At 64.4% G+C, this 56,673-nt stretch carries 52 protein-coding genes (2 of these 52 running past the window's edge); 22 read left to right on the top strand and 30 right to left on the bottom strand.

What is annotated here, in order from left to right:
* Together BLV47_RS03220 and trmA are read left to right on the top strand one after the other, a co-directional pair.
* A protein-coding gene (locus BLV47_RS03220; protein WP_092309829.1) for an NCS2 family permease crosses the window boundary here: on the top strand, positions 1 to 1,054 show its 3' portion. Its footprint begins 239 nt before the window's first position; the window shows 1,054 of its 1,293 coding nt (coding positions 240-1,293); its start codon lies beyond the left edge, outside the window; its stop codon occupies positions 1,052 to 1,054.
* Entirely contained in the window at positions 1,051 to 2,130 is a 1,080-nt protein-coding gene (gene trmA, locus BLV47_RS03215; RefSeq protein ID WP_092309827.1) for a tRNA (uridine(54)-C5)-methyltransferase TrmA, read from the top strand. Before BLV47_RS03220 ends, trmA begins: the two co-directional genes overlap by 4 nt.
* Before the next feature lie 227 nt (positions 2,131 to 2,357).
* On the opposite strand, the gene BLV47_RS03210 is transcribed toward trmA, so the two are convergent.
* The 6 genes from BLV47_RS03210 to BLV47_RS03185 all read right to left on the bottom strand — a co-directional run bounded on the left by BLV47_RS03210 (position 2,358) and on the right by BLV47_RS03185 (position 8,458).
* A complete protein-coding gene (locus BLV47_RS03210; RefSeq protein WP_092309824.1) occupies positions 2,358 to 2,975 on the bottom strand; it encodes a heme acquisition protein HasA in 618 nt (205 codons plus the stop codon).
* 82 nt (positions 2,976 to 3,057) lie between these two features.
* A complete protein-coding gene (locus BLV47_RS03205) occupies positions 3,058 to 5,763 on the bottom strand; it encodes a TonB-dependent receptor (protein ID WP_092309821.1) in 2,706 nt (901 codons plus the stop codon).
* A 127-nt stretch (positions 5,764 to 5,890) separates the two neighbouring features.
* The gene (locus tag BLV47_RS03200; protein ID WP_092309818.1) at positions 5,891 to 6,904 is read right to left on the bottom strand and encodes a FecR family protein; all 1,014 of its coding nucleotides are present in this window, start codon (positions 6,902 to 6,904) and stop codon (positions 5,891 to 5,893) included.
* 63 nt (positions 6,905 to 6,967) lie between these two features.
* On the bottom strand, positions 6,968 to 7,489 hold the full coding sequence (locus BLV47_RS03195; RefSeq protein WP_092309815.1) for an RNA polymerase sigma factor: 522 nt from the start codon (positions 7,487 to 7,489) through the stop codon (positions 6,968 to 6,970).
* Between the two features lie 103 nt (positions 7,490 to 7,592).
* A complete protein-coding gene (locus BLV47_RS03190) occupies positions 7,593 to 8,039 on the bottom strand; it encodes a DUF2442 domain-containing protein (RefSeq protein WP_092309812.1) in 447 nt (148 codons plus the stop codon).
* Complete coding sequence (locus BLV47_RS03185; protein ID WP_092309810.1) at positions 8,036 to 8,458, bottom strand: DUF4160 domain-containing protein; 423 nt, start codon at positions 8,456 to 8,458, stop codon at positions 8,036 to 8,038. Before BLV47_RS03185 ends, BLV47_RS03190 begins: the two co-directional genes overlap by 4 nt.
* Before the next feature lie 341 nt (positions 8,459 to 8,799).
* Between BLV47_RS03185 and aroQ the strand changes: the two genes are divergently transcribed.
* The gene (aroQ, locus tag BLV47_RS03180) at positions 8,800 to 9,249 is read left to right on the top strand and encodes a type II 3-dehydroquinate dehydratase (protein WP_092309807.1); all 450 of its coding nucleotides are present in this window, start codon (positions 8,800 to 8,802) and stop codon (positions 9,247 to 9,249) included.
* Entirely contained in the window at positions 9,246 to 10,100 is an 855-nt protein-coding gene (locus BLV47_RS03175) for a shikimate dehydrogenase (RefSeq protein ID WP_092309804.1), read from the top strand. Before aroQ ends, BLV47_RS03175 begins: the two co-directional genes overlap by 4 nt.
* 48 nt (positions 10,101 to 10,148) lie before the next feature.
* On the opposite strand, the gene BLV47_RS03170 is transcribed toward BLV47_RS03175, so the two are convergent.
* The 3 genes from BLV47_RS03170 to quiC all read right to left on the bottom strand — a co-directional run bounded on the left by BLV47_RS03170 (position 10,149) and on the right by quiC (position 13,165).
* Entirely contained in the window at positions 10,149 to 10,373 is a 225-nt protein-coding gene (locus tag BLV47_RS03170; RefSeq protein ID WP_092309801.1) for a hypothetical protein, read from the bottom strand.
* Positions 10,374 to 10,472: 99 nt separating this feature from the next.
* Positions 10,473 to 11,150, bottom strand: coding sequence for a TetR/AcrR family transcriptional regulator (locus BLV47_RS03165; protein WP_092309798.1), 678 nt, complete (start codon positions 11,148 to 11,150; stop codon positions 10,473 to 10,475).
* A 104-nt stretch (positions 11,151 to 11,254) separates the two neighbouring features.
* Positions 11,255 to 13,165 (bottom strand): 3-dehydroshikimate dehydratase QuiC, encoded by a 1,911-nt coding sequence (gene quiC / locus BLV47_RS03160; RefSeq protein WP_092309795.1) that lies wholly within the window; start codon positions 13,163 to 13,165, stop codon positions 11,255 to 11,257.
* Between the two features lie 528 nt (positions 13,166 to 13,693).
* On the opposite strand from quiC, the gene BLV47_RS03155 reads away from it, so the two are divergent.
* Positions 13,694 to 15,028 (top strand): MFS transporter, encoded by a 1,335-nt coding sequence (locus tag BLV47_RS03155; protein ID WP_092309792.1) that lies wholly within the window; start codon positions 13,694 to 13,696, stop codon positions 15,026 to 15,028.
* A gap of 87 nt (positions 15,029 to 15,115) precedes the next feature.
* The gene (locus tag BLV47_RS03150) at positions 15,116 to 16,738 is read left to right on the top strand and encodes a methyl-accepting chemotaxis protein (protein ID WP_092309789.1); all 1,623 of its coding nucleotides are present in this window, start codon (positions 15,116 to 15,118) and stop codon (positions 16,736 to 16,738) included.
* Positions 16,739 to 16,744: 6 nt separating this feature from the next.
* Here BLV47_RS03150 and BLV47_RS03145 read toward each other — a convergent pair whose 3' ends face one another.
* The 7 genes from BLV47_RS03145 to pcaQ form a co-directional block, all read right to left on the bottom strand.
* The gene (locus BLV47_RS03145; protein ID WP_092309786.1) at positions 16,745 to 17,623 is read right to left on the bottom strand and encodes a DMT family transporter; all 879 of its coding nucleotides are present in this window, start codon (positions 17,621 to 17,623) and stop codon (positions 16,745 to 16,747) included.
* A 100-nt stretch (positions 17,624 to 17,723) separates the two neighbouring features.
* On the bottom strand, positions 17,724 to 18,539 hold the full coding sequence (locus tag BLV47_RS03140; protein WP_092309783.1) for a sugar phosphate isomerase/epimerase family protein: 816 nt from the start codon (positions 18,537 to 18,539) through the stop codon (positions 17,724 to 17,726).
* A gap of 7 nt (positions 18,540 to 18,546) precedes the next feature.
* Positions 18,547 to 19,599 (bottom strand): Gfo/Idh/MocA family protein, encoded by a 1,053-nt coding sequence (locus tag BLV47_RS03135; RefSeq protein WP_092309780.1) that lies wholly within the window; start codon positions 19,597 to 19,599, stop codon positions 18,547 to 18,549.
* A gap of 168 nt (positions 19,600 to 19,767) precedes the next feature.
* Positions 19,768 to 20,544: an IclR family transcriptional regulator gene (locus tag BLV47_RS03130; protein WP_092309777.1), complete on the bottom strand. Its 777-nt coding sequence runs from the start codon at positions 20,542 to 20,544 to the stop codon at positions 19,768 to 19,770.
* A 215-nt stretch (positions 20,545 to 20,759) separates the two neighbouring features.
* A complete protein-coding gene (pcaG, locus tag BLV47_RS03125) occupies positions 20,760 to 21,365 on the bottom strand; it encodes a protocatechuate 3,4-dioxygenase subunit alpha (protein ID WP_092309774.1) in 606 nt (201 codons plus the stop codon).
* A gap of 10 nt (positions 21,366 to 21,375) precedes the next feature.
* Positions 21,376 to 22,095, bottom strand: a complete 720-nt coding sequence (gene pcaH, locus BLV47_RS03120; protein WP_092309771.1) for a protocatechuate 3,4-dioxygenase subunit beta — start codon at positions 22,093 to 22,095, stop codon at positions 21,376 to 21,378.
* A gap of 103 nt (positions 22,096 to 22,198) precedes the next feature.
* Entirely contained in the window at positions 22,199 to 23,128 is a 930-nt protein-coding gene (gene pcaQ / locus BLV47_RS03115; RefSeq protein WP_092309768.1) for a pca operon transcription factor PcaQ, read from the bottom strand.
* Between the two features lie 139 nt (positions 23,129 to 23,267).
* Between pcaQ and ypfJ the strand changes: the two genes are divergently transcribed.
* Together ypfJ and BLV47_RS03105 are read left to right on the top strand one after the other, a co-directional pair.
* Entirely contained in the window at positions 23,268 to 24,161 is an 894-nt protein-coding gene (gene ypfJ / locus BLV47_RS03110) for a KPN_02809 family neutral zinc metallopeptidase (protein WP_092309765.1), read from the top strand.
* On the top strand, positions 24,162 to 25,133 hold the full coding sequence (locus BLV47_RS03105; protein WP_092309762.1) for a hypothetical protein: 972 nt from the start codon (positions 24,162 to 24,164) through the stop codon (positions 25,131 to 25,133). It begins immediately after the preceding gene.
* 76 nt (positions 25,134 to 25,209) lie between these two features.
* Here the strand turns inward: BLV47_RS03105 and BLV47_RS03100 are convergent, their stop codons facing one another.
* The 3 genes from BLV47_RS03100 to BLV47_RS03090 form a co-directional block, all read right to left on the bottom strand.
* Complete coding sequence (locus tag BLV47_RS03100; RefSeq protein WP_092309759.1) at positions 25,210 to 25,803, bottom strand: HAD family hydrolase; 594 nt, start codon at positions 25,801 to 25,803, stop codon at positions 25,210 to 25,212.
* Complete coding sequence (gene tesB, locus BLV47_RS03095; RefSeq protein ID WP_092309756.1) at positions 25,800 to 26,669, bottom strand: acyl-CoA thioesterase II; 870 nt, start codon at positions 26,667 to 26,669, stop codon at positions 25,800 to 25,802. Before tesB ends, BLV47_RS03100 begins: the two co-directional genes overlap by 4 nt.
* A gap of 103 nt (positions 26,670 to 26,772) precedes the next feature.
* A complete protein-coding gene (locus BLV47_RS03090) occupies positions 26,773 to 27,342 on the bottom strand; it encodes a GNAT family N-acetyltransferase (protein WP_092309753.1) in 570 nt (189 codons plus the stop codon).
* 75 nt (positions 27,343 to 27,417) lie between these two features.
* Between BLV47_RS03090 and BLV47_RS03085 the strand changes: the two genes are divergently transcribed.
* Both BLV47_RS03085 and BLV47_RS03080 read left to right on the top strand, forming a co-directional pair.
* Positions 27,418 to 28,338, top strand: coding sequence for a histone deacetylase family protein (locus tag BLV47_RS03085; protein ID WP_092309750.1), 921 nt, complete (start codon positions 27,418 to 27,420; stop codon positions 28,336 to 28,338).
* Positions 28,339 to 28,926: 588 nt separating this feature from the next.
* Entirely contained in the window at positions 28,927 to 30,174 is a 1,248-nt protein-coding gene (locus BLV47_RS03080) for a TIGR03862 family flavoprotein (RefSeq protein ID WP_092309747.1), read from the top strand.
* Positions 30,175 to 30,233: 59 nt separating this feature from the next.
* Here the strand turns inward: BLV47_RS03080 and rhlE1 are convergent, their stop codons facing one another.
* Positions 30,234 to 31,568: an RNA helicase RhlE1 gene (gene rhlE1, locus BLV47_RS03075; RefSeq protein ID WP_092309743.1), complete on the bottom strand. Its 1,335-nt coding sequence runs from the start codon at positions 31,566 to 31,568 to the stop codon at positions 30,234 to 30,236.
* Between the two features lie 255 nt (positions 31,569 to 31,823).
* Between rhlE1 and BLV47_RS36070 the strand changes: the two genes are divergently transcribed.
* The 3 genes from BLV47_RS36070 to BLV47_RS03065 all read left to right on the top strand — a co-directional run bounded on the left by BLV47_RS36070 (position 31,824) and on the right by BLV47_RS03065 (position 36,609).
* A complete protein-coding gene (locus tag BLV47_RS36070) occupies positions 31,824 to 31,967 on the top strand; it encodes a hypothetical protein (protein ID WP_167365621.1) in 144 nt (47 codons plus the stop codon).
* Between the two features lie 200 nt (positions 31,968 to 32,167).
* Positions 32,168 to 35,377 (top strand): PKD domain-containing protein, encoded by a 3,210-nt coding sequence (locus tag BLV47_RS03070; RefSeq protein WP_092309740.1) that lies wholly within the window; start codon positions 32,168 to 32,170, stop codon positions 35,375 to 35,377.
* Positions 35,378 to 35,553: 176 nt separating this feature from the next.
* The gene (locus BLV47_RS03065) at positions 35,554 to 36,609 is read left to right on the top strand and encodes an alpha/beta hydrolase family protein (RefSeq protein WP_092309737.1); all 1,056 of its coding nucleotides are present in this window, start codon (positions 35,554 to 35,556) and stop codon (positions 36,607 to 36,609) included.
* Here the strand turns inward: BLV47_RS03065 and yedA are convergent, their stop codons facing one another.
* On the bottom strand, positions 36,610 to 37,518 hold the full coding sequence (yedA, locus tag BLV47_RS03060; protein ID WP_092309734.1) for a drug/metabolite exporter YedA: 909 nt from the start codon (positions 37,516 to 37,518) through the stop codon (positions 36,610 to 36,612). It lies immediately after the preceding gene.
* Positions 37,519 to 37,678: 160 nt separating this feature from the next.
* Here yedA and BLV47_RS03055 point away from each other — a divergent pair, with 160 nt between their 5' ends.
* Positions 37,679 to 38,131 (top strand): Lrp/AsnC family transcriptional regulator, encoded by a 453-nt coding sequence (locus tag BLV47_RS03055; protein WP_060841229.1) that lies wholly within the window; start codon positions 37,679 to 37,681, stop codon positions 38,129 to 38,131.
* A 15-nt stretch (positions 38,132 to 38,146) separates the two neighbouring features.
* Here BLV47_RS03055 and BLV47_RS03050 read toward each other — a convergent pair whose 3' ends face one another.
* The 3 genes from BLV47_RS03050 to BLV47_RS03040 all read right to left on the bottom strand — a co-directional run bounded on the left by BLV47_RS03050 (position 38,147) and on the right by BLV47_RS03040 (position 40,187).
* The gene (locus tag BLV47_RS03050; protein WP_092309731.1) at positions 38,147 to 38,758 is read right to left on the bottom strand and encodes a 3'-5' exonuclease; all 612 of its coding nucleotides are present in this window, start codon (positions 38,756 to 38,758) and stop codon (positions 38,147 to 38,149) included.
* Between the two features lie 27 nt (positions 38,759 to 38,785).
* On the bottom strand, positions 38,786 to 39,265 hold the full coding sequence (locus BLV47_RS03045) for a LabA-like NYN domain-containing protein (protein WP_060841231.1): 480 nt from the start codon (positions 39,263 to 39,265) through the stop codon (positions 38,786 to 38,788).
* A gap of 139 nt (positions 39,266 to 39,404) precedes the next feature.
* Positions 39,405 to 40,187: a DUF2076 domain-containing protein gene (locus tag BLV47_RS03040; RefSeq protein ID WP_092309728.1), complete on the bottom strand. Its 783-nt coding sequence runs from the start codon at positions 40,185 to 40,187 to the stop codon at positions 39,405 to 39,407.
* 181 nt (positions 40,188 to 40,368) lie between these two features.
* On the opposite strand from BLV47_RS03040, the gene BLV47_RS03035 reads away from it, so the two are divergent.
* Entirely contained in the window at positions 40,369 to 41,031 is a 663-nt protein-coding gene (locus BLV47_RS03035) for a YciC family protein (protein WP_092309726.1), read from the top strand.
* Positions 41,032 to 41,118: 87 nt separating this feature from the next.
* Complete coding sequence (locus BLV47_RS03030) at positions 41,119 to 42,195, top strand: endonuclease/exonuclease/phosphatase family protein (RefSeq protein WP_092309724.1); 1,077 nt, start codon at positions 41,119 to 41,121, stop codon at positions 42,193 to 42,195.
* A 14-nt stretch (positions 42,196 to 42,209) separates the two neighbouring features.
* On the opposite strand, the gene hrpB is transcribed toward BLV47_RS03030, so the two are convergent.
* A complete protein-coding gene (hrpB, locus tag BLV47_RS03025) occupies positions 42,210 to 44,729 on the bottom strand; it encodes an ATP-dependent helicase HrpB (protein ID WP_092309722.1) in 2,520 nt (839 codons plus the stop codon).
* Positions 44,730 to 44,859: 130 nt separating this feature from the next.
* On the opposite strand from hrpB, the gene BLV47_RS03020 reads away from it, so the two are divergent.
* Entirely contained in the window at positions 44,860 to 45,279 is a 420-nt protein-coding gene (locus tag BLV47_RS03020) for a polyribonucleotide nucleotidyltransferase (RefSeq protein WP_092309719.1), read from the top strand.
* A 27-nt stretch (positions 45,280 to 45,306) separates the two neighbouring features.
* On the top strand, positions 45,307 to 46,203 hold the full coding sequence (locus tag BLV47_RS03015; protein ID WP_092309716.1) for a cation diffusion facilitator family transporter: 897 nt from the start codon (positions 45,307 to 45,309) through the stop codon (positions 46,201 to 46,203).
* On the opposite strand, the gene BLV47_RS03010 is transcribed toward BLV47_RS03015, so the two are convergent.
* On the bottom strand, positions 46,197 to 47,294 hold the full coding sequence (locus BLV47_RS03010; protein WP_092309713.1) for a DUF6515 family protein: 1,098 nt from the start codon (positions 47,292 to 47,294) through the stop codon (positions 46,197 to 46,199). The two genes, BLV47_RS03015 and BLV47_RS03010, sit on opposite strands and share 7 nt — an antisense overlap.
* 413 nt (positions 47,295 to 47,707) lie before the next feature.
* Here BLV47_RS03010 and BLV47_RS03005 point away from each other — a divergent pair, with 413 nt between their 5' ends.
* Together BLV47_RS03005 and BLV47_RS03000 are read left to right on the top strand one after the other, a co-directional pair.
* Positions 47,708 to 48,187, top strand: a complete 480-nt coding sequence (locus tag BLV47_RS03005) for an Lrp/AsnC family transcriptional regulator (RefSeq protein ID WP_016963825.1) — start codon at positions 47,708 to 47,710, stop codon at positions 48,185 to 48,187.
* A 183-nt stretch (positions 48,188 to 48,370) separates the two neighbouring features.
* Positions 48,371 to 48,580: a DUF2788 domain-containing protein gene (locus tag BLV47_RS03000; protein ID WP_003228500.1), complete on the top strand. Its 210-nt coding sequence runs from the start codon at positions 48,371 to 48,373 to the stop codon at positions 48,578 to 48,580.
* Here BLV47_RS03000 and BLV47_RS02995 read toward each other — a convergent pair.
* From BLV47_RS02995 to BLV47_RS02980, 4 genes are all read right to left on the bottom strand, one after another.
* Positions 48,575 to 49,141: a pseudouridine synthase gene (locus BLV47_RS02995; protein ID WP_167365683.1), complete on the bottom strand. Its 567-nt coding sequence runs from the start codon at positions 49,139 to 49,141 to the stop codon at positions 48,575 to 48,577. The two genes, BLV47_RS03000 and BLV47_RS02995, sit on opposite strands and share 6 nt — an antisense overlap.
* A 146-nt stretch (positions 49,142 to 49,287) precedes the next feature.
* Positions 49,288 to 50,760 carry an AMP nucleosidase gene (gene amn / locus BLV47_RS02990; RefSeq protein ID WP_161799194.1) on the bottom strand — a complete coding sequence of 491 codons (1,473 nt, stop codon included), beginning with the start codon at positions 50,758 to 50,760 and terminating at the stop codon, positions 49,288 to 49,290.
* 96 nt (positions 50,761 to 50,856) lie between these two features.
* Positions 50,857 to 52,509 (bottom strand): acyl-CoA dehydrogenase family protein, encoded by a 1,653-nt coding sequence (locus tag BLV47_RS02985; RefSeq protein ID WP_092309707.1) that lies wholly within the window; start codon positions 52,507 to 52,509, stop codon positions 50,857 to 50,859.
* A gap of 75 nt (positions 52,510 to 52,584) precedes the next feature.
* Complete coding sequence (locus BLV47_RS02980; protein WP_092309704.1) at positions 52,585 to 54,951, bottom strand: hybrid sensor histidine kinase/response regulator; 2,367 nt, start codon at positions 54,949 to 54,951, stop codon at positions 52,585 to 52,587.
* Positions 54,952 to 55,242: 291 nt separating this feature from the next.
* On the opposite strand from BLV47_RS02980, the gene BLV47_RS02975 reads away from it, so the two are divergent.
* Together BLV47_RS02975 and thiE are read left to right on the top strand one after the other, a co-directional pair.
* Positions 55,243 to 56,040, top strand: coding sequence for a hydroxymethylpyrimidine/phosphomethylpyrimidine kinase (locus BLV47_RS02975; protein ID WP_092309701.1), 798 nt, complete (start codon positions 55,243 to 55,245; stop codon positions 56,038 to 56,040).
* Between the two features lie 18 nt (positions 56,041 to 56,058).
* Positions 56,059 to 56,673: the 5' portion of a thiamine phosphate synthase gene (thiE, locus tag BLV47_RS02970; protein ID WP_092309698.1), read on the top strand. It continues 9 nt past the right edge of the window; only the first 615 of its 624 coding nucleotides appear in the window; it begins with the start codon at positions 56,059 to 56,061; its stop codon lies beyond the right edge, outside the window.

Genomic DNA, 56,673 nt, shown 5'->3' with positions numbered 1-56,673 from the left:
CCTCAACGCCTTCTTCACCTACACCGTGGTCCTGCACATGGGCCACACCTGGCAAGTGGCGCTGGGTGCGGTGTTCATTTCGGCGGTGCTGTTCTTCCTGTTGTCGATCTTCCGCATCCGCGAATGGATCATCAACAGCATCCCCCTGCCCCTGCGCTCGGCGATTGCCGCCGGTATCGGCCTGTTCCTGGCGCTGATCGCCCTGCATAACGCCGAGATCGTGATTGGCAACAAGTCGACCCTGGTGGGCCTGGGCGACCTGAGCAAACCGGCCCCGATCCTCGCGGCCCTGGGCTTTGCCCTGATCGTCGCCCTGGAAGCCCTGAAAGTGCGCGGCGCCGTGCTGATTGGCATCCTCGCGGTGACCATCGTCTCCATTCTCCTAGGCGTAACCCCGTTCGGCGGCGTGACTTCGATGCCACCGTCCCTGGCCCCGACCTTCCTGCAGCTGGACATCAAGGGCGCCCTGGACATCGGCCTGATCAGCGTGATCTTCGCTTTCCTGTTCGTTGACCTGTTCGACAACTCCGGCACCCTGATCGGTGTAGCCAAGCGCGCCGGCCTGATGGGCAAGGACGGCCACATGCCGAAAATGGGCCGGGCGCTGATCGCCGACAGCACCGCGGCCATGGCCGGTTCCCTGCTGGGCACCTCCACCACCACCAGCTACATCGAATCCGCCGCGGGTGTGAGCGCCGGCGGCCGCACCGGCCTGACCGCCATCGTGGTGGCGATCATGTTCCTGCTGGCGCTGTTCTTCTCGCCATTGGCGGCCAGCGTGCCCGCCTTCGCCACCGCGCCAGCCCTGCTGTTCGTGGCCGTGCTGATGACCTCGGGCCTGGCGGAAATCGACTGGGAAGACATCACCGTCGCCGCTCCCGTGGTGATCACCGCCCTGGCCATGCCTTTCACTTACTCCATCGCCAACGGCATTGCCTTCGGCTTTATCGCCTGGACCGTGATCAAACTGCTGTCGGGCCGCGCCCGTGAGCTGAACGCGCCCCTGGTGATTCTGTCGATCCTGTTCGTGATCAAGCTTGGTTACCCCGCATGACTTTTGATGCCGCAAGCTACAACAGCCAGTTGAACGACAAGGTCGCGCGCTTGCGCGACCTGCTGGCCCCCTTCGATGCCCCCGAGCCTCAGGTCTTCGACTCGCCTTTGCAGAACTTCCGCCTGCGCGCCGAATTCCGCCTGTGGCGCGAAGCCGGTGAACGGCACTACGCGATGTTCTCCCAGGACGACAAGCGCACGCCGATCCTGATCGAGGAATTCCCCATCGCCAGCCAGCGCATCAACCAGTTGATGCCCCGACTCAAGGCCGCCTGGCAAGCCAGCGCGCCCCTGAGCCACAAGCTGTTCCAGGTGGAATTCCTCACCACCCTGGCCGGCGACGCGATGATCACCCTGTGCTACCACCGTCCGCTGGACGAGCACTGGCACAAGGCGGCGAGCCAATTGGCCGCCGACCTCAACGTCAGCGTGATCGGCCGCTCCAAGGGCAAGCGCGAAGTCATCGGCCAGGACTACGTGGTGGAACAACTCGAAGTCGGCGGTCGCACCTTCAGCTATCGCCAACCGGAAGGCGCCTTCACCCAGCCCAACGGCACGGTGAATCAGAAGATGCTCAACTGGGCCTTTGAAGCCCTGGGCGAACGCCAGGACGACCTGCTGGAACTGTACTGCGGCAATGGCAACTTCACCCTGCCCCTGGCCACCCGGGTGCGCAAGGTGCTGGCCACCGAGATCAGCAAGACTTCGGTCAATGCCGCCTTGAGCAACCTCAGCGAAAACGCTGTGGATAACGTCACCCTGGTGCGTCTGTCCGCCGAAGAACTGACCGAGGCCCTGAACGAAGTTCGACCGTTCCGCCGTCTGCAGGGCGTGGATCTGAAGAGCTACGAATTCGGCAGCGTGTTCGTCGACCCGCCTCGGGCCGGCATGGACCCGGACACCTGCGAACTGACCCGGCGCTTCGACAACATCCTGTACATCTCCTGCAACCCGGAGACCCTGGCGGCCAACATCGCCCAGTTGCACGACAGCCACCGCATCACCCGCTGCGCGCTGTTCGACCAGTTCCCCTGGACCCACCACATGGAATCCGGGGTGCTGCTGACCCGCCGCTAATCCAGCCCGCTGCCGCCAACAGCCGTCCTCGTGACGGCTGTTTGCATTCCAATGCCCGCCCTGTAGGAGCCGGCTCGCCGGCGAAGAGGCCCTTGAGAACTGCGCCAATCCGGCCGGCGCCTTCGCTGGCAAGCCAGCGCCTACAAGGCCAGGCCTGACGCGACCCAGAATTGGCCGCCGCCCTGGTCTTCGAAAGCTCGGGCGGCGGAGGTGAGTCAAGCCGCCACTCAGGCGGCCAAGGCCCAGTCCAGGGCCATGCCCGGTACGCCCACCAGGCCGATATCGGCCGCGGCGGCGGCAACCGGGGTGACTTGGGCCACGCCGGCGGCGGCCAGGTCGTCGAAGGTCGAGTTCAGCGACAGGCCGGGATCGATCGCCTTGAGCAAGGCATCGATCTCGCCGGCCAGGGCCGAGCTGTCACCGCTCATCAGGCCGTAGACCACCTTGTGCACTTCGCCTGCACGCCCTTCTTCCTTCAGGCTGTCGAGGCCCAGGTTGCTGAAGCTGACCTCCTGGCTGACCAGGTGATAGTTGCTGCCCGAGCCACCGGCGAGGGTGTCGCCCAGGGAGATGCTGTCCACCGAACCCCACAGGGTATGGCTCGGGTTGCTGAACAGGGTGTAGTGCAGGTTGCCATCGGCGACGAAGGCGGCGTCGCTGGCGCTGCTCTTGATGGCGTACTGGGTGCCGTCGAACGGGCCCGGGTTGAAGCCGCCAGTGTTGGTGCCATCGACCACTTCGCCGGGACGGTGGTTGACGTCACCGAAGTAGGCCGACCAGTCAGTCAGGTATTGCGCAACAGTATTACCGCCGTAGGTAGCGCTGTAAGAGATCGAAATGCTCATGCAAAACTCCAGTACATAGGTGGGTCATGGCCGCAGCACGCCAGTGCCCGCTGCGGTTTTGCCCATCAACGGGCAAAAGCGCTCAGAACTGATATTCCACGGTGCCCTGCAGGGTCCGGCCGCGGCCGAGGGTGAAGGCCAGCACATCACCAAGAGGCACCAGGTAGGCGCGGTCGGTGACGTTTTCCATGGCCAGGCGCAGGGTCAATTCGTCAGTGGCCCGGTAGCTGCCATACAGGTCGTAGACGGTGTAGGGCTTCCAGTCAGCCGGGTAGACGCCGGTCTGGCTCACGGTGCCGGTGGCGGAACCGGCGATCGAGTAGCCGGCGCTGTAGCGGGCCCGGGCGCCGATATCCAGCTTGCGTTCGAAAAAGCGCGCACCCAGGGTCAGGGTGCCGCGGTCCATGGGCATGTGCTCGGCCGAGCCGAGGATCGCGGCATTGCAGCGGCTGGCGTTATTGGCGGCTTCATCGGGACGCATGCCAGTGACGATCGCACCACGCCCGGTGCCGCTCTTCACCGGCTGGGTCACGCCGCCCAGCCAGGCAATCTTCGTGCAGAAATCGTTGTCGCCGATCATGTGGGTGTAGTTCAGCTGGCCGTAGGCGCGGCCGGCGTCATAGTCCAGCTGGTACTCCACGCCCTTGAAGCGGGTACTGCCAAGGTCGTTGACGTAAGCGCTGTTGCCAATGCCGGGGGAACCGTAGCCGGGGGGCTGCACGCCCATGGCCATGTAGATGAAGTCGTCGACCCGAGTATCGAAGTAAGCCACCTTGAGGCCCAGGCGATCATCGTTGAACCAGAGGTTTTCCTTGAAGAGGTTGACCCCCGCTTCCCAGGTGGTGGAGCGCTCCGGCTTGAGAAATGGGTTGGGGAAGGTGCTCTCCGCGCCACCGCCGTGGGGCCGGCCGGTGATCATGGTCTCGGTCACCGCCGGTGGCCGCCAGCCCTTGCCATAACTGGCGAACAGTTGCAGCCACTCGACACCGGGCTTCACCGACAAGCCGAAGGTCGGCGAGAAGCGCCCTTGCTGATTGTCGATGTCGTAGGCCACCGGCACCGAGACCTGCTGCGGCGTCTTGCCGATCACGAAAGTGCGGGTGTTGATCCCGGTTTCGCCGCGCAGGCGGTAGCGGTCATAGCGCAGCCCGGCATTGAGGTTCAGCCAGCCGTCATAGTCGAAATCCAGCCGCGTGAACAGGCTGCCCAGTGCCCGATCGCCCTCGGGGGTCATGCTCGCTGCAGGCGAGGCGCTGACCGCCGACCCCTTGGGCACCGGCTGGCTGGAGTCGGGGCGGACCTTGTCATAGAAGAACTCCAGCCCGTAGTTGGCCTTGAGCGTGGACAGCTCGCCCAGGGCAAAGGTCGACGTGTTCTGCGCCTGCGCGCCATAGGTGTCGGTCTGGTAGGTGATCGAATAGCCGGGGCTGCTGCGGCGGGTCAGGGTGCTCTGGTCGTTGCTGGTGTCGACGTAGTAGAGCTTGGCCTTGAAATCGATCAGCGGGTTGTCCGGTGTGTAGCTGTAGTCGAGGCCGACGTTCTGCGAATGCACCTTGCTGCTGCCGAGCTTTTCCCAGAGCTGATCCTGGTTCTCGGTGTTCATCATGTTGGCGTCGTCGTAGACCACCTCGGTGGTCAGGTAGCTCAGTTGCAGGCGCTGGTCCTGGGGCAGGTTGAGCCCCAGCTTGGCCAGGCGCGAGCGCATCAGCGAAGCGGAATAGGCCACCTTGGAATGCTTCACCCGCTCATTGATCGCCGGGTCCATCCAGGCACCGGTGCGCAATTCGCCGATGCTGCCACGGGTTCCCGGCTGGTAGTCGCCCAGGTGTCGTTCACTGGCGGCCAGCAGCATGTCCCAGGCTTGGGTGCCGATGGCGAAGGCGGAACTGCCGATGAAGTGAGTGCCATTGCTGCGGCCGCCGAGGCCGCTGGTCAGGCGGATCCGGCCACCGATCTCCTGGTCGGGCTTGAGCAGGTCACGGGCCTCAAGGGTGCGAAAGTTGGCGATCCCACCGATCACCCCGGCGCCGCCCATGGTCGAGGTGGCGCCCTTCTCCACCACCACTTCGGAGAGCAGTTCGGGGTCGACATAGAGAGTGCCGTTGCGCTGCTGGTGGCCACTTTGCTGATAGTTCTGGCGCATGCCGTCCACCGACATGTTGACCCGGCCGTAGTCCTGCAGGCCGCGGATGTTCACCGACAAGCCGGGGTCCTGCTGGCTGACCGCCGAGTACACGCCGGAGGTTTCCTCCAGCATCTCGGCGGCATGTCGCGGTGGATTGCGCTCAAGCTGCTCGCGGCCGACCACGCTCACCGAGCGCGGCGCGTTGTATACCCAGTCGTTCTGGCGGCCTTCGAGGTCGGCGGAAATCGTGGTGGGGGCCAGGGCCAGGGCGCCATCGTGCGCAGTTTGCACCCGGCTCAGGGTGACCTGGCGCTCGCTGGTAAAGCGGTACTCCACCGGCGTACCGCCCAACAAGCGGGCCAGCCCGTCCTCGACGCCGTAGTGCCCCTTGAGCGGCGAACTGTGCAAGCCATGCAGGCGCAGGCTGTCGAACAGCACTTGCACCCCGGCCTGCTCGGCAAACAGCAGCACGGCACCGCCGAGGGCCTGGGCGGGAATATCGAAATCCAGCTCGCGTGGCTGCTGGGCATTCTGCGGGGCAGTGCCGACCGGCTCCGCCGCGTGCAATAAACCACCTCCCGCCAACAGCCCTGCTACGCCCAGATGAATGGCCAGGGCCAAACGACCTGCGGCGTGAACTCCAGTGCGACTGCCTACCCTCATGTCCCTGTATTCCTGCGTCGGCCACTTTTATGCGAATGCATCTCAGTTAGCTAGACGTGCCAGGCAGGAAAACTCAGTAAGGATTTTTCCAATTATTTTTCAGGAATGGGGAAGAGGCCCGCGGGCCTCAGTAAATCAGGCTGACGCCGGCCAGGTCGAAACGTTGCACCTGCAGTTCCTGGGTCAGGGTGACCAGGGCCGCGTCGAGCATGTCCAGGCGGAAGACACCGCTGACCTGCCGCTGGGCCAGGGTACTGCTGGCCAGCACCACGCGCCCGGGGCGATAGCGATTGAGGCGCTCCACCACCACGCCCAGGGGCTGGCGGTCGAACACCAGCACACCGCGCCGCCAACTGGTGGCCCGTTGCAGGTCGAGCCCGTCGAGGGCGACCACGCCCGACTGCGGGTCATAACGCACGCTCTGCCCTTGCTGCACGACCAGCTCGCCAGTGCCAACCTGCGCCGGGGCCTCCAGGCTCACCGCGACACTGTGCTGCAACACCCCGACCCAGGCTTGCTGCTCACTCTCCCGGCCAACCACGAAACGGGTGCCCAGGGCCCGGGCCTGGCCACCGGCGCTGCGCACGATGAAGGGACGCTTTTCCTCGCCGGCCATGGGCGCCACGTCAAACACCGCAGAGCCGGCCAATAGCTCGATCTGGCGTTTTTCCTCGCTGAAATCCAGGCGAATGGCACTCTCCGAATCCAGCTCCACCGTGCTGCCATCGGCCAGTTGCAAGCTGCGCACCTGGCCTTTTGCAGTCAGGTAGTCGGCTTGCAGGTACAGCAGCGCCTGCGGCCCTTGCAGCCAGCCCAGGGCGAGCGCCAGCACCAGCATCACAGCACTGGCAACTCGTGGAAGCAGACGGCGGCGGCGCGGTCGAGGCGACACCGTTGCCGGCCTTCCCGGCTGACGCCGTGGCGGCGCCGTGCCAGCCAGCTCCGAGTCCAGGCGCAGCTCTGCGAGGGCATCCCAGGTCTGCCGGGCAAATGCCAGGGCCTCAGGGTGACGCCGGTCGGCAGCCTGCCACCGGGCAAGCTGCGCCTGCTCGACGGCGCTCAGCCCTCCCGCTTGCAAACGCACCGCCCAGTCGGCGGCGGCCTCGTTGATATTGCGCTCTTGCGGACCCTGGCTATTCACGTGTGAATCTCGATTTCTCGTTATATGGAAGCAGTGACGTCTGACCCCAACCGTTACCGTAACTCACGGGTCGGCCGGCCGACCGTCGGTAGCCCGCAAGCGCTGCATCACATAGGCCAGTGCCCGGGCCAGGTGCTTTTGCACCGAGCTGTCGGAAATGTTCAGGTGCCGGGCCACCTCGGCGTGGGTCATGCCTTCGATGCGGTTCAGGCGAAAGATTTCCCGGGTCCGCGGGGGCAACTCGGTAATCGCCTGTTTCAGCGCCTCGCGCTGTTGCCGGGCCATCGCCTGAGCCTCCAGTCCAGCCGCCTCATCCTCGATGTCGGCCAGCACTTCGTGGGATACGGTTTGGGTCTTGCGCCGCGCCTCCTGACGTACATGGTCGATCAGCAGGTTGTTCGCCGTGCGGTAGAGATAGCCCTGGGAATTGTCGATACGCTCGCCGCGCCGATGCTCGGCCAATCGCAGGAAGCTCTCCTGCACCAGATCAGCGGCCAACTGCGGGTCCCGTACCTTGCGCGCCAGATAGCCGCGCAAGGCAGCGGCATGCTTGAGAAACAGTCCCTTGAGATCCATGTCCGACAAACCAACTCCCTGGCACATGAAGGAAAGTGCCGGGCATCTTACGATTAGTCGAGAATTACTTTCAATTGATATCAATATTCATTAGCGTCCGTTCTCCAACCGCCTAGGCCGGCACTTCGACCTTGCGTGGCCGGCCGCCCTTCTTGCCGTTCAGGCGCGCCGCCCGGGCCTTGGCCGCGCTGCTTTGCCGACCATTGCGGGACGCAACCAACTGGGTTGCCAGCTTCATCAGCGGCTCGCTGGCGGACAGCAGCCCGACAATCGACACCTGCAGATCCACCGCTTCATGGCACACCGCCGTGGCGCAAAAGCCCAGTTGCAGTTGCTGCAATTGGGTGTCGCTCAGCGCCGCCAACTCCGGATAGTTTTTCACCGGCAAATGAATCGAGCTGCCATCGGCGAAACCCAGGCACAGGCACCCCGCCGCATAGCTCAAGGTACTGACTTGCAAACCCGCGTCATGACGCGCTTCACCGCGCTCGATCGCTTGATCCAGCAGCGCCTGGGTCAAGGGCACGTCGACGGGCACTTCTGCCTTGATGATTTTCATAGTTCGATCTCCACCCCTTGCGCCGCGCCCACCAGGGTCAGGCGAGTGAGGTTTCGTTGTTCCTCGTAGTGCGCCGACTCGATCAGGTACACCCTGCGGCCGGCGCTTGACCGTTCCACCACCGAGTTCGCTTGCCAATCCCACAACTGCTGCTCAAGGCACAGAGTGCGCAGCTTGCTCCACCAGATACGCCGGGCCAGATGCACCCGCTGCTTCAAGGCCTGGCGCAAGCCCTCAAGGATTGCCAGCGCCGGGCGGCGGCCTTGGGGGACAACGTCCCAGAGCTCGACGCCGTTGTGCCAGAAGCTGAAGCGAAAACGCGCGCTCCAGCGACCGCCATCCACATGCACATGGGGTGGGCAATGTTCGTCGCGCAACATCACGACGACTGCATAGCCCTTGTAAACGAACACTTTCATGCTAACCCATCCGTTAGGTTATTGAGTCCAAGAACTCGTGTTTCCATGGTTAATCCGACCACCGGCCTGAAAGGACAGCAGCGAGGTGACCTGTTTGAGGCTAGCCCCGCAGCGGTCCCACAAGGCCTGCAGGCAGCCACGAACTCGTCAGCATTTGTTGCCGGAGAACGCCTTGCCACGTTCATCGCCATCAACAGCGTGCGATTATCGAACACTTAATCGCCCGAGCCGATCTCACCTCTCGACCATCAATTGACCAAATTAACCAGTTAGTACAATTTACCTCCCCAGCGCCTCGTACCTTCTCCCGGGGCTGACAATAACAACGGAGATCTACCCCCATGCGTCCTATCGTTCTGGTGCTCAACGGCCCGAACCTGAACCTGCTCGGCACCCGAGAACCGGCCACTTACGGCCAAGAAACCCTGGCCGATGTCTCAGCCTTGTGCGGCCGCGCCGCCGAGGAGTTCGGCCTGACCGTGGAATTTCGCCAGACCAACCACGAAGGCGAATTGCTCGACTGGATCCACGCCGCCCGCGGCCGCTGTGCCGGCATCGTGATCAACCCCGCCGCCTGGACCCACACCTCGGTGGCGATCCGCGATGCGCTGGTCGCCAGCGAGCTGCCGGTGATCGAAGTGCACCTGTCCAACGTCCACGCCCGCGAACCCTTCCGTCATCACTCGTTCGTATCGGGCATCGCCCTGGCGGTGATGTGCGGTTTTGGCAGCCACGGCTATCGCCTGGCCCTGGAACACTTCAGCCTGCGGTTCAAGGAGCAAGCGCTATGACAGGCCATACAGGCGTACTCGCCGGACTGATCGGTGCCGGCATCCAGGCTTCGCGCACCCCGGCCCTGCATGAACATGAAGGTGATGCGCAAAACCTGCGCTACCTGTACCGGCTGATCGACCTGGATCAACTGGGGCTCGACAGCAGCGCCCTGCCCGACCTGCTCCAAGCCGCCGAACGGATGAACTTCACCGGGCTGAACATCACCTTTCCCTGCAAGCAGAGCATCTTGCCGCTGCTGGACGAACTGTCCCCCGAGGCGCGGGGGATCGGCGCGGTCAACACCGTGGTGCTCAAGGACGGCAAGCGGGTTGGCCACAACACCGACTGCCTGGGTTTTGCCGAAGGCTTCCGCCGCGGCCTGCAAGGCGTGGCCAGGCGGCACGTGGTGCAAATGGGAGCTGGCGGCGCCGGTGCCGCAGTGGCCCACGCCCTGCTCAGCGAGGGCGTGGAACAACTGAGCATTTTCGATGTGGAAAGCCAGCGGGCGCAGAGTCTGGCGGACAACCTCAACCAGCACTTCGGTGCCGGCCGGGCCAAGGCCGGCACCGACCTGCCCAGTACCCTGGCCAGCGCCGACGGCCTGGTGAACACCACCCCCATGGGCATGGCCAAGCTGCCGGGCATGCCAGTGCCGCTGGAGTTGCTGCGGGCGGACCTGTGGGTGGCCGAAATCGTCTACTTCCCGCTGGAAACCGAATTGCTGCGCAACGCCCGTGCCCTGGGTTGCCGGACCCTGGACGGCGGCACCATGGCAGTGTTCCAGGCGGTCAAGGCGTTCGAGCTGTTCAGCGGTCAGAGCGCCGACCCGCAACGGATGCTGGCGCACTTTCAGAGCATGAACGGCTGAAGACGCACCTGTAGCCGCTGCCGCAGGCAGTGGCTACAGGCGCTGCAATTACTCGGGCTTGAGCTGCAGGCGCGAGAGCAGGCCGATCAGCAGCACGTTGAACAGAATCATCAACAGGCTGCCGAACAGCCCCACCACATTGATCAGCGAGCTCGGCAGCCAGTCGAATACGCTGAACCCGGTCAGGGACAGCAGGCGCTCGCCGAACCAGAACGAGTCAACGACGATCATCAGGATCAGGATGATTTTCAGCGTGGAAACGGGGTTGCCCATGGTGCCTTCCTTGTCGAGGGGGATGTTGTAGGAGCCTTGGTGGCGACGCCGATCTTACGGGTGCTTTTGCTGGCAAGCCAGCTCCTACGAACAATGACGTCAGGCTTGCAGGTAGCGCAGCACCGACTCGCAGATCATGTCCCGGTGCCGTTGCTTGATGGCTTCGTCCGGCAGGTCGATCTGGAAGATCTCACCAAAGGTATGACGGTTCGACACCCGATAGAAACAGAACGAGCTGATCAGCAAATGCACGTCCAGCGGGTCCAGGCCACTGCGGAACACACCGTCCTGCACACCACGCTCAAGGATCTCGCCCAAGGCATGGAGAATGGTGTTGTTCATCGCCTTGATCACGCCGGACTGCTTCACGTACTCGGCCTTGTGGATATTTTCGATGCTGACGATACGCACGAAATCGACATTGCGATCGTGGTGGTCGAAGGTGAACTCCACCAGCCGGCGAATCGCCTCCTGCGGCGCCAGTTCCGCCAGGTGCAGGCGGCTCTCGGTGCTGCGGATATCGCCGTAGAGTTTTTCCAGCACCTCGACGTACAGCTGCTCCTTGCTGCCGAAGTAGTAATAGATCATGCGCTTGGAGGTGTGGATGCGCTCGGCGATCGCATCCACCCGCGCACCGGAAAGCCCTTGCTGGACGAACTCGACAATGGCTTCTTGAAGGATGTTCTCGCGGGTCTTTTCCGGGTTGTTCTTGCGACTCTTGCGCGGTTCGAGGGCAGGCTCATCGGGCGCAATCGAGCGTTCACTGGTCATTGTCATTCTGGGCTCACGGCCATCACTGGACACGCGGGCGATTATGGGCCGCGTCCTGTCGTGAAAGAAAGCACAGAGGCGGTGGATTACCGCCTCCGGTTACCAATGCGCTACAACTTGGCCTGGCGCACCGCGCCACTGCGGGACTTGGCCATGGCCGCCAGACGCACCGCCACGTTGGCCGCGCCATAGCCGACGTAGCCGTTCTTGCGCTGGATGATCTCGAAGAAGAAACGCCCCTCGAAAGGTTCGGTATAGACGTGGAACAGCTCACCGCCCTGGGCATCGCGGTCATACAGGACGTTGTAGTAGGCCAGTTCGCTGAGGAACTCGTCGTCGAAATCAAAACGCGCGGCCAGGTCATCGTAGTAGTTGAGGGGGATATCCAGCAGCGGCACTCCAGTCTCCTTGGCCCGGCTGACCTCGGCGAAGATGTCGTCGCAATCAAAGGCGATGTGATGCACCCCCGAGCCGCGATAACTGGACAGCGCATGAGAGATCGCCGTGTTGCGGTTCTCCGAGATGTTCAGCGGCAGGCGGATCGAGCTGCAGCGGCTGCGCAGGGCCCGGCTTTTCACCAGGCCATAGGGATCGGGCAGCACCACTTCATCATCGGCTGCGAAATCCAGCAGGCTCTTGTAGAACAGCGCCCAACTGTCGAGGCTGTCCGCCGGCAGGGCCATGGCCATGTGGTCGATGCGCTTGAGGCCGCCCTTGGCCACCACGCCGCTGTGCATATGGAAGTCGGTGTCATACAGGTGCTGGCCGCCCTGCTGCGGATCCACCAGGTAGATCAGGCTGCCATCGGGTTCGCGCACCGCCGCCAGCTCCAGTTCGTTGGGGCCCACCAGCCCGCGATAAGGCTGGCCCTTGTAGGCCACCGCACGCTCCAGGGCCTTGGCACTGTCCTTGACCCGAATGGCCGTGGCACACACTGACGGGCCGTGAGCCTCGAAGAAGCTGTGGGCAAAGGAGTAAGGCTCGGAGTTGAGGATCAGGTTGATATCGCCCTGGCGCATCAGGCTGACACTCTTGGAGCGATGCTGCCCTGCCTTGGCAAAGCCCAGGCGTTCCAGCCAGCCACCCAGCTTGGCCCCCAGGGCCTCGTCCACCGCGAATTCAAGGAACTCGGTGCCGCCATAGGCTTCAACCGCCGGTGGGGCGAACAGGATGTCCAGGTTGGCCACCGGCTGCGCTTCCTGCAGCAGGCGCTCGCGGGTCTTCTCCTCCAGGTACAGCAAGGAACGCAGGCCATCGGCGGCATTGGCCCGCGGCGGCGCGGCGCGAAAACCGTCGTTGAAGATCTCCAGGGACAGCGGTCCGGTGTAGCCACTCTTGATGATCGGTGCCAGGAACCCCGGCAGGTCGAACTCGCCCTGGCCGGGGAAGCAGCGAAAATGCCGGCTCCACTCCAGCACATCCATGGCCAGGATCGGCGCGTCGGCCATCTGCACGAAGAAGATCTTGTCCCCGGGAATCTCGGCAATCGCCGCCGGGTCGCCCTTGAGCGACAGGGTGTGGAAGCTGTCCAGCAACACCCCCAGGCTTGGGTGATCGGCGCTGCGCACGATGTCCCAGACCTGTTGATAAGTATTCACGTGACGGCCCCAGGCCAGGGCTTCGTAACCGATGCGCAAACCACGCACCGCGGCCCGTTCGGCCAACTGGTGCAGATCGTCGATAAGGATCTTGCGATCCCCCAGGCTGTCCACCGAGGTGTTGCTGCATACCAGCACCAGGTCGGTGCCCAGTTCCTGCATCAGGTCGAATTTGCGTTCGGCACGTTCCAGGTTGCGTGCCAGGCGATCGCGGCGGCAGCCCTCGAAATCGCGGAACGGCTGGAACAGGGTGATGGCAATCCCCAGGTCGGCGCACATCTGCCTGATTTCCCGGGGGCTGCCGTCGTAGTAGAGAAGGTCGTTCTCGAAAATCTCCACCCCATCGAACCCGGCGGCGGCAATGGCTTCGAGTTTTTCCGGCAGGGTGCCGCTCAAGGAAACGGTGGCGATGGAACGCTGCATGATTCAACTCCCGGGAAATGACGGCCGGTGGCGCCCGAGCCTTTTATTCGATGGAGCGGATTATTCCACAGCATGATTTAAAGTGTACGAACCAGTTAGTTTTGTGTTCGATTATCGAACACAATGCCGATTGACGAATTGACGATTTTTCAGCCACTGCGCACCATCGACAGCACATTGAGCCGCCCCAAGAACCAGCGGCTTCAATCACCCAGACCCAGAACAGACCATAAAAATTTCAAAAATCGGGTACATCCTCATGCTTGCACTCAACGCCCCGCCCTGCTGCTCATCCCTCTGGCTTGCGCCTGGAACGACCTCAACCGGCCCCCTGGATCACGACGCGCTACAGCCCTGAGCTGCGCTCGTCCCGATGACGTTCGTCCGCCTGCTGCAAAGCCGCAACGACGAACCTACCCAGCCGATCAATCACCCAGTCACCGGCGCTCATGCCCTTACTGACGATTGATCACGCGCCTTAGAGTTCCGACGAGCCCAGGCTCGTCAGTCACTGAACGGATGGCTTACATGACTCCTTCTCAAAGCTCTCGTATCGCCCCGAGCCTCAGCGTCGCCGGTGGCATCGGCGACAAGATCCGCGGCGCCATGGCGGTCGGCAAGACCCGCTGGGGCATGCTCGCCCTGGTGTTCTTCGCCACCACCCTGAACTACATCGATCGCGCCGCCCTGGGCGTGATGCAGCCGATCCTGGCCAAGGAAATGAACTGGACGGCGATGGACTACGCCAACATCAACTTCTGGTTCCAGGTCGGCTACGCCGTGGGCTTCGTGCTCCAGGGCCGGCTGATCGACCGGGTCGGGGTGAAACGGGTGTTCTTCTGCGCCGTTCTGCTCTGGAGCCTGGCCACCGGTGCCCACGGCCTGGCCACTTCGGCGGTGGGCTTCATGGTCTGCCGGTTCATTCTCGGGCTCACCGAAGCCGCCAACTACCCGGCCTGCGTGAAGACCACCCGCCTGTGGTTCCCGGCTGGCGAACGTGCAGTGGCCACCGGCATCTTCAACGCCGGGACCAACGTCGGCGCGATGTTCACGCCCATGCTGCTGCCGTTGATCCTCCACGCCTGGGGCTGGCAAGCGGCGTTCCTGTGCATGGCCGCACTGGGCGGCGTGTGGCTGCTGTTCTGGGGCCTGAAGTACTTCAACCCGGAAGACCACCCTAGCGTCAAGGCCTCGGAACTGGCCTACATCCAGCAGCAAGCGGAACCCGAACAAACCCGCGTGCCCTTCAGCCGCATCCTGCGCATGCGCGGCACCTGGGCCTTCGCCCTGGCCTACTCAATGACCGCGCCAGTGTTCTGGTTCTACCTGTACTGGCTGCCGCCATTCCTCAACCAGCAGTACAACCTGGGGATCAACGTGACCCAGATGGGCATCCCGCTGATCATCATCTACCTGACTGCCGACTTCGGCAGCGTCGGTGGCGGCATCCTCTCCTCGTTCCTCATCGGTCGCGGCATGAACCCGATCAAGGCGCGGCTGCTGTCGATGTTCCTGTTCGCCTGCTGCATCATCGGCGTGATCATGGCCGCCGGTGCCGCCAACCTGTGGCTCGCGGTGTTCGCCATCTCCCTGGGGATCGGCGCCCACCAGGCCTGGACCGCCAACATCTGGAGCCTGGTGATGGACTACACGCCCAAGCACATGATGAGCACCGTGTTCGGCTTCGGCGGCATGTGCGCGGCCATCGGCGGCATGTTCATGACCCAGATCGTCGGCCACATCCTCACCGCCACCAACAACAACTACACCGTGCTGTTCACCCTGATCCCGGCCATGTACTTCATCGCCCTGACCTGGATGTACTTCATGGCCCCGCGCAAGATTCCCCACGTAGAAGACTGATGCTCCCCTCGCGCAGGTCCGGTTCCGGGCCTGCGCTTTTTTTATCTGTTCCCCCTCCCCCTTTTTTCCACACTCGGAGAACGTCCCATGACGCTGGGTAACCTGAGCATCGCCAAACGCGCCGTGATCAGCTTCGGCGTGATTGCCCTGCTGGTCCTGCTGCAGGGGCTGTTCGCCCTCAAGCAAGTGGCCGAAGTCCGCGCCACCGGCCAGCACACCGAAAACATTTCCCTGCCCAGCACCCGCTACCTGGGAGAAGTGCGCGACTACGTGCTGAGCATCCGCGTGCTGAGCCTGCGCATGGCCCTCAACCGTGAACCCCAAGTGCTGGAAAGCACCATTGCCCGCCTGCACCAGGTACAAGCCTGGCTCGACCAGGCCCTGGCCAGGTTCGCGCCGCTGGTGGGCGATCACAACCGGGTGCAATACGAGGCATTCCTCACCACGGTCAAAAGCTACCAGCAGGCCCTGGCCCAGTACGAAGCCCTGTCCCGGGACAATCGCAGCAGCGAGATGACGGCCCTGCTCAACGGCAAGATCCAGGAGTACTCGACCCAGACCGGCGACCAGTTCACCGAACTGATGAACCTGACGACCGAGGAAGTCAGCCAGTCGGCCCAGCATGCCGACGCGCTGTACACCCAGGTCAAGGTCACGGTGATCGGCGCCCTGCTGGCCGTCGCCCTGCTGACCCTGTGCCTGGCCTGGCTGCTGATTCGCAGCATCGTGGGACCCATTCGCCAGGCCGTGGCCGTGGCCGAGCAAGTGGCCGCCGGCGATCTTGGCCGACCGATCCACAGCGCGGGCAGCGATGAAACCGCGCGCCTGCTCAAGGCCCTGGCCAGCATGCAGGCCAGCCTGCGTGAAACCCTGCAACTGATCAGCAGCACCTCGACCCAACTGGCCGGCGCCGCGCAACAGATGAGCCAGAGCACCCATCAGGACTCCAGCCGCCTGCAGCAGCAACACAACGAAATCGAGCAAGCCGCCACCGCCGTCAACGAGATGACCGTGGCTGTCGAGGAAGTGGCGCGCAACGCGGTGTCCACCTCCGACACCACCCGCCAGTCCACCGCCCAGGCCACCCAGGGGCAGGCCCGGGTGATCCAGACCCTGGACTCGATCCAGGCCATGAGCGGCGATGTCGGCACCGCCCTGCAGCAAGTGCAGACCCTGGCCGAGCAATCACGGGAGATCGGCAAGGTGCTGGACGTGATCCGCGCCATCGCCGAACAGACCAACCTGCTGGCCCTGAACGCCGCCATCGAGGCCGCGCGGGCCGGGGAAGCCGGCCGCGGCTTTGCCGTAGTGGCAGATGAAGTACGGGCCCTGGCCCATCGCACCCAGCAGTCGACCCAGGAAATCGAACAGATGATCGGCCGGGTCCAGGGCGACACCGACTGCGTAGTGCAGTCCATGCACGGCAACAGTCAGCGGGTGGCCCAGACCCTGTCCATCGCCGAACAGGCCGGGCTGGCCCTGGGGGAAATCACCCGGGCCATGGAGCAGATCCACGAGCGCAACCTGGTGATCGCCAGTGCCTCGGAAGAACAGGCCCAGGTGGCCCGTGAAGTGGACCGCAACCTGCTGAACATCCGCAACCTATCCCTGGAAAGCGCCGACGCCGCCACGCGCACCAACGCCACCAGCCAGGAGCTGTCGCAGCTGGCGGCCGGCCTGCAGAACCTGGTGGTGCGCTTTCGTTTCTGAGGCGTCTCAGCCACGGCGTTGCTGCCAGGCCGCCGCCAGCCCGCTGAGGCAGATCACGGCGATGCCCAGCTGGGTGATCAACGACGGCGCATGACCGAACAGCAACCAGCCCAGCAGCCCGGCAAAGACAATCTGGCAATAACCAAAGGGCGCCAGTAGCGCCGGCGCCGCATGGCGAAAGGCCTGGGTCAGGAACAGGTGGGCGCACATGCCACAGGCTCCCAACGCCAGCATCAGCACGCCATGGACAATCCCCGGGGTCTGCCAGAAGAACGGCACCAGCGCGCTCATCACCAGGGTGTTGCACAACCCGGCGAAAAAATTGCTGGTGGTGGGGCTGTCGTGCTCGGCCAGCTTGCGGGTCAGCAGTTGATAGAAGCAGAAGAACAGCGCCGAACAGAACGGCAGCAGCACCGCCGGGGTGAACAGCTCGCCGCCCGGATGGACGATGATCAGCACCCCGACAAAACCGCAGATCACCGCCAGCCACTGGCCGCGGGTCACCTGTTCGCCGAGCAGCGGCACCGACAACGCGGTGACCAGCACCGGCGCGAGAAAGTTGACCGCCGTGGCCTCGGCCAGGGGAATGAACAGCAGCGCCGAGGTGAACAGCAAGCTGGTACTCAGCAGGCACAAGGCCCGTAGCAGTTGCAGCAGCGGGCGCTTGCTGCGCAGCACCCGCAGGCCGGATTGCGGCAGGAAGATCCCGGCCATCAGCAAGGTATGGATCAGGTAACGGGCCCAGACCACCATGATCACCGGGAAGAACCCCGAGAGGTATTTGGACAGGGCATCGTGGCTGGCGAACAGGAAGGTCGCCAGGACAATCAGCAGGATGCCCTTGAAAGGGTGATTGCTCCCGGAAAGGGGCGTGCTACGGGTCATGGGCACTCCTTGGGGTGATTGAAGACACAGCTTCGCGGCCAGCCGGTGCCTAGCGGATAGGCGTAGGAGCCGGCTGGCCGGCGAAAGCCCTCCCGCCGACTCAGGTCCTGGCCAGCAGCGCTCGGGTTGCATCCAGCGCCATCTGCGCCCGCTGCAAGGCACTCACGCCCTGCTCCAGCAACTGCACCGTGGGAATTTCCAGGCTCAGGGGCAGGTGCTGCGGCAGACACTGGAGCAACCCCGGCAGATCGCAATCGCCCTGCCCCGGAAAACGCCGTTCGTTACGGGCCTGGCGCAGGATCTCCTGCATGTCATCCGGACGCGGCCCAGCCACGTCGCACAGCTGCGCGTAACGCAGGCGCGCCGGAGCGACCTGCGCCAAGTCTGCCAGACGCGAACCGGAACGGTCGAAATGGAAGGCGTCCACCAGCACGCAGCCGTTGTCACGACCGGCGTTTTCCACCACCCGCACGGCCTGTTCCAGATTGCGCGCGTCGGTCCAGGGCATGAACTCCAGATGGGGATGCAGCCCGTACTGCCGCGCCAGATCGCACAGCGCGGCGAAGTTGTCGGTCATGCGCGCCTCGTCCGGGTCATTGCCCGCCACCAGCAACTCGCTGGCGGCGAACTCCGCGCCCACCGCCAGCAGCGCTTCGAAGTCGCCCACCCGGGTCTGCGGCTTGAGCCGCAGGATCTCCACATCCAGCACCCGCACGCCGCTATCGCGCAGGCGCGCCAGGGTCTGGCGCCGCAGGCCGGCGTCCGCCACCAGCGGGAAGTGATGTTCCTCCGGGGTCGCCGGTTCCAGGCGCAGGCCGACATGGCTGTAGCCGGCGCGGGCCGCCACTTCCACCATCTCTGGCGGCGACAGCTCCAGCACGGTCAGGCTGGCCAGGGAAAAAATCCGCTCACTCATCAATCGTTCACTCAACAGGGGTTGGGGTGCAGGCCTGCCCCGTGGCCGCGGCCTGGCGAATCGCCTCAATCAGCGCCAGGGTGCGCGCGGCATCGGCGGCACTGACCAGCGGCGCGACCTCGCCGCGGGCGACCTGGACGAAGTGCTGCAATTGCAGGCGCAGGGCCTCGCCCGGGTCGAAGGTTTCCTGCTGCATCAGCAAGGGTTGATGCCAACCCTCCCCGGCTTCGGCGTAATGCCAGCGCTTGAGCTGGGGAATGCTCAGCGCGCCCTCGGTGCCGGCCAGCAGGTAGCAAGGCTGATCGCTCTGGCGCGGGTACACCGGGTTCTCCCCGGAATCCAGCTCCCAACTCCAGGGGGCGGCCGCGGCATCGGAACCGGTCAGGCTGCCCAGGGCGCCGTTGTCGAACTGCAACAGCACCACCGCGCAATCTTCATTGGCGTAGCCACGCACGCGGTTGCTGGTGATGGCCTGCACTTGTCGCACCTCGCCGCACAGATGGCGCAGCAGATCGAGATCGTGAATCAGGTTGGTCAGCAACAGGCCGGCGCCGGCCTCGCGGCGCCAGGGAATATCGAAGTAGCTCTCGGGCTTGCGCAACTGCCAGAGCGTGGTGACCGTGGTCAGCTGTCCCAGGGCGCCGCTGTGCACCAGTTCACGGGCACGGGCGATCAATGGATTGTGCCGCCGGTGATGGCCCACCAGCACCGGCACGCCCGTGTCACGCGATGCCGCTACCAGCTCGCGTACTTCATCAAGATGCACGCCCACGGGCTTTTCCAGCAGCACCGGAACACCCGCCGCCAGGCAATCCAGGGCAGTGCTGACGTGAAGATTATTGGGATTGGCGACGATCACCGCGTCCGGGCGAATTTCCCGCAGCAGGGTCTGGTGATCACTGAAATGCGGCACCTGCCATTGCGCGGCGACCGCGACGGCCTGGGAGCCAGGATCAGCGACGGCGCAGAGCCGGGCCTCGGCCAGGGTCTTGAGGTGTTGGTAATGCTGCTGCCCCATGTTGCCGACGCCGATCAGGGCAATGCGCAGTGGCGGCTTCAATGACGAATCCTCTTGTGATTATTATCGGGACGCTGAAATCCAATTATTTAGAACTCAGTTCCAATTTCACACAAGAGCGACAAGCAATACCGTTCGATTACCGAACAACTTCGTTGAGAACCGTCGACCCGGCGCTGCGCCGGGTATCCGCCGGCAAAGCGTCCTGGCTCAATTGAACAGTTCGGAGGCCTGACTGGCGGCCGACAGTTCCTCGGCGAATTGCAGCAGCAGTGGCGCCAGTTCATGCAGCCGCGCCAACGGCAGGCGCGCGCTGGGGCCGGCGATGCTGAGCACGCCCACCACCCGGCCATCGATGGGATGGCGCACCACGGCGGCAATCGCCGAGGTGCCGAGCGCCGAGCTTTCCTCGACCCAGGCGTAACCCTGCTCGCGGGCCAGGCGCAGGCGTTCGAGCAACTCGATGTTCGAGCGCGGTGCATTTGGTCCCAGATCCGTCGGGGGTTCCACGCCCTGGCGCTCCACCAGGGACAAGGCCTCGGCATCGCTCAGGGTGGCCAGCCAGGCATGCCCGGAAGCGGTATAGAACAACGGCGCCTCACGGCCCATGTCCGGGTCGTAGCGCAGGCCGGAACGGGCACCCTGGGACTTGGCGATCCAGGTCTGGCGCTCGCCTTCGATCACCCCAAGGCGCACCAGCTCGCCGGATTCGACGGCCAGCCGGTCGAGCACCGGCTGAACAATGTCGGCCCCGCTGGCGGACAGGTAGCGAAAGCCCATAGCCACCAGCCGGGTGGACAGTTGGTAGCGCAGGTTGTCCGGGTTCTGCCGCACGTAGCCCAGGCGGATCAGTTCCGCCAGCAGGCGGTGGGTGGCACTTTTGGGGATCTCCAGCTGTTCCGCCAGGGTCTGCAAGGGCAGGCCGCGGGGATCACCGGTAAGACGTTCGAGAACACTGAAAACGCGTTCGATTTGACTGCCTGCCATGGTCGGGTCCCGACAAAATTTGGCCGATTCTAGTGACAACGGGCCAGTTGGGGAACTGCAGGGCGAGGTTCGATTGCCGCCCGGGTCGACGGATGCGAGCCATGAGCCCGACACCACGCCTTGTGCGCAGGTTAGCCGGGCTCGGCGGTTTTCTGGAACTGCTTTCCATGAAGTAGGTCGGGACAGACGATCGCCCTCCGTGGCGCGGCGCGGTGTCAGAAGTCGAAGAACACCGTCTCGCCTTCACCCTGAATGCGAATGTCGAAGCGGTAGGCGCGCAGGCCTTCGACCTCGCACGGATGGGCCAGCAGGGTTTCCCGGCGCTGCGGTTGTTCGATCAGATTCAGCACCGGGCACCGGGCGTTGGCTTCCGGTTCATCGGCGAAATACAGCCGGGTGTGCAGGTGAATGTTGATCCCCCGGGCAAACAGCGACAGGTTGATGTGCGGCGCCATGGGCACCCCGGCAGCGTTGTTCACCACCCCGGGCTTGACCGTGTGGAGGGTCCATTCCCCGGCATCGAAGGTGGTGGCGGTGCGGCCGAAGCAGTTGAACGGCTTTTCCGTGTCGAACACCGGGTCGTAGACCCCAGCGGAATCGGCCTGCCAGAACTCCAGGAAGGAGTCGCGCACCAGGTGGCCGTTGCCATCGTACACATGGCCGATCAGCAGGATCCGCTCGCCCGGCGCATCGGGCTTGGCCATCTGGTTCCAGATTTCCTCGGGGCGGGTCGGGTTTCCCGCCGCCGCCAGGGCCAGGCCGATGTGTACATAGGGGCCGGCCGTTTGCGAGGGGGTTTCAGGCAGCAGTTGAACAGGCATGGCAGGCTCCTCAGCAGTTTTCGAAGTGGGTCTTGCGCTGGCCGCGCAACACGATGTCGAAGCGATAGGCCAGGCAGTCCATGGGATTGGCATTGCCCATGTCCAGGCGCGCGATCAGGCTCTGCACCGCCTCCGGGTTGGCGATGGACTTGACGATCGGGCACAGCGGAATCAACGGGTCGCCTTCGAAATACAGCTGGGTGATCAAGCGCGTGGCGATCGACGGGCCGCTGATGGAGAAGTGGATATGCGCCGGGCGCCAGTCGTTGGGGCCGTTGCGCCAGGGGTAAGGCCCGGGCTTGATGGTGCGGAAACTGTAATAGCCGTCGCGGTCGGTGAGGGCTCGGCCGACACCACCGAAGTTCGGGTCCAGGGGCGCCAGGTAGCGGTCGTTCTTGTGCCGGTAGCGGCCGCCAGCGTTGGCTTGCCACATCTCCACCAGGGTGTGGGGAATGGGTTTGCCGTACTGATCGCAGACCCGCCCGGAAACGATGATCCGCTCGCCCACCGGCAATCCGCCGTTATTGAAGTTGAGCAGCAGGTCGTTGTCGAAACGCCCGGTGCGCAGGTGGGAAAAGTCCGGGCCGCTGGTTTCGCTCAGCGATTGAGGAATGCTCACCAGCGCCTGGCGCGGCGAGCGGGCAACGGAGGTCTTGTAGTCGGGGGTCAGGGCCTTGGGGTGCCAGTTACGGTCACGAATCACGAAGCGACGGCTGTCTGCATCAGACATGTCGATCTCCTGTTGTTTGATTTATGGAGCGCAGCTGGCGCAGTTTCAAACAAATCAGGAGGGTGGAACATTGAAAAACCGCCCTCAACCCATAACCAAATGGTTATGGATAGCAGCCTTCGCGATAGGCCTGTCCCACCTCCCTGAGCACCTCGACCGCCCATTGCGCCGCCAGCGACAGCGGCAGGCTGGCGTTGCTGGAGATGCCCAGCGAACCGCCGGGCTCGCGCAGGCCCAGGTCCAGCTCCTGCAGCTCGCCATTGGCCAGGTCCAGGCGCACCGCATCCAGCGGCGCAATCCACAGCGCATCGCTGGACAGGGTGTAACGCCGGCTCAGGGCCACCGACAGGGTTTCCAAACGCTGTGCCGACTGGGCAATGCCGCACTGCACGAACAGGCTATCGGCATGCTTGCGGATGCTGGTGCCAGCCAGGGGCAATACCAGGGGATATTCGCTCACCGCGTCACGGGTGAAGGGACCGACCACCAGCGGATGCTCGGGACGAGCCACCAAGGTCAGGGATTCGCTGTACAGGTGCTCGAAACTCAGGCCCTGGATCTCCGGACTTTCGGTCATGCGCCCCACCACCAGGTCCAGATCGCCGACCCGCAACTGCGAAAGCAGATAGGCGCTCGGGCCGGTCACCACGCTCACGGTCAATGCCGAGTGCCGCTGGTGCAGGCGCCGCATCACCTCCGGCAGCAGCAGGCTTTCCACCGTGGACAGCACGCCGATGCGCACCAGCCCGGCGGCATATTCGCCGCCGCGCAGGCTGCTGACGCCCTCGCGCAGGGCCTGCACCGACGGCCCGGCGTAACGCAGGAAGGCCCGCCCGGCCTCAGTCAGGCTGAGCCCGGCCTTGCTCCTGGCAAACAGCCGGGTGTCCAGCAGGTCCTCCAGTTCCTTGAGGGTTTTCGACATGGCCGGCTGGCTCACCGCCAGCACATCGGCGGCTCGGGCCAGGCTGCCCTGGCGGGCCATTTCAAGAAAACACACCAGGTGACGGAATTTGATGCGGGTGTCGATGTTCAATAGCAAGCCCCGAATGAGTCCGAACCGGATCGATCCGGCGCCGGGCCATGGTAGCGTGCGCAAAAATCCCTGACGACCGGACTGGCGCCGGTCTGAGCCACCAGCAACACTGACCAGCAGAAAAAACGAGGACTCCCCCATGCTTTGGAAAAAAGGCCGGCGCAGCGACAACGTCGTCGATGTGCGAGATGACAGCAGCAGTGGCGGTGGCGGGGGCATGCGTTTCGGCGGCGGCAAGGGCTTGAGCCTGACGGCGATCGTGCTGATCGTCGGCATCGGCTGGGCCACCGGCCAGGACCCGCTGCAGATTCTCGGGCAATTGCTCGGCCAGAGCAGCCAGACCTCGGCGCCCGCCCCCCCCCAGGCGCGCAAGGCCCCCCCGGCCAACGATGAGCAGGCAGAGTTCGTGCGCGCCATCCTCGGTGATACCGAAGACACCTGGGGCCAGATCTTCCAGCAGGCCGGCCGCCAGTATCAGGCGCCCAAACTGATTCTGTTCCGGGGCCGGGTCAACTCCGCCTGCGGCGCGGCGACCTCCGCCAGCGGGCCGTTCTACTGCCCGGCCGATCGCCAGGTGTACCTGGACATGGACTTCTTCCGGGAAATGGCCCAGCGCTTTTCCGCCGCCGGCGACTTCGCCCAGGCCTATGTGATCGCCCACGAGGTCGGGCACCACGTACAGACCCTGCTCGGGGTCTCGGCGAAGATCCAGGCCGCGCGTCAGCAAGGGCGGCAGATGGAGGGCGATGGCGGCTTGCTGGTGCGCCAGGAACTCCAGGCCGATTGCCTGGCCGGGGTCTGGGCCTACCACGCCCAGCAACGCCTGAACTGGCTGGAACCGGGGGATGTGGAAGAAGCCCTGAACGCCGCCAACGCCATTGGCGACGACCGCCTGCAGCAACAAGGCCAGGGTCGGGTCGTGCCGGACTCCTTCACCCATGGCACCTCGGCGCAACGAGTGCGCTGGTTCAAGACCGGCTTCAGCCAGGGCCAGGTCGGCCAGTGCGATACCTTCGCCGCCAAGAGCCTGTAGATGCGCCGCCTGCTGGCACTCCTGCTGTGCCTGGGCAGCCTGAGCGCCCAGGCCGTGGAACAGGGGGTCAGGGTCATCAGCCCCGGGCGCCTGCCCCTGGAGGGCGGACAACTGGCCCTGGGCCTGAGCCAGGACTGGCAGCAGCCACTGCCCGACGTGCAGCGCGCGCTGATCATCGTTCACGGGCGGCTGCGCAACGCCCAGACTTACCTACAGAGCGGCGAAAACGCTGCCGGACAGGCCGGACAAAGCGCCGCGACCCTGGTGATCGCGCCGCAGTTTCTCACCCAGAGCGACGTCGCCCGCCATCGGCTACCGGATGCCCTACTGCGCTGGAAAGGCAACGCCTGGATGGCCGGCGAGCCCGCCGCCGGCCCCGTTGCCATCAGCTCCTACGCGGTGCTTGATGCCATCCTCCAGCGCCTGCAGGACCGCACACTGTTTCCTGCCCTGAAGCACGTGGTGATTGCCGGCCATTCCGGCGGCGCCCAGGTGGTGCAGCGTTATGCCCTGACCACCGGCAACCATCCCGAACTGGAAAAAGCCGGGATCGGCCTGCGCTACGTGATCGCCAACCCATCGTCCTACGCCTACTTCGATGCCACGCGGCCGGTGACCTTCAACCCGCTCGACTGCCCAGGCTTCAACGACTGGAAATACGGCCTGAAGCGGCTGCCGGCCTACGCCGCCGGCCAGCCCCCGGCACAACTCGAACAGGGCTACGTGGCGCGCAACATCATCTACCTGCTGGGCCAGCAGGATATCGACCCCCAGCACCCGGCCCTGGACAAGAGCTGCGCGGCCGAAACCCAGGGCGCCTACCGGCTGATTCGCGGGCACAACTACTTCGACTACCTGATGCGGCGTCACCCGCAAGGCTTGTCACAACGGCTGGTGGAAGTGCCCGGAGTCGGGCATGACGGCGCCAAGATGCTCACCTCGCCTGAGGGGCAGGCGGCGCTGTTCAAATAGAAAGAGGCGCTGTCTGAAATGACGCTTTCGCCGGCAAGCCGGCTCCTACGGGACTTGCCGACGAACAGGCCTTCACTCAGACCGCAAGCAGCTCGCGCAGTTGTGCGCAATCCCGGGCATGCCAGTCGGTCAGCTCCGGCCAGGGGTTGTCCGGCAGGTTCACCAGCACCGTGCGCGTCCCCGCGGCGCGCCCGCAGTCCAGGTCGAAGCGGTAGTCACCGACCATGACCATGCGCTGCGGCGCCACGTCCCAGGCCTCGGCCAACTTGAGCAAACCACCGGGGTGTGGCTTGGGCGGAGCCTCGTCGCGCCCCAGTACATCCGCCTCGGCAAAGCAGTCCGCCAGGCCGATGGCTTCCAGGGTCACGTGGGCCAGCTCCCGGGCATTGCGCGTGAGGATGCCCAGGCGATAACCGCGTCCAGCCAGTTCCCGCACCAGTTCCACCGCCCCCGGCGCCGGGCGCGAACCCAGGGCCAGGTCACGCTCGTGCTCCAGCAGCCAGGCGTGCTTGGCCGCGGACTCGTCCGCCGGCAAGGCCGCCAGGTGCGTGAGGATGTCGTCCTGCGCCGGAATCGACAGTGCCTCGCGGATCGCCGCGAAATCATGCACGGCGATGGTCAGGGTGCCGTCCATGTCGAACACCCAATGTTTGATCTCTGAAAGACTCATGCCCAATCCTTGCGATGACGGATCAACCCTTCCTGAGTCACCGAGGCTACCAGCTGCCCGGCACGGTTGAACACGCTGCCCCGGGAAAAGCCCCGGGAATTTCCGGCCCAAGGGCTGTCCATGGCGTACAGCAGCCAATCATCGGCCCGCAGGTCGGCGTGGAACCACAGGGCGTGATCGAGGCTGGCGACCTGCATGTCCTTCTGCCACACCGACTTGCCGTGGGGCAGCATCGAGGTCGTCAGCAGGCCGAAGTCCGAGGCGTAGGCCAGCAGGTACTTGTGCAGCGCCGGGATGTCCGCCAGGGCGCCGTCGGCACGGAACCAGACGTACTTCACCGGTTCCATCGGCTGCGGGTTGTAAGGGTCCTTCTCGGTCACCGGGCGCACTTCGATGGGCTTGGGGCACAGCAGTTTCTCGCGCATGTGTTCGGGAATCAGGTGCGCGCGCTGGGTGGTGATCTCCAGCTCCGAGGGCAGGTTTTCCGGCCCGACCACCTCGGGCATGCGGCTCTGATGCTCGAAGCCTTCTTCGTCGTACTGGAAGGAAGCACTGCAAGTGAAGATCGGGTTGCCCTTCTGGATCGCCGTCACCCGCCGGGTGCTGAAGCTGCCGCCGTCGCGCACCCGATCCACCTGATAGACCACCGGCAAGGCGGCGTCACCGGGGCGCAGGAAGTAGCCGTGCATGGAGTGTACGTGGCGCGCTTCCTCTACCGTCTGACTGGCCGCGGACAGCGACTGGCCGAGCACCTGACCACCAAACAGCTGGCGAAAACCCAGGTCCTGGCTGCGACCGCGAAACAGGTTTTCCTCGATGGCTTCCAGGGTCAACAGATCGACCAGATCATCCAGCACATGACTCATTCAGACTCTCCTCACACAGGGCAACACCGCGCAATCTCGGCTGCGGCGGTGATATCAATTGGGGCCAGGTATCTCGTCGGCACATTCTAAACGTGCGCGCCTGCTATCCATGCAAGGTTTCCAGCCATTGTTCGCGGGTGATGCGGTACAGCACATGCTCGCGCAGCGGGTGGTCGGCGGCGAGTTTCGGGTGGTCGAAATCCTCCTGGGCCGCGTGCTGCATGCCAATGGCCTGCATGACCTTCTGCGACGGCAGGTTGGCCCGAGTGGTAAAGGCCACCACCTCTTCCAGGGCCAGGCGGTCGAAGCCGCAACGCAAGGCAGTCCAGGCCGCCTCGCTGGCGTAACCCAGGCCCCAGTGCTCGCGAGCCAGGCGCCAGGCGATTTCCACTGCCGGGGTGAACGACGCCTCGAAACCGACGACACCCAGGCCGGTAAAACCGATGAACGCACCCGTGTCCTTACGCTCCAGGGCCCAAACCCCGAAGCCATGCTCGGCAAAATGCCCGCGTATCCGCCCGATCAGCGCAGCGCTTTCCAGACGACTCAAGGGCGCGGGAAAGTAACGCATGACCTGCGGATCGGCACACATCGCGGCAAATGCCGGCAAATCATCGTCACGCCACTGACGCAGCAACAGGCGTGCGCTTTCGAGTTGCAGTATTGGCTCCATCAGGGCCCTCCGTTTCCGTGGGTGCAAGTCTACATCGCTGGTAGGATCCTTCACGGGTTCATCTAAGAAAATGCCATGTCATTGCCACTGATCTATCACGACGACTACAGCCCCGAGTTTCCACCGGAACACCGCTTCCCCATGGACAAGTTCCGCCTGTTGCGCGACCACCTGGTGGACAGCGGCCTGACCCGCGACGCCGACCTGCTGCGCCCCGAACTGTGCCCGGCGGAAATCCTCGCCCTGGCCCACGATCCGGCCTACATCGAACGCTACATGAGCGGCGAGCTGTCCCGGGAAGACCAGCGGCGCCTCGGCCTGCCCTGGAGCGAAGCCCTGGCCCGGCGCACGGTGCGGGCTGTCGGCGGCTCCCTGCTGACGGCCGAAAAGGCGCTGCAGCATGGCCTGGCCTGTCACCTGGCCGGCGGCACCCATCACGCCCACTACGACTACCCGGCGGGGTTCTGCATCTTCAACGACCTGGCGGTGATCAGCCATTACCTGCTGCAAAGCGGGCGCGTGGGGCGAGTGCTGATCTTCGACTGCGACGTGCACCAGGGCGATGGCACCGCGCGGATCCTGCAACATACCCCCGACGCGGTGACCGTCTCGCTGCACTGTGAAAAGAACTTCCCCGCACGCAAGGCCCAGAGCGACTGGGATATCCCGCTGCCCATGGGCATGGGCGACGCCGACTACCTCAAGGTGGTGGACGACAGCCTCAACTACCTGCTGCCGCTGTATAAGCCCGATCTGGTGCTGTACGACGCCGGGGTCGACGTGCACCGGGACGACGCCCTGGGCTACCTCAAGCTCACCGATGCCGGTGTGGCCGAGCGCGACGAACGGGTCATGCGCCATTGCCTGGGCCGCGACATTCCGGTGCTCGGCGTGATCGGCGGCGGCTACAGCAAGGACCGCCAGGCCCTGGCCCGGCGCCACGGCATCCTCCATCACAGTGCACAGCGGGTCTGGGAGTCCTCAGGCTGCTACTGAACCCCGGCGGCCTTACCCACATCCGCTGTGGAGCCGCTTGTGGATAACCTGGGAGAAAGCCCCTCCAGCCCTTGCCGTCCGCGGGCTGCAAGCAATCGCCTGTTTTTTGATCAATGCCATCAGACGGTCACAGTGTTGTGGGTCGCTTACCCCCAATCCCTGTGGAGCCGCCTGTGGATAAGCTGCGTGAAACACGCTGCAGTCCGCTATCGGCGAGGCTTGCAGCACGGTGCTGCTTTTTTGATCAGCCGCATCGGGCGCTCGGCATCACCCCAGCGCTTACCCCCAATCGCTGTGGAACCGCCTGTGGACAACCTGCGTGAAAGTCGCCACAGCCCACGCAATACAAGGCCCGCAGACAATCGACTAGTTTTTGATCAGTTTCATCAGGTTGTCATCCTGGTGTGGGCCGCTTACCCCCAATCCCTGTGGAGCCGCCTGTGGACAACCTGCGCGAAAGTCGCGCCAGGCCAGGTAGCACAAGGCTTCCAGCCCAGTGCCTAGTTTTTGATCAGGCATCACCGATTCAGCAAGGCCCCTGCGCCTCGGGTAGAATGCCCGGCCTATTCCCTCAGCCCCGCCCCTGCCATGACTGCATCGCACTCTTCCACGCCCCACCACGTCGCGATCATCGGCGGCGGCCCCGCCGGCCTGATGGCCGCAGAAGTACTGAGCCAGGCCGGCGTTCGGGTCGACCTGTACGACGGCATGCCGTCAGTGGGCAGAAAGTTCCTCCTGGCCGGGGTCGGAGGCATGAACATCACCCACTCCGAAGCCTACCCGGCCTTTCTCTCGCGCTATGCCGAGCGGGCCCCGTACATCGCCCCGCTGCTGCGGGAATTCGGTGCCGAGGCCTTGTGCCAATGGATTCACGGCCTGGGTATCGACACCTTCGTCGGCAGCTCCGGGCGGGTGTTCCCCACCGACATGAAGGCCGCGCCACTGCTGCGCGCCTGGCTCAAGCGCCTGCGCGACGCCGGGGTGGTTATCCACACCCGGCACCGCTGGCTGGGCTGGAATGCCGACGGCAGCCTGCGCATCCAGCATCCCGAGTGCGAACGCGCGGTAGAGGCCGATGCCACCCTGCTGGCATTGGGCGGTGGCAGTTGGTCGCGCCTGGGGTCCGATGGTGCCTGGCTGCCCCTGCTGCAACAGCGCGGCGTGCAGGTAGCCCCCCTGCAACCAAGCAATTGCGGATTTGAAGTCAGTGCCTGGAGCGAGTTGCTGCGCAGCAAATTCGCCGGAGCGCCACTGAAGAACGTGGCCATTGGCCTGAATGACGACATCCCCCGGCTGGGCGAATGCGTGATCACCGCCAGCGGCATCGAAGGCAGCCTGATCTATGCCCTGTCGGCGCCGATCCGCGACAGCATCCAGCAGCACGGGCAAGCGACCGTTCATATCGACCTGCTGCCGGGCAAACCCCGGGACAAGGTCCAGGCCGCCCTGGCCAAACCCCGCGGCTCGCGCTCCATGGCCAAGCACCTGCAGAGTCAGTTGGGGATCGAGGGGGTGAAAGCGGGGTTGCTGCGAGAGCTGACGGGCGCCGACACCTTCAACGACCCGGCGCGCCTGGCGGCGGCGATCAAGGCGCTGCCCCTGACGCTGGTGAAGCCCCGCCCACTGGACGAAGCCATCAGCAGCGCCGGCGGCGTGGTCTTCGAAGCGCTGGATGAACGACTGATGCTCAAGCACCTGCCCGGAGTGTTCTGCGCCGGGGAAATGCTCGACTGGGAAGCGCCCACCGGCGGTTATCTGCTGACCGCCTGCTTTGCCAGCGGCCATCGAGCCGGCCGGGGAATGCTCGAATGGCTGAAAAGCAGCGGCAAGCCTTAAGCCACAAGCTTCAAGCCGACCTGAACTTGCCGCTTGCCGCTTGAGGCTTGCAGCTGCCTTTAGGGTTTGCGCTTGCGCGGTCCGGTGTTGAACGCCGGGACCTTGCGTACCGGTTTCACCGCCGGGGCTTCGACCACGTCGCCACTGTCCACCCACTTGCCCAGGTTGCGCTTGCCGCCACCGCCGGAGGTTTTCGGTTTCTTGGGCTTCTTCGGCTTCTTCACCACCTGGCCGCTGGCGTCGGTTTCCGGCACCCGGTGCTCGGGCTCGAAATCCTGTTCTTCATGGCGCTTCAAGGTCTGGCGAGTGAGCACCTCGATCGCCGACAGCAGGTTGACCTCGTCGGCGCACACCAGGGAGATCGCCTCGCCGGTGGAGCCGGCACGGCCGGTACGACCGATGCGGTGGATGTAGTCCTCGGCGACGATCGGCAGGTCGAAGTTGACCACCAGCGGCAGGTCTTCGATGTCCAGGCCACGGGCTGCCACGTCGGTGGCCACCAGGATCTGGATCTCACTGGCCTTGAACCGGTCCAGGGCGCGCTGGCGCGTGGCCTGGGGCTTGTCGCCATGGATGCCGTCGGCGTTCACGCCCTGGCCCTGAAGCTTCTCCACCAGCGCGTCCACGCCGTTGCGGGTCTTGGCGAACACCAGCACCTGCTTCCAGCGGTTCTTGCGCAGCAGATGGCTGAACAGCTCCGGCTTGCGCTTCTTGTCCACCGGCACCACCCATTGCTTGACGGTGTTGGCGGCGACGTTGCGCGGGCTGACCTCGATGCTCAACGGGTCCTTGAGCATCTGCCCGGCCAGCAGGCGGATGGCGTCGGAAAAGGTCGCGGAAAACAGCAGGGTCTGGCGCTTTTTCGGCAGCGCCGCGTAGATATCCTTGAGCTCCTCGGAGAAGCCCAAGTCAAGCATGCGATCGGCTTCGTCCAGCACCAGGGTCTGCAGCTGGCTGAACTTCACCGCGTTCTGCCGGTACAGGTCCAGCAGGCGCCCCGGCGTCGCCACCAGCAGGTCCACGCCTTTGCGCAGCTTCATCATCTGCGGGTTGATGCTGACCCCGCCATACACCGCATAAGTGCGTAGCGGCAGGTGCTCGGCGTACTGGCGCACGCTTTCGTGAACCTGTTCGGCCAGTTCCCGGGTCGGCACCAGGATCAGCGCACGCACCGAATTGCTGTCGACTTTCGGCCCTTCCATGGTCAGCAACTGCAGCAGCGGCAAGGCGAAACCGGCGGTCTTGCCGGTGCCGGTCTGGGCCGCTGCCATCAGATCACGCCCACCCAGGACCGCCGGGATGGCTTGTGCCTGTACCGGGGTCGGGGTCTGGTAGCCGAGGGTTTCAAGGGCGCGCAGCAAGGGGTCGATCAGGCCAAGAGTGGCGAATGTCATTGGGGGGTACCGTAGGAAAAAGTCAGCACAGAGAGGCAATGGCGCGCAGTTTACCGCACTTTTGAACGCTTGCTTTGCCTGCCGCCGCTTGGCATCGCCGTACATCCACGGCGTCATACATGACCGAAAAGGCCTGGCGGACATCTACAAGCAACAGGTCGATTCATAAGATTCAGCGCGTCGGCACACCTCAATAAGCCAGCCCGGCAGAGCGAGGCTTCTGTTCATTGAACTACCTGCCGCGGCAAAACAACGATGCCGCCGGCGACCGCAGCGTATGGCGGTGACAGCCCGATCAGCGCCTGGGGGCTGCTGGCCAAAGGCGAGTTCAGCGCCGACAACGAGGTCAGGTCCGTTGCCCTGAAGCCGGGCGCGCCATCCCGCCGCCTGTCGCCATGATCAGCGGTCGCAGCCAGGCCCGCGCCGGTGACCCGGCGCCTAGGACCGGTACGAAAAGCCCCCTGCTCGATGTACGCCCCAAGCGCCCCTGCCTATGATGCCCTCCGCCGGCAAAACTCCTAATCCACCTCCTCAGCGCGGACGCTTCAGCGGTCCTGTTCACCAGGTTTCGCACCGCGCTGAGACCATCAGGAATAGTTATGTCGAGCTTCAGATTGAACGCCTTGTCCCGCGCTACCCGTCTTTGGGGCGCCAGCCTCAGCACGGCCCTGCTCTTGCCACTCAGCGGCATGGTGCAGGCCGACGCCAGCCAACACAGCCCCGATGCGACTCTCGGTGCAACAGTGACCCAGGGTCACTTCATCAACCTGCAGTTACCCGGTACCAGGGCGATGCCATTGAGCGCTGCCGAAGCCGGGAGCGAACAGTTGCAACAGGTCACCGGGATGCGAATCCGCAACCTGATCCCGCGACAGGACGATACCTTCAAGGACCTGCGGGTCATGACCGGACAATTGGAGGGGCGCGCGCGCACCCTCAGCGCCCCCGGGGAAATGACCCTGGCCGCACGGCCCGATGGCAGCTTCGTGGCCCTGCTGCCGGACGCCAACGCCATCATCCGCGGCGACGCCAGTGGCCAGCAGTCGATGATCCATTTCGATCCGGGCGCTGCCTTCGCGCCGGATAGCGTCGACTACATCGCCGGTGATGACAGCGAGATGCCGGCCCTGAAGGAGTCGCGCAGCGGCCAGCGCACATTCCAGGTCAACCGCAACATCCAGGGTGAAACCGTGATCGACCTGTTGGCCGGTTTCTCGCAGAAGGCCGCGGACTACATCGGTGACCACGAGGCCTTTGCCCTGGCCCAGGTGGCCTCGGTCAACCGTGCGCTGCAACAGTCCCTGGTCCAGGGCGTGCGCCTGCGCCTGGTGGGCACCCAGGTGGTGGCCCATGACGCTCCCATCACCGTTCCCAGCCTGAACCAGATCCGCGACGTCTTCGCCGAAGGCATGCGTCGCTACAGCCCCGACGTGGTCGCCAGCTTCGTCGTGGGCACCCCCGGCGTGGACACCGCCGTGGGCTGGGGCCACATGCCCGGGCGCTACACCCTCAACGCCATCACGTCGTCCACCGTGTTCCGCCACGAGCTGGGCCACAACATCGGCGGCGGCCACTGCTCCGATGGCAAGAGCTACACCTGGGGCTACAACAACGGCCGGGTCGGCACCATCCTCTGCGGCAACCATGTGGGCTATTTCTCCAACCCGGACGTCAAGGACAGCCGGGGCGTGCCGTTGGGCGATGCGGACACCGCCAACATGGCCCGGGTCTGGCGGGAAAGGGCGGCGCGGATGTCGGCCTACAGCCCTTCCGTCGTGCCCCTGGAAGAGGAACGGAGCACCTCGATCCTCAGCCAGAAGGTCAGCCTGAGCAGCGGCCAGACCCGTTACTTCCCGGTGGATGTCCCCGAAGGCACCCGACGCCTGGTGTTCAGCGTGGTGGACGGCGAGCTCACCGAGAAGGCCGGCCAGGTCCAGTTGCTGCTCAAGCGCGGTGCCCAGCCCAGCGGCTCAAGCTACGACTACCGCTCGGTACGCAACCACAACGTATCCCTGGGGGTGAACGACCCGCAGCCGGGACGCTGGTACCTGGCGATCAACACCGACAACCGGGCCACCCAGGATCAGGTGCTTGAAGCTCACGCCTACGGCCTCACCCAGGACACGGCCCAGGGCCGCTACCTGAAATTCGTCGCCACCTCCGCGGTGGACGGCAAGGACAACGCCAGCGTCGCCGAACTGCTGCTGGTGGATGCCAAGGGCAAGGCCCTGCCTCGCGAAAGCTGGAAGGTCATCTCCACCAGCAGCGCGGTGCCTGGCGCAGCGGTCGGCAACCACGCCATCGACGGCAACCCCAACTCCTACTGGAGCACGGCGGCGGGTGCGCGCTACCCCCACGAAATCCTCATCGACCTGGGGGCCGACAGCCGCTTCTCGCAACTGCACTACCTGCCGCGCCAGGACGGCGGCCTGAGCGGCAACATCAAGGGCTATCAGGTCTATGGCAGCAACAGTGCAAGCGGCGCCTGGACCCTGCTGGCCGATGGCGAATTCAACTCCGACAACGAGGTCAAGGCCACATCCCTCAAGCCGGTGAATGCCGGTGAACCTCCGGTGGCGGTGATCAGCGGCAAGACCGAAGCCAACGCCGGGGACACGATCATCCTCGATGCTTCGGCCTCCAGCGATCCCCAGGGCAATGCCCTGAGCTTCGCCTGGGAAGCCTCGCCACGCCTGGACTTCGACTTCGACGGCGCGCGCATCAGCTTCACCGCGCCCGAGTTGCAGGCAGACACCCGCTACCGTTTCACCCTGACCCTGAGCAATGGCAAGCAGAGCAGTAGCCGGACCCACGAAGTGCTGATCAAGGGCAAGGCCACCAACGCCAGCTGCAAACCACAGTGGACGGTCACAGGCACTTACCTCGGCAACGATGAGGTGCAGTGGAAGGGGCGTCAGTACCAGGCCCGCTGGTGGACCTCCGGCGCCGAGCCGGGGCTGGCCAGCACCACTGGCCCGGACGGCGCCGGCAAGGTCTGGCGTGACCTGGGCCTCTGCCAGACTGGCGGCGAGAAGCCGGTCGAGCCGCCGGTGGAAGAGGTCAAGCCGCCGGTGGCGGTGATCAGCGGCACCAACCAGGCCAAGCCCGGCGAAACCGTCTACCTCAACGCCTCGGGGTCCAGCGACCCGGCGGGCCTGAAGCTCAGCTACAGCTGGAGCGTCAGCCCCGGCGTCGCCTTCGAGGCGGCTGGCAACCTGATGAAGTTCGTCGCCCCGAGGGTCGCCCAGGACGTGACCTACAACATCAGCCTGACGGTGAACAACGGCAAGCACAGCGCCACCCGCACCCATCAGGTCAAGGTGCTGGCCGAGACACCGGAAACGGTCAAGCCGCCGCAGGCAAACATCGCCGGCACCAGCCAGGCCAAGGGCGGTGAAACGGTGACCCTGGACGCCGCGGGCTCCAGCGATCCAGCCGGCCTGGCGCTGAGCTACCGGTGGAGCGTGACGCCCAGCGTCGCCTTCCAGGCCACGGGGTCGAAACTGACCTTCGTTGCGCCCAAGAGCGACAAGGACACCAGCTATCGCTTCACCCTGAACCTGGGCAACGGCACCCACACGGTCAGCCGCGACCACAGCGTGACGGTACTGGCGGACAAGGTGGAAACCCCGGCCGGCTGCCAGGGCGCCTGGAGCCCGCAAGGCACCTACTGGGCCAATGACAAGGTCAGCCACAACGGCCGCTTCTACATCGCTCGCTGGTGGACCAAAGGCAATGAGCCTTCTGCCGCCACTGTCGGTGGCGAAGGCAGCGGCAAGGTCTGGCGCGACGCTGGGGCCTGTAACTGAGGCCAGGCGCGTGACCGCTTGCTCCGCAATCCGGTCACCCTTTCCCGGCTACTTCAGGTAAAAGGGTGGGCGGCGACTGCCATCAGTCGTCGCCCACCCTCTGCCGCTGGACGCCGCTGAATCCTCCAAGGTGCGCCCATCGGCAGAACACTGATGCTCTGCCAATGGAGATCCGAATGCGCAAATTTGCCCTGTCCGCATGGATGCTAGCGGGCCTTTCACTGTGCCTGCCCCAGGTGCATGCCGCCGAACTCATCGGCTTTCGCGAAGTGACGCTGGCCGATGCCAGTCAGCAGCGCTCCCTGCATGTCGCCCTGTGGTACCCCACCACGGCCTCCACCCCCGCCCTGACCTCGGCTGAAAACCGGATTTTCCAGGGCCTGACCACGATCCAGGACGCCCCGCCCACCGGCAGCGCACACCCGTTGGTGGTGCTGTCCCATGGCTACCGCGGCAACTGGCGCAATCTCAGCTGGCTGATACCCGAGCTGGTCGACCAAGGCTATATAGTTGCGGCCCCCGACCACCCGGGCACCACCACGTTCGACCAGAGCGCCGCAGAAGCGGCAAAGCTCTGGGAGCGTCCGCGCGACCTGAGCCGGGTCATCGACAAACTCGCCCGCGATAACACCCTGGCCGGCACGGTCGACCCACAACGCATCGCCGCCATCGGCCATTCTCTGGGCGGCTGGACGGTCACCGCGCTGGCCGGCGCCCGCTACAGCCCGCAACGCTACATCGAGGAATGCCGGCTGCATCCCAATCCGCGCCTTTGCCAAATAGCCCCGGAACTGGGGATCACCGCGCCCAATCAAGGCCCGCTGAGTGCCGATCTGCGGGACCCGCGAATCAAGGCCGTCGTCGCGCTGGACCTGGGGTTCGCCCGTGGCTTTACCCCCGAAAGCTTATCGACGCTGAAGACACCGATCCTGGTCCTGGGGGCCGGGGTGAACATCGCCGACATGCCGGTGGAAGAGGAGTCGGGCTATCTGAACGCCCATCTGGCATCCCCGCCTTCGCGCTATCAGGTCCTGGCCGATGCCAGCCACTTCAGCTTCATGCAGCTGTGCAAGCCGGACGCCGCCGCCCTGCTCAAGGAGCAGGCGCCCGGGGACGAGATCATCTGCCGGGATGGCGATGGCACTGATCGCCAGGCCCTGCACCGGCAGGCGTCACAACTGATCGGAGAGTTTCTCCGCCAGAACCTTGCCGGCCAGGCACCAACCGGCTGATCAGGCCACCTCTTGCTGTGCCGCGGCTTTCGGCTTGCGCCACTGGGGCAGGCCGATCAGCACCACTGCGCTGATGATTACCAGCATGGCCAGGGCCTCTTCGATGCCGATGGTTTCACCGACAAAGACGATCCCCAGCAGCACCGCCACCGCCGGATTGACATAGGCATAGCTGGTGGCCGCGGCCGGCCGCACGTGCTTGAGCAGGTACATGTAGGCGTTGAAGGCGATGATCGAACCGAAGCCGGCCAGATAGGCCAGGGCCAGCCAGCCTTCCAGGGGCGGCATGGCGTCCAGGTGCTCGCCGCTCAGGGTGCTGCCGATCATCAACACCACGCCACCGACGAGCATTTCCGCAGCGCTGGCCATGGCGCCCTGAGGCAGCGGCAGGTGCTTGCTCCACACCGAGCCGAAGGCCCAGGCCGCCGCGGCGAACAACAGCAGCGCGGCGCCCAGCGGGCTCGATTGCAGGTTGGAGCCGAGGTTGAGCATGCCGATGCCAATCATTCCGAGGATGATCCCGGCCCATTCCAGGCGTGTATTGCGCGCGCCCCAGAAGTAGCCGCAAAGCAAAGTGAACAAGGGCACCGTGGCCACCGCCAGCGCCGCCACGCCGGAGGTCACCCCGGAGTGTTCGGCCAGCGTCACCGCACCGTTGCCGCAACTGAGCAGCAGCACGCCGATGATCCCGGCGGCCTTCCATTGCGCCCAGGTCGGTGCCGGGACCCCGCGCCAGCGCAGGAAGGCGTACATCAGGCTGCCGGCGATGATGAAGCGCACGCCGCCGAGCATCAGCGGTGGCCAGTATTCGACGCCAATGCGGATCACCAGATAGGTCGACCCCCAGATCACGTACAAGGCAAAAAAGGCGGCGATCAACGGCAAGGAAAAACGGCTTTGGCCAGGCATGGGAGGCAGCTCGGAGCAGGCAGGGGGAAGACTATTCTAGAAAGGCGACCTGCTGAACTTAAGTTACAAAACCTGTTTATAAGGGCAGTACACTTTCCAAAGCATGGACTTCTACGTTAAATACCGTGCTTTCGAAAGTCGGGCCCTTCAGGAGCCTTCCATGGACAAATACGATCGCTTGCTCCTGGCCAGCCTGCTGGAAAACGGCCGGGCGAGTTACGCCGAGCTGGCGCGCAAGGTCAACCTCTCGGCGCCGGCGGTGGCTGAGCGCGTGGCCAAGCTGGAGGCCAGCGGCGTGATCACCGGCTATCAGGCCAAGGTCGACATGGCCAAGGTCGGGCTACCGATCCAATGCGTGATCGAGCTGCGCCTGGCCCAGCATGGCAACCAGAAGAACTACGACGAGTTGATCAAGATCCCTCAGCTCACCGAATGCCATCGGGTGACCGGCGATCCCTGCGTGATCATGCAGGCGGCAGTAGGTTCGATGCCGGAGCTGGAAGAACTGATCAACCGTGTGGCCCAGTTCGGTTTCAGCAAGACTTCCATCGTGCTGTCCAGCGCCATCGAACGGCGGGTGCCCCTGGGGCAACTGGAAAGCAACGGCAAATGAAGCCGGCGCCTGGGCTCAGCCCCCGCGCTGACGCTTGAGGTGCTCGGGGACCTTGGCCGCCGGGATTTTCTGCAACTTGCAGAGAAAGTCGTGGGACAGCTCACGCACGCCATGGGTGTGACGCAGCTCGCCCGTCAGATGCGCGACCAGGTTGGCGGCCATTTCCGCGTCGGCCATGGCCCGGTGTGCCTGACCGGTGTGGGGCAGGCCGGCGTACTGGGTCAGGGTGCCCAGCTTGTGGTTGGGGGCTGCCGGCATCAGGCGCCGGGCCAGCAACAGCGAACAGGCAAAATTCTGCAAACGGGTGCGCTTGATCCGCCCCAGTTCGAAATCCCAGAACTTCTGGTCGAACGCCGCGTTGTGGGCCAGCAACGGCGTGGTGCCGACGAACTCATTGACCTCGTTCATCACCTGCTCCGCCGACGGCGCGCTGCGCAACATGGCGTTGCTGATGCCGGTCAGCTGTTCGATGAAGCCCGGCACCCGCACCCCGGCGTTCATCAGGCTCTGGTAACGCTCGACGATGCGCCCCTGCTCAAGGATCACCACGGCGATTTCCGTGGCCCGGCAACTGCTGCTCGGGGAGATCCCGGTGGTTTCAAAGTCGATGACGGCAATACGTTCCAAACCTGTGCGGCTCCGTATGAAAAATGATCAGCTCTTGAGCAGCAAAGCGCCTTCGATCGGCACATAGCGCGTGGCGGCGCGAATCAGCGAATTGGCGGTCAGACCCGGCACGCCGTAAGCCACGGCGCTGACCCCGTGCTTGTGGATGATGCGTTCGAGTAGCAGGTCGAAGTCGCCGTCGCCGGAGGCCAGCACCACTTCGTCGACCTGGGCGGCGGCATCCATGATGTCGATGGTGATGCCCACGTCCCAGTCGCCCTTGGCCGAGCCGTCGCTGCGTTGAATGTAGGGTTTGAGTTTTACCGTGAAGCCCAGGTTGCGCAGGATCTGCTGGAACTGCTGCTGCTTGCTGTCACCACGATCGATGGCATAGGCATAGGCTTCGACGATCTGCCCCTGCTTGCTGATATCCGCCCACAGCGCCGCGTAGTTGAAGTGACAACCATAAGCCTGGCGAACGGTGTAGTAGAGGTTCTGGACATCGGCGAACACAGCGATTTTTTTCACCGCTAATCCTCATGGCGCAGCAGCGCAGGGGCTGGAACGGGGCTCAAGACCCGAAAAAAGTCGCCCAGTATGCCAGTCACAAGGAATGTTCCGCGAATAATCGGTCCGGGGCAGATGCCTGTCCCGGACCGACGGAGGGTCAGACGAAGGAATCGTCGTCGGAGAAGAACGAACTGTCGTCGTTGTCGTAGTCGGCGTTGCTGAAGCCGCCCTGGTCGTTGCCGCCCCAGGAATCATTGTTGGCCAGACGCTGATCGTCATTGCCCCAGCCGCTGTTGTCGCTGGCCGGCGCCGGTTCTTCCTTGATGACTTCGACGATTTCCTGGGGTTGCTGATTGCTGTGGAACAGGCTGCTGATGCCTTGTGCCAGCATCACCCCGCCCGCGACGCCAGCGGCGGTTTTCAGGGCACCACCGAGGAAACTGCTGCCCGCCGCCGGAGCCTGCTGCGGCGCATAGTTCTGCTGCGGGGCCGCGTAATTGGGCGGCGGCGCGCCAAAGTTCTGTTGTGGCGGTGTGCCAGAGGAAGAGCGCGCCGGTTCACGCCAACCACCACCGGACGAAGGCGGTGCAGCGTTTTGCACGGGCGCCGGTTGAGGCTCGCGGGAACCACCGAAGATGCTCGACAGGAAACCACCACTGGCCGCCGGGGCCGGAGCGCTGGCCTGGGCCCGGGCCTGTTGCAGCTCAGCCTGCAATTGCTGGATTTGCTGGGTCAGTTGCTGGTTCTGCTCGTTGAGGCTCTTGAGGGCGGCCTCCTGCACCAGAATCGCCTGGGTCATGAAATACCCGGCCCCAGGTTGGCGGGTCAGATGCTCCTTGATCCGCGCCTCGGCCTGGGCATCGCGCGGGGCTGAATCCGTTTCGGCTTGCTGCAACCGTGAAAACAGTCCATCGATCAGGGTTTGCTCTTGGTTGTTCATGGCGACCTCTTTAGATTGCCGGTAGAAATCTGGTCCGCAACTCGGACAGAGCTGCGGTACGCACCAGTTATGGGGCTGGGACGACGACTTTCAATGGTCTTTACCCAAGGTTTACGTTTGCTCCCGGGGGGCCTGCATCGGTTAAAGTGTCAAACCGCTTGGTCAACTGCGATCCCCTTCAATGACTCCGTTAGATGTTCTGCGCGATTCTTTCTATTTCTTCCAGCGTAATCTCGGCCGCATCGCCCAGCTGTGCCTGCCTCTGGTGATTCTCGAGGCGCTGTTGCAACAGGGCGTGAGCAGCGCCCTGGGCGAGAATGCCTTCCCTGGCTCCAGCGTGGTGGTGGGCCTGTTGCTGTATCCCTTGTACACCGGCGCGCTGATCCTGTTTCTCGATGCCCGTACCCGGGGGCAGTCGCCGCGCAATCGCGACCTGTGGGCCATGGCCCTGAGCCTGTGGCCGCGCTTCGCCTTGCTGACCGCGGTCAGCACGCTGTTGATTCTGCTCGGGCTGTCGCTGTATTTCCTGCCGGGGCTGTGGCTGATGGTGGTGCTGGCCTTCGCCGAGTACCTGCTGGTGCTCAAGGGCCTGGCGCCCCTAGCGGCGATCAAGGAAAGCCTGCGCCTGAGCCGCGGGCACTTCCTGCGCATCCTGTTGTGCATCCTGGCGGTCATGGTGCCGTTGTGGCTGCTCAAGGGGGCGAGCGAGGCCGCCTATCCCGAACCGCACAACCCGATCCTGACCCTGGTACTCGACAGTGCCTACAGCTTCCTGCAGCTGTTCACCAGTGTGGTGCTGTTCCGCCTGTTCATGCTCATCAACGAGCAAGCGGACAACCGCTGATCCAGCTTGCGGCAGCTCTAGCTCTTGGGTGACGGCCGTGCACTCGGTTATGCTCCGGCCCATCCTGCAACGCCATAAGCCGAGCCGATGACCCGTCTACTGCGCATCACCCTGTTGAGCCTGCTACTGATCGGCCTGGTGCTGGCCAGCCTGATCTACAGCCTGACCTGGCGCCCTCTGCCTAAGGAAACCCTCGCGGTCAGTTGCAGCGCCCAGGCCGCTCCGCTGGTGCCGGGTCAGGCGCTCAAGGTGATGACCTGGAACCTGCAATACCTGGCCGGCAAGCGCTACGTGTTCTGGAACGACCAGGCCCGGGGCGAGGATGAACGCCCAACCCTGGAAGACATGGCCTTCAGCCTCGACGAGGTGGCCCGGGTGATCCGCGACGAACAGCCGGACCTGGTACTGCTGCAAGAAGTGGACAACGGCGCCAAGGCCAGCGCCTACCAGGATCAGCTCAAGCTGCTGCAGGAGCGAGTCACCGATCTCTATCCCTGCAGCACCCAGGCTTACGACTGGAAGGCCGATTTCGTGCCCTCCCTGCACATTTTTGGCAGCGTCGGCCGGCAACTGGCGACCCTCAGCCGCTACCGCATCGAACACGCCGAACGCCTGCAACTGCCGGTTGCCTCACAGCCGCTCATCAGCCGGCAATTCCAGCCCAAGGACGCCCTGCTCCTGAGCTACCTGCCCCTGAGCGACGGCGGCCAACTGGTGGTGCTCAATACCCACCTGGAACGTGCACAGCGGGCCGACGACACACACCAGAGGCAAGTGACGGCCATTGCCAAGGTGCTGGACAAGCTGGAAAGCCGCGGCACGCCCTGGCTGATTGGCGGCGACTTCAACCTGCTGCCCCTGGGCCAGTACCAACGCCTGAGCGAGGCACAGCGCGCGCCGTACCAGATCGACAGCCCGCTGCACCTGCTGTGGGACAAGTACCCGATGATCCCCAGCAACACCCAGGCCAGCGGCGTCGACCGTGCGCGGTGGCTGACCCACTACCCCAACGACCCGAACCTCGATGGCCCGGATCGTACGGTCGACTACCTGTTCTACAGCCCGCGCCTGAAGCGGGTCGAATCTAGGGTGCGTCAGGACGATACCCTGCGCATCTCCGATCACTTGCCGGTGCTGGCCCGCTTTCTGTTACCGGCCCAGTAAGCCGCGCCCGCTCTCTATTTGCGCGGTTTGACCCGGGCTGTCGCCTCGGCGATCAACGGGTCATCCGGCCAGTAGTGCTTGGGATAACGCCCCTTGAGATCCTTCTTGACCTCGGCATAGGTGCTGCGCCAGAAGTTGGCCAGGTCCTGGGTGACCTGCACCGGACGCCGCGCCGGCGACAACAGGTGCAACTTGACCACCTGGCGCCCACCAGCAATCCGTGGGGTGTCCGACAGACCGAACAGCTCCTGCAGGCGCACGGCCAGAATCGGCGGCTGCTCGCTGTAGTCCAGGCGGATCGAAGACCCCGAAGGCACCGTCAGATGGTGCGGCGCGAGCTCGTCCAGGCGCTGGGGCAGCGGCCAGGGCAGCAGGTTATGAACGATGCTGGCCAGCTCCAGATTGGCAAAATGACTGAGGCGCGACACCTTGCCCAAGTAGGGCTGAAGCCATTGCTCAAGACCTTCGAGCAAGGCGCCATCGCTGACATCCGGCCATTGGCTCTCGCCCTTGTCCGCCAGATCCAGTTGCCGCAACAAGCTCACCCGAGCCTGCCACTGGCGCAACTCCGGGGTCCAGGGCAGCAGTTCCAGGCCCTTGCGCCGCACCAGATTGACCAGAGCCTGGCTCCGGGCTGACTCGTCCAGACCGGTCAACGGTTCGCGGCTCAGGACCAGTTCACCGACCTTGCGCTGGCGCTCGGCGCGCAGCACGCCTTCGCGCTCATCCCAGTCCAACTGGTCGACCGTCCGTACCTGCTCGGCCAGCACGCTATCGAACAGCGCCGGATCGAAATCCGCCGCCAGGTAGATGCGTTCTTCACGCTGGCCCTGACGGCTGCCCAGGTCGGCAATCACCAGCCAGGGCTGTTTCATCAAGTTGTCGGTTTCGCTGAACAGCGCCGCGCGACCATTGGCCAGACGATACTCGGCGCCACCGGGGCGCCGCTGCTGGGCCACGCGGTCGGGATAGGCCAGGGCCAGCAGGGCGCCGAGCCAGCGCGGATGCTCAGGATCGCTGACGGCGGACTCTGCCTGCCCACGCAGGTAGCCGCGGTATTGGCGCGACAGTTGCCGGGCTCGTTGTACGCCGCCCTGAGCACCGCGGGCCGCCCGTTCTTCTCCGGAAAGCAGCACCAGGCGACTGTGCAGATCGGCCCCGCCCCCCCGCAGAATATCCCGTTCACCCAACAGCGCCGCGACATCACAAGCCATCTGCGCCAGCCCCAGGGACTGGCCACGCAACAGCAAGTGGGCAATGCGCGGGTGGGCCGGCAGCTCGGCCATGGCCTGGCCGTGGCGAGTCAGCGTGCCATCGTCGTTGAGCGCTCCCAGGCGCAGCAACAGGTCCTGGGCCTGGGCATAAGCGGCGCTGGGCGGCGCATCCAGCCAAGCCAGCTGGTTCGGCGCCACGCCCCAGCGCGCCAGTTGCAGGGCCAGGCCGGCCAGGTCGGCCTGGAGAATCTCCGCACTGGCATAGGCGGCCAGTTGTTCCTGTTGATCGGCGGACCACAAGCGATAACACACGCCGGGTTCCAGGCGCCCCGCGCGGCCGGCGCGCTGGGTGGCGCTGGCGCGCGAGATGCGCTGGGTGTCGAGGCGGGTCATGCCGCTGCCGGGATCGAAGCGCGGGACCCGGGCCAGCCCCGCGTCCACCACCACCCGTACACCGTTGATGGTCAGGCTGGTTTCGGCAATGTTGGTGGCCAGCACCACTTTGCGCTGGCCCGCCGGGGCCGGGTCGATGGCGGCGCGCTGGGCCGCCAGGTCCAACTCGCCGTGCAAGGGGCACAGCAGGATATCGGCGCGTGGTCCCAGGGCTTCGGCCAGTTGCTGATGGACCCGGCGGATCTCCGCCTGCCCGGGGAGAAACACCAGCAGGCTGCCGCTTTCATCATTGAGGGCTTCCAGGATCGTCTGCACCACTCGCGGCTCGATGAACTCGCCGGGCTGGAATGGCCGGCCCCAGCGCTGGGTCACCGGGAACATGCGCCCTTCACTGCGCAGGATCGGCGCATCGCCCAGCAGCGTGGACAGCCGCTCGCCCTCCAGGGTCGCCGACATCAACAGGATCTTCAGCGGCTGCTGGTCACGGAACAGCTCGCGACCATTGAGGCTCAGGGCCAGGGCCAGATCGGCGTCCAGGCTGCGCTCGTGAAATTCGTCGAAGATCAGCAGCCCCACCCCTTCCAGGGCCGGGTCGTCCTGCAGGCGACGGGTGAGAATGCCTTCGGTGACCACTTCGATACGGGTGCGCGGGCCGACCTTGCTGTCCAGGCGGATGCGGTAGCCCACGGTTTCCCCGACCTTTTCCCCTAGCTCGCTGGCCAGGCGCTCGGCGGCGGCCCGGGCCGCCAGGCGCCGGGGTTCGAGCATGAGGATGGTCTGTCCTGCCAGCCAGTCCTGATCCAGGAGCGCCAGGGGCACACGGGTGGTCTTGCCAGCCCCGGGCGGGGCTTCCAGCACCGCTTCATGGCGCGCCGCCAGGGCCTCGCGCAGTGCAGGCAAAACTTCATCAATTGGCAAAGAATTCATGCTGGCTCCCAAACAGAGGCGCGAGTATAACGGCGAACTGCCTGGGGTTAATCATGGTCTGAGTGCTGATCGACGAGACTCAACACCCCGCTCCATCCTTCTTTGCTTTCGTGCTTGCTAGGAGATTTCCATGCGTATTCCCCACCGTGTCATTGGCGGCGTTCTGGTGACCACCCTGCTGACCCAACTTACTGCCTGCGGTTCGATCTTCTTTCCTGATCGGCGCGGCCAGATCGACGGCAAGATCGATCCGGTGGTCGTGGTACTGGATGCCGTGGGCCTGCTGTTCTATGTGATCCCGGGGCTGATCGCCTTTGGCGTCGACTTCGCCACCGGGGCGATCTACCTCGAGCCCGGCAAGACCGCGCAGATCGCCCCGGAAAAACTCCAGCAGGCCATTGGCGCCGACGGTAAAGTCGACAACCGTAAACTGCAGGCCATTCTGGAAAGCGAACTGGGGGGCCACTTCCCCCTGGATGACCCGCGCCTGATCCAGCACAAGGGCAGCGTGCAGCAACTGGCCCTGTATGGCCTCCAGCCCGCCGCCTGACCACCCGACCCAAGGAACCCGCCGTCGATGATTGGCAACCCGCAACACGCTCGCCTACTGCGCCTGGCCACCCGCGCCTCGGTCACCGTCGCAGGCATCCTGATTGTGACCAAGGCGATCGCCTGGTGGCTTAGCGGCTCGGTGAGCATGCTGGCGGGTCTGACCGACTCGGTGCTCGACGGCTTCACCTCGCTGCTCAACCTGCTGGCGGTGCATTACGCCCTGCGCCCGGCCGATGACGATCATCGCTACGGCCACGGCAAGGCCGAGTCGCTGGCAGGCATGGCCCAGGCGCTGTTCATCGCCGGCAGTGCGGTGCTGATTGCCTTTCAGGCGTTCGAACGCCTGCAGCACCCGGAACCGGTGGGCGCGCCCTGGCTGAGCATCGGGGTGATCGGGCTGTCATTGGTGCTGACCGTGGCGCTGCTGATCCTGCAGCATCGGGTGATCCGTGAAACCGGCTCCAACGCGGTTCGGGCCGATTCCCTGCACTACCGCTCTGACCTGCTGCTCAATGGCAGCATCCTCCTGGCCCTGGTACTGGCGGCCTTCGGCTGGCATCAGGTGGACGCCTGGTTCGGCCTGGGGATCGCCGCCTACATTCTCTGGAGCGCGATCCATATCGCCCGGGAAAGCTTCTCGGTGCTGATGGATGAGGAGCTGCCCGCCGATGTCAGCCAGCACATGCTGGAACTGGCCTGCGGTGTGCCCGGCGTGCTCGGTGCCCATGACTTGCGCACGCGGATTTCCGGCAGCCACTGGTTCGTCCAACTGCACCTGGAGCTGCCTGGCGACCTGAGCCTGTCGGTGGCCCACGCCATCAGCGATCAGGCCGCCGAGGCGATCCACCAGGCCTATCCACGGGCTGAAGTGCTGGTACACGCCGATCCGCAGGAAGTGGTCGAGGCCGCCAGGGCTCAGTAAGTGACCTGATACCCCCGCGAGCTCAGGCAGTTGCCCTGGGCCTGACGATAGGCCTGCATCACTTCCGGAGCGGGCTGATAGGTCGCGCCGGCCGGATCGAAACCGCTCTGCTGCACTGCCCAGCGATAGCAGTCGTAGCGATCCTGATCGATCTGCTGCGGCGACTGGCCGTTGACCGGGTAAGCCAGAACGTCATAGCCATTGCCAGCCTGCGGCTGATCCGGCGGTGGCATGCCCACGGGCGGTTCGACCACGACATACTGCTGGGTGTCCGCTTCGTAGCTGTAGTAGGCCCCGGCGGCGAGAAACAACAGCGCGCCGCCGATCCAGATTTCCCGCGCGTAATCAGGCAGGTACCCCACTCGAATGCCATAGGGTGGATGCACCACCACATAGCGGGAACCCTGCGGGCGATACCAGTAGCCACCCGAGAAGAAGTAGTCCTGGCCGCGGTACGGCACCCGGTAATTGCGCTCGGGGAAACGGTCGATCACGTAGCCCGGGCGATACTGCGGCCCTGGCCCCCAACCGTTGCCATGCCCATCGGGACGTCCCGGCCAGCGATGATCATTGGGACGAACATAGTCCGGGCGCGAACCCGGTCCACCGGCCTGCCAGTGCGGGTTGTAGTCGTTGCGCCGGGGAATGTCCTGGTAGTAGCCACGCTGGGGCTCCTGGGTCTGGCGCACGGTATCGGGCCGCCCCTGGATAGGCAGGCTGGGCGCTGGCTGCGGTGGTGGTGGCGGCGCAGGCCGACTTTGCTGATTGGGATCATGCTGGGGACGGTTCTGCCATTGCCCGCCGGGGCTCTGTCCATTGTGTTCGAACTGACGGCTGTTCTCGCCACGAATGATTTCATTCTGCGGACGCTGCTGCGGGGCAGGTTGCGCAGGTTGCGCGCGTTCCGGCGGGTTCTCCGGACGGCCCTGATGGCCTTCCCCACGACCTTGCGCGGCACGCTCATGCTGCTCACCGGAAGGGCCTCCCTGCTGTGGCGGTCGTCTTTCGTCTCGCTCATCGGCGAGCACTTGCGCGCTGACGCTCACGCACAACACACCAACACCTGCCAAACGCCAGATGCGCGACTTCATGCTATTCCTCACTGCGGATTGGGGCCTGTAGATAAGACTGATAAAGCCCAGGGCGGTTCTGCTAGAGATTATCAGTCACGAGACTTATTTCGCAGGCAATAAAAAAGGGCGGCCCGTCGGCCGCCCTTTGAGATTTTGTCCGTGCTCGACGCTTTTGACGCCGGCTCACCTCACTCCGTCTTCTGGACAGGGTGTAGCCCGGGGGCCGGCTCAACCCTGTGGGATTGGCGGCCGCGGCAGGCCTGATTCGGCGGGCCGCAGTGGACTCTAGGTCCGGGCAGTGATTCTGGTGATAAGAATAGGCCTGGGCCGACGACAGCGGATTGCGAAGATTGCTTGCAAAAACACCTCTTGCGCAATTTTTAACCCTAGATAGATAATTCAACGCAATACTTATGAGAAAGGCCTGATTGATGAGCAAACTCGACCGCTATGACCTGAGTATTTTGGCGGAATTGCAGCGCGACGCCCGCATCTCCAACCAGGAACTGGCCGAGCGCATCGGCCTGTCGCCCTCGCCGTGTTCGCGCCGGGTCAAGCAGTTGGAGGACGACGGCTACATTTCCCGCCAGGTCGCCTTGCTGGATCGCAAGATGCTCGGCCTGAGCCTCACCGCCTACGTACTGATCGGCATGGACCGGCACACCCCCGAACGCTTCGAGAATTTCGAAGCGGCGATCCGCAGCCTGCCCCAGGTACTGGAATGCAGCCTGGTGACCGGGGTCGATGCCGACTACCAGCTCAAGGTCGTGGTGCCGGACATGGACCACTACCAGAAACTCCTGCTCGGTCACCTGACTCGTATCGACGGCGTCACCAGCGTACGTTCCAGCTTCGTGCTCAACCAGGTACTCAACAGCACCGAGCTGCCCCTGACCCACCTGCGCAATTGACTGGCCAGCTGTCGGAGCCGGCTGGCGAGTGCAGGTATGCGGGCGCATCGCTGGCAAGCCAGCTCCTGCAGCCAGTCCGGCCGGACGCTGTGGCGACATAACGCATGCAGATCAATGCGAGGCCGGCGAGCCTTGGCGTATACTCGCCCGGCATTTTTACCCTGCCTGCACTGGAGATGATCGATGGACCCAGCCGTATTCGAAGAGTGGATGATGACCGGTCTGGTCAGCATCCTGATCATATTCATGGGTTTCATCGTCTGGGACCTGGCCAAGAAGTCCAAGGCCGGGCGCTTCGGCTCCTTTATCCTGTTCTTCGTACTGGGCCTGGGCGTGGCCGCCTTCATCATCAAGAGCGTGGTGATCGGCCTGATCGAATCCGGAGCCTTATAAGCGCGCCGCGACTTCCTTCCACTGTCCCTGATCCAGGCCATCCAGGGTCCAGTCGCCAATCCTGACCCTTACCAGCCGCAAGGTCGGCAGGCCCACCGCCGCCGTCATGCGGCGTACCTGACGGTTACGCCCTTCACGAATCACCAGTTCCAGCCAACTGGTGGGCACGCTCTTGCGAAAGCGCACCGGCGGGTTGCGCGGCCACAGTTGAGGCTCCTCCAATTGCCGGGCTTGGGCTGGCAGGGTCATGCCATCGTTGAGTTCGACACCGTCACGCAGCCGTTGCAACTGCTCGGCACTGGGCTCGCCTTCGACCTGCACCCAGTAAGTCTTGGCCAGCTTGTGCTTGGGATCAGCAATCCGCGCCTGCAATTGCCCGTCATTGGTCAACAGCAGCAGCCCTTCGCTGTCGCGATCCAGGCGCCCGGCCGGATAGACGCCGGGAACCGCAATGAAGTCCTTGAGCGTCGCCCGGCCTTCGCCATCACTGAACTGGGTCAGGACATCGAAAGGCTTGTTGAACAGGATCAGTTTCGGCTCGGCCGGCGGCGCCTTGGGCACGCGCTTGCTGGAAGAAGGAGAAAACGGCTTGGCGCCTGGGCGACGGGAAGCGGGACGAGGTGCACGGGACATGGCAGCGGGGACATTCAGCGATCAGGACCGACAATGCTAGTGGCCTGATCGCCAAATGACCACGGATTAAACACCTAGCGGAAAGGCGGCTCGTCGAAGCTGCGCAGTTTGCGCGAGTGCAGGGAGTTGAGCTCGCTGCGCATCAGGTCCACGGCTTCGATACCAATCTTCAAGTGCTGGCTGACCGCCCGCTCATAGAAGGCGTTGGCCGCACCGGGCAACTTGATCTCGCTATGCAGGGGCTTGTCCGAAACACACAGCAAGGTGCCGTAAGGCACCCGCAGGCGATAACCCTGGGCAGCGATGGTGCCACTTTCCATATCCACCGCCACTGCCCGGGACAGATTGATGAATGGACGTTCCTCGGCCCAGCGCAGCTCCCAGTTCCGATCGTCGTAGGTCAGCACGGTGCCGGTCCGCAGGCGCTTCTTCAACTGCTCGCCCTTTTCCCCGGTGACATTGGCCGCAGCCTGCTGCAGCGCCAGCTGGACTTCGGCCAAGGCCGGGATCGGGATGTTCGGCGGCACCACGCGGTCCAGAATCCCGTCACGCCGCATATAGGCGTGAGCCAGTACGTAGTCGCCGATCGTCTGCGACTGCCGCAGACCGCCGCAGTGGCCGATCATCAGCCAGCAGTGAGGACGCAGTACCGCCAGGTGGTCGGTGATGTTCTTGGCATTGGACGGGCCGACGCCGATATTCACCAGGGTCACGCCGTGGCCATCGCTGGCTTGCAGGTGATAAGCCGGCATCTGGTAACGGTGCCAGACCACACCGGCAGCGATCGCCGAGGCCTCGCCGTGGTCCATGCCCTTGTCGATGATTACGTTGCCCGGCAGGACCATGCGCACGAAACGCGGGTCGCTGCGCAGTTGCTCCAGGCCATGGACGATGAACTGGTCGACATAGCGATGGTAGTTGGTCAGCAGGATCCACGGCTGCACATGCCGCCAGTCGCTACCGGTGTAGTGCACTAGGCGCCGCAGGGAGAAATCCACCCGCGCGGCATCGAACAGTGCCAGGGGCAGTGGGTGGGTGTTTTCCCAGTCGTAGAGGCCGTCGGCGATACCGTCGGTGGCAGCCGACAGGTCGGTGCTGGGGAATACCCGGGCCAGGGCCGCCGCGGTCACGCCGGAACCGGCCAGTTCGTCGCCCTGCTCCACCACGTAGGGATAGGGAATGTTCTGCTCGCTGACACCCACTTCAACCGTGACGGTAAAGTCGTGCATCAAAGGCACCAGTTGTTCGAGCAGGTAGTTACGGAAGGCCGCGGGATGAGTGACGGTGACGCTGTAGGTGCCCGGCAGTTGCACCTTGGCATAGGCCCGGGTGGTCTGTGGGACTTCACCGTGGCAGTGGTAGGTCAAGCGCAGTTCGGGGTAGCGAAACAGCGCACGCTGCTCGGCATCCGGTTCGACCCGATCCTTGAGGTAACGCTTGAGCGCCTGGCTCAGGGCCGTGGTGGCCCGCTCATGCAAAGCAGCAAGCCGATCCACGGCTTGCTCGGCGGTTTGAACGACAATAAAAGCTTCGGTCACGGTAAGCATCCTGTGTTCTGATCTTGCAGGCGTTTATCTTGCCTGCAACACCGTCCCACGGGAACAGCGGAGTTGCAGGAGCCGGCAAGCCGGTCCTGCAGCGGTTCAGAAGCCTTGGGGGGTGGAGCGGGCGAGGATGGCGGCCACATCCAGCCCGCGGGGCAGCGTGCCATAGACCCGCCCGCCCTGACCGCCCAGGCGGCTGGCGATGAAGGCCTCGCTGACCAGGTCATTCCCCGCCTCCAGCAACAGCTTGGCCTGCAGGCCCAGAGCAATGTCCTCGGTCAGTTGCCGGGCGCGGTATTGAATGTCGGCGGTGTCCCTGAAGCTGTCCTTGAGTGCGACGATATGCGCCGCCAGACGCCGGTCGCCATGTCCCTCTCCCAGCTCGGCAAACAGCGCATCCAGCACGCCGGGCTCTTTCGAGAGCGCCCGCAGCACATCCAGGCACTGCACGTTGCCGGAACCTTCCCAGGTCGAGTTCACCGGCGCTTCACGGTACAGCCGCGGCAGGATGCTGTCCTCGACATAACCGGCACCGCCCATGCACTCGGCGGCCTCGTTGATCATGGCTGGGGCCCGTTTGCAGATCCAGTACTTGCCCACGGCCGTCACCAAGCGGGAGAACTTGGCCTCCTGGGCGTCATCCTGATGGTCTAGGGCCCGCCCCATGCGCAGGCTCAGGGCCAGGGCCGCTTCGCTTTCCAGGGCCAGGTCGGCCAGTACGTTCTGCATCAGCGGCTGTTCGCTGAGCAGGCGTCCGCCCACGCGGCGATGGGCGCAATGATGGCTGGCCTGGGTCAGGGCCTGGCGCATCAGCGAGCTGGAACCGACCATGCAATCGAAGCGGGTCATGGCCACCATCTCGATGATGGTGGGCACCCCGCGCCCCTCCTCGCCGATCATCCAGGCCAGAGCGCCGCGAAACTCCACTTCGCTGGAGGCGTTGGACAGGTTGCCGAGCTTGTTCTTCAGGCGCTGGATATAGAACTGATTGCGGCTGTCATCCGGGCGATGACGGGGCAGGAGGAAACAGGTCAGGCCCTTGTCGGTCTGGGCCAGGGTCAGGAAGGCATCGCACATCGGCGCCGAGCAGAACCACTTGTGCCCCACCAGCTCATAGGCCTGCCCCGGCCCGGGAGCCCCCACCGGGTAGGCCCGGGTGGTGTTGGCCCGGACATCGGTCCCGCCCTGCTTCTCGGTCATGGCCATGCCGATGGTGAGCCCGGCCTTGTGCTGCATGCCGACGTTGCGCGGGTCGTACTCGGTGGCGAGGATCTTCGGCAGCCATTGCCGGGCAATATCCGGCTGCAGCTTCAGGGCCGGCACACAGGCGAACGTCATGGTCAGCGGGCAACCGCTGCCGGCTTCGGCCTGACTGTGCAGGTAGGTCATGGCGGCACGCGCCACATGGGCTCCTGCTTGCGGGTGGGTCCAGGGCAGCGAGGTCAGCCCGCCCTCGATGGCCGCCTGCATCAGTTGATGGTAAGCCGGGTGGAACTCCACCAGATCGATGCGATGACCGAAGCGATCGTGACTGGCAAACACCGGCTTGTTCTGATTGGCCAGGAATCCCGCCTCCATCAACGGACCGCCCGCCAGTGCGCCATAGGCATCGACCCGGGACTCGGCCCAACCGGCATCGAAACGCTGCATCCATTGCTGCAACGGCAGATCGATCCGATAGAGATTGGCGCCGTCCAGAGGGGGCGGCTGGTTGGTGACTTCGTGGGTTTCAGCGAACTGGTGGAGGTTCATTGCCGGGCTCCTTCAGGGTGTGCCAAGGCCTCAAGTTAAGCACCGGCACTACCCTGAACAAAGTGGCATAGCCGCCTAAATGTCGGCGCTTTCGCCTTGTTCCACAGAGAGCACGCGCTTGGACAGCAGCAGTTGCAAGGCTTCGAACTTCACCGGTTTGCCAAGACAATCGGCGCCCACTACGGCCGCACAGCCCTCGGTGCCGGGAACACAGGCCAACAGGATAGGCAACTGGGCATAACCGGGCATCGCCTGAGCCTGCAGGCGAAACGCCCCTGACTGCGCAGTGCTGATCTGGCCGTCGATCAGCACCGCGCTGACCGGCTCGCGCCCCAGCAGTTGCAGGGCATCGGTTGGGCTGCCGACCGTGCGGACCCGGTAACCGAGCTTGAGCAACATGCCCCGCAGCACCAGTTGGTCGACGTCATTGTCGTCGATCAGCAGCACGGTGCAGTCCTGGGGCGTGCGTCGATGATTGGCTGCCGGCAGCCGGGCAATCGGTTCCTGGACCTCAAACTCCACCTGCAAACGGAAGCAGCTGCCCTGCCCGGGCGTGGATTCGTGAGTCAGCTGCCCACCCAGCAGTTCCACCAACTGACGGCAGATCGCCAGGCCGATGCCCAATCCGCCATATTCGCGGGTCATGGAACCATCGAGCTGGAAGAAGCGCTGATACAGCATCGCCTCGTCCAGATTGACGAAACCTATGCCGCTGTCGATCACCTCGAAACTCAAGCTGACCCTTTCGACCGAGACGGCCCGGGTCACCACCCGCAAGACCACGCCGCCGGAGTGGGTGAACTTGACGGCGTTATCCAGCAGGCACTCCAGGCAATGGCTGAGCTTGCAGCGATCCCCCTGCAAGCGATCAGGCAATCCCGCACTCAGATCGACTTGAAACAACAGGGATTTGGCCGCCGCGCTGGCGGCGTACTGGGTTTGCAGCGCGCTCAGCAGCGAACGCAAGCTGAAGGGCTGGCGCTGGGCGCTGAGCTTGCCGGCCTGCAGTTCGGTCAGCGTGAGGATGCCGTTGACCATGCGCATCATGTCCCGCGCCGAACCGGCGGCGGTCTGCTGGTACTGCGCAAGCTCCGGGTCCAGTTCCAGGGTCTGCATCAACTCCAGCGAACCGATGACACCGTTCATCGGCGTGCGCAGTTCATGGGTCAGGGTGGCCAGGAACTCATCCTTGAGCCGGTTGCTATGGGCCAGTTGCTGGTTCAGCACCTCAAGCTTCTGCCCTGCCTCCAGCAGAGTCTGCGCCTGCTGTTCACGCATTGCATTGATCCGGTCGGCCAGCGCCAGGGACAGCAACGCCACCTCGATCGCCGAGCCGATCTGGCTGGCGTACATGGTCAGGAACACGTTGGGCAGGTAACCCAGCACCATCAAGGTGTTGACCACCCCACCGAACAGGAAAGCCGACCAGGCGATGATGAAATAGCGCGCCACCCGCAACCCGCGCCACCAGGCGACGATTCCCGCGACATAGATCACCACGGTGAACAGCAGCGCCAGGGTAGTGGCCAGGCGCAAGGCCAGGGCATAACTGGTCATCAGCGACAGGGCCATGACCAGCGCACCAAAGCCCATCAGCGCCATCAATATGCGGTCAACCCAGGGACTGTGACCTGAAGTCTGCAAGAAACTGCGGGCGAACTGACTGCCAAACAGCCCCGCCGAACCGATGAAGAACGGCGTCGCGGCATTGGCCCACCAGGGGCTGTTGGGCCAGAAGTACTCCACTGCCGCACCGTTGACCGACAACTGGTAAAAACCGAACGAGGCGATATAGACGATGTAATAGAGGTAGCTGGTGTCGCGCACACTGAGGTAGATGAACAGGTTGTACACCAGCATGCCCAGCAACACCCCGTAGATCAGCCCCAGCACGTAGAGACGCAAGGGCTGGGCTTCAAGGTAGGCGGTGTTCGACCACAGGCTCACCGGCGCCTGGATCGAGCCTTCGCTGGCCAGCCGCAGATAGATCGTCTTGTGCTCATGGGGAGCGAAATTCAGGTTGAACAGGTAGTTGTTCTGGCGAATCTGCCGGCTGTCGAAGGGCAAGGCATCGCCGGTTCGCTCCGCCAGGCGATAGCCGCCGCTTTCGTCGGGGAGGTACAGATCCAGGTGATCCAGGGGCGGATAGGCCAGCTCCAGCAACCAGTTGCGCTGCGCCGCAGGATTGCCCGGGCGGTAATCGAGGTCGATCTTCAGCCAGAACGCCGAACGTGAATAACCGGCATTGAGGGTGTCTTTATCGTGAGGCTTGAAGTGCTCGGCCAATGGTCCCGAGCTGACATCGGCAATGGTCGCTTCACCACCGGCGTCTTCAAGGACCTGCATCACTCGGCCCAGGGGAAGGCGCTGAGTGAACTCGTCGAACTCGGCGGCACCCACCAGCATCGGCAAGCTCAACAGCAACAGCAGCAAATAGCGCATTAAAGACCCGGCGTGGCTTGTCCGGTGATGTCAGGAAGTCCCCCATTTCCCTTGAGCAGACGTATAACCGGCATGACCTGTTATTGGTTTGAATGCACTCTAGCATAGCCGCTGATGGCCAATGAACACCATTGTAAATTTTAGTCTAAAGGCTCTAGATCAAGCCTTTCAGCGCAATACCGCGAGCTAGAGCTGTTGCATCGGTCAAGACGTTCGCGCCCAGCGTGGCGACAATTTCCAGCAGACGCCAGGCGCCGCGAAAAAAAGCGTTTGGTGGTAAGCTCGCCGCCCATGAATATCTACAGCTCTCGCCCCGTTGTCCTCTGTCTCTCCGGCCACGACCCCAGTGGTGGCGCCGGCTTGCAGGCAGATATCGAAGCCCTGCTGGCTCAGGGTTGTCACGCAGCTCCGGCTGTCACCGCCCTGACCGTGCAAGACACGGTCAATGTCAGCGATTTCCGCGTTCTGGATCGCGAGTGGGTACTGGCCCAGGCCAATGCCGTGCTCAACGACTCCACGGTCGCCGCGGTCAAGCTGGGCATGCTCGGCTCCCTGGAGATGGTCGCCACCGTGGTCGAACTGCTCCAGGCGCACCCGCACCTGCCGCTGGTCTGCGATCCGGTGCTGCGCGCCGGCGGCGGTGGCCGGCTGGGCAAGGATGAAGTCGGCTACGCCATGCGCGAACGCCTCCTGCCCCTGGCCACCATTGCCACCCCCAACCTCCCTGAAGCTCGAATTCTTGCGGAACTGCCCGAAGGCAGCGCCGACCAATGCGCCGAAAAACTCCTGCCGTTCGTCAAGCACCTGCTGATCACCGGCGGCCATGGCGATGAACACGAAGTGCATAATCGCCTGTACAGCCGCGACGGCCTGCGCGAAACCTACACCTGCCAGCGTCTGCCAGGCAGCTATCACGGCTCCGGCTGCACCCTGGCCAGCGCCCTGGCCGGACGCCTGGCACAAGGCGAACACCTGGCAAGCGCCGTGAAATCGGCCCTTGATTACACCTGGCGCACCCTGCGCGACGCCGAACAACTGGGTCGCGGCCAATTCGTCCCACGTCGCTTGCCGTTGGATTTCTGCTCGTAATGTCATGAGGCCCGCTCGATGAAACTACGTGGTCTGTACGCCATCACCGACAGCCAGCTGTTGGCCGGCAAGTTTCTGAAGTACGTGGAGGCGGCGCTGGAAGGCGGCGTCACCCTGTTGCAGTACCGCGATAAAAGCGACGATCAGGCCCGCCGCCTGCGGGAAGCCGAAACCCTGCTGACCCTGTGCGAGCGCTACAAGACCCGTTTGATCATCAACGATGACGCCGAGCTGGCCGCGCGCATTGGTGCCGGCGTGCACCTGGGCCAGACCGACGGCCCACTGACGCCGGCCCGGGCCCTGCTGGGTCGCCAGGCGATCATCGGCTCTACCTGCCACGACCAATTGTCACTGGCCGAGCAGGCCGCCAAGGAAGGCGCCAGCTATGTCGCCTTCGGCCGCTTTTTCAATTCCACCACCAAACCCGGCGCGCCCACGGCCAGCCTGGAGTTGCTGGATCAGGCCCGGGCCTGCCTGCACCTGCCGATCTGCGTGATCGGCGGCATCACCCTGGATAACGCTGCGCCGCTGGTGAACCACGGCGCCGACCTGCTGGCAGTGGTCCACGGTCTGTTCGGCGCCGATAGCGCCGAAGAAGTGACCCGTCGCGCCCGCGCCTTCAACGCCCTATTC

Source organism: Pseudomonas saponiphila, from assembly GCF_900105185.1.
Classification (GTDB): Bacteria; Pseudomonadota; Gammaproteobacteria; order Pseudomonadales; family Pseudomonadaceae; genus Aquipseudomonas; species Aquipseudomonas saponiphila.
This window is presented reverse-complemented; position numbering and strand designations above follow the sequence as displayed.

Coding starts and splice junctions, on each gene's coding strand:
- BLV47_RS03000 (WP_003228500.1), top strand. CDS start 48,371: ATGGACCCAGCCGTATTCGAAGAGTGGATGATGACCGGTCTGGTCAGC.
- BLV47_RS03035 (WP_092309726.1), top strand. CDS start 40,369: ATGACTCCGTTAGATGTTCTGCGCGATTCTTTCTATTTCTTCCAGCGT.
- BLV47_RS03185 (WP_092309810.1), bottom strand. CDS start 8,458: ATGAAAGTGTTCGTTTACAAGGGCTATGCAGTCGTCGTGATGTTGCGC.
- BLV47_RS03170 (WP_092309801.1), bottom strand. CDS start 10,373: ATGGGCAACCCCGTTTCCACGCTGAAAATCATCCTGATCCTGATGATC.
- BLV47_RS03210 (WP_092309824.1), bottom strand. CDS start 2,975: ATGAGCATTTCGATCTCTTACAGCGCTACCTACGGCGGTAATACTGTT.
- BLV47_RS03020 (WP_092309719.1), top strand. CDS start 44,860: ATGCGTATTCCCCACCGTGTCATTGGCGGCGTTCTGGTGACCACCCTG.
- BLV47_RS03155 (WP_092309792.1), top strand. CDS start 13,694: ATGACTCCTTCTCAAAGCTCTCGTATCGCCCCGAGCCTCAGCGTCGCC.
- BLV47_RS02980 (WP_092309704.1), bottom strand. CDS start 54,951: ATGCGCTATTTGCTGCTGTTGCTGTTGAGCTTGCCGATGCTGGTGGGT.
- hrpB (WP_092309722.1), bottom strand. CDS start 44,729: ATGAATTCTTTGCCAATTGATGAAGTTTTGCCTGCACTGCGCGAGGCC.
- BLV47_RS02975 (WP_092309701.1), top strand. CDS start 55,243: ATGAATATCTACAGCTCTCGCCCCGTTGTCCTCTGTCTCTCCGGCCAC.
- BLV47_RS03015 (WP_092309716.1), top strand. CDS start 45,307: ATGATTGGCAACCCGCAACACGCTCGCCTACTGCGCCTGGCCACCCGC.
- tesB (WP_092309756.1), bottom strand. CDS start 26,669: ATGAGTCATGTGCTGGATGATCTGGTCGATCTGTTGACCCTGGAAGCC.
- BLV47_RS03190 (WP_092309812.1), bottom strand. CDS start 8,039: ATGAAAATCATCAAGGCAGAAGTGCCCGTCGACGTGCCCTTGACCCAG.
- pcaH (WP_092309771.1), bottom strand. CDS start 22,095: ATGTCTGATGCAGACAGCCGTCGCTTCGTGATTCGTGACCGTAACTGG.
- BLV47_RS03165 (WP_092309798.1), bottom strand. CDS start 11,150: ATGACAATGACCAGTGAACGCTCGATTGCGCCCGATGAGCCTGCCCTC.
- aroQ (WP_092309807.1), top strand. CDS start 8,800: ATGCGTCCTATCGTTCTGGTGCTCAACGGCCCGAACCTGAACCTGCTC.
- BLV47_RS03150 (WP_092309789.1), top strand. CDS start 15,116: ATGACGCTGGGTAACCTGAGCATCGCCAAACGCGCCGTGATCAGCTTC.
- ypfJ (WP_092309765.1), top strand. CDS start 23,268: ATGCTTTGGAAAAAAGGCCGGCGCAGCGACAACGTCGTCGATGTGCGA.
- BLV47_RS03175 (WP_092309804.1), top strand. CDS start 9,246: ATGACAGGCCATACAGGCGTACTCGCCGGACTGATCGGTGCCGGCATC.
- BLV47_RS03080 (WP_092309747.1), top strand. CDS start 28,927: ATGACTGCATCGCACTCTTCCACGCCCCACCACGTCGCGATCATCGGC.
- quiC (WP_092309795.1), bottom strand. CDS start 13,165: ATGCAGCGTTCCATCGCCACCGTTTCCTTGAGCGGCACCCTGCCGGAA.
- rhlE1 (WP_092309743.1), bottom strand. CDS start 31,568: ATGACATTCGCCACTCTTGGCCTGATCGACCCCTTGCTGCGCGCCCTT.
- BLV47_RS03100 (WP_092309759.1), bottom strand. CDS start 25,803: ATGAGTCTTTCAGAGATCAAACATTGGGTGTTCGACATGGACGGCACC.
- BLV47_RS03140 (WP_092309783.1), bottom strand. CDS start 18,539: ATGAGTGAGCGGATTTTTTCCCTGGCCAGCCTGACCGTGCTGGAGCTG.
- BLV47_RS03085 (WP_092309750.1), top strand. CDS start 27,418: ATGTCATTGCCACTGATCTATCACGACGACTACAGCCCCGAGTTTCCA.
- trmA (WP_092309827.1), top strand. CDS start 1,051: ATGACTTTTGATGCCGCAAGCTACAACAGCCAGTTGAACGACAAGGTC.
- BLV47_RS03010 (WP_092309713.1), bottom strand. CDS start 47,294: ATGAAGTCGCGCATCTGGCGTTTGGCAGGTGTTGGTGTGTTGTGCGTG.
- BLV47_RS03205 (WP_092309821.1), bottom strand. CDS start 5,763: ATGAGGGTAGGCAGTCGCACTGGAGTTCACGCCGCAGGTCGTTTGGCC.
- BLV47_RS03070 (WP_092309740.1), top strand. CDS start 32,168: ATGTCGAGCTTCAGATTGAACGCCTTGTCCCGCGCTACCCGTCTTTGG.
- BLV47_RS03055 (WP_060841229.1), top strand. CDS start 37,679: ATGGACAAATACGATCGCTTGCTCCTGGCCAGCCTGCTGGAAAACGGC.
- BLV47_RS03105 (WP_092309762.1), top strand. CDS start 24,162: ATGCGCCGCCTGCTGGCACTCCTGCTGTGCCTGGGCAGCCTGAGCGCC.
- BLV47_RS03030 (WP_092309724.1), top strand. CDS start 41,119: ATGACCCGTCTACTGCGCATCACCCTGTTGAGCCTGCTACTGATCGGC.
- BLV47_RS03040 (WP_092309728.1), bottom strand. CDS start 40,187: ATGAACAACCAAGAGCAAACCCTGATCGATGGACTGTTTTCACGGTTG.
- pcaG (WP_092309774.1), bottom strand. CDS start 21,365: ATGCCTGTTCAACTGCTGCCTGAAACCCCCTCGCAAACGGCCGGCCCC.
- BLV47_RS03065 (WP_092309737.1), top strand. CDS start 35,554: ATGCGCAAATTTGCCCTGTCCGCATGGATGCTAGCGGGCCTTTCACTG.
- yedA (WP_092309734.1), bottom strand. CDS start 37,518: ATGCCTGGCCAAAGCCGTTTTTCCTTGCCGTTGATCGCCGCCTTTTTT.
- BLV47_RS36070 (WP_167365621.1), top strand. CDS start 31,824: ATGCCGCCGGCGACCGCAGCGTATGGCGGTGACAGCCCGATCAGCGCC.
- BLV47_RS03090 (WP_092309753.1), bottom strand. CDS start 27,342: ATGGAGCCAATACTGCAACTCGAAAGCGCACGCCTGTTGCTGCGTCAG.
- BLV47_RS03005 (WP_016963825.1), top strand. CDS start 47,708: ATGAGCAAACTCGACCGCTATGACCTGAGTATTTTGGCGGAATTGCAG.
- BLV47_RS03145 (WP_092309786.1), bottom strand. CDS start 17,623: ATGACCCGTAGCACGCCCCTTTCCGGGAGCAATCACCCTTTCAAGGGC.
- BLV47_RS02985 (WP_092309707.1), bottom strand. CDS start 52,509: ATGAACCTCCACCAGTTCGCTGAAACCCACGAAGTCACCAACCAGCCG.
- BLV47_RS03130 (WP_092309777.1), bottom strand. CDS start 20,544: ATGGCAGGCAGTCAAATCGAACGCGTTTTCAGTGTTCTCGAACGTCTT.
- amn (WP_161799194.1), bottom strand. CDS start 50,760: ATGCTTACCGTGACCGAAGCTTTTATTGTCGTTCAAACCGCCGAGCAA.